Here is a 56,959-nt window from a genome sequence, read left to right as displayed (position 1 = left end):
GCACCTGCAAAATCCTCGATCAGTTCAACGGATATCTTACCCTCCATCTCGTCGAGCAGGCCACTAACCAGAGTTTCCAGACCCGGTTCCAACTGGGCCAGCGCACGCGGGTTCATTGCCCCGACCATCACTTTTCGTACACGGGTGTGCAGGGGTGGGTCATTGAAGACAAGTGATGTTGTGTGATGTTCAAAAAGCGGGCTATCCACGCCAAATTTTGGCGCAAAGACCTTTTTCTTATCCGAGATAAACAGCTTGGTGTCCCGGTAAATCCGGTCCAGATCATCATAGCGCGAAATGACAAAAGACCCGTCAGCTTGTGGACAGACGGGCGCCTGTTCACGCAGCCATTGGTACGTGGGGTAGGGGTTTTCGTGAAACCCTTCCGGTGGGTTGGTCAGATCAAACATCAGTGTCCAAATGCGCCCATCTTATTGGGCAGATAAAGAACGATGATTGGCACAAGCACGATCAGAGCCAACCGGAAGATATCTGCGATCCAAAACGGGGTGACACCTCTGAAAATCGTCGCTGTTGAAACATCGCCGACGACCGCCCTGAGAATGAAAACATTAAGACCGACAGGTGGTGTTATGAGTGAAATTTCCGTGACGACCACTACAACGATGCCAAACCAGATCGGATCATACCCAAGCGACATGACGACCGGGAAAAAGATTGGCACGGTGAGCAGCAGCATCGACAGGCTCTCAAAAACGCAGCCAAGGATGATGTAGATGCCAAGGATCATCAGCATGACGACCATTGGTGAAACATCATAGGCCGTGACCATACCGATAAGCGCTTCGGGCAGGCCCGCAAGATTGACGAAGTTCGAGAAAATTTGCGCGCCAATCAGAACCGAAAAAAGTGCAGCAGCAGTGAAGGAGGTTTCTTTGAGCACTTCAAAGGTGGATTTTATTGTCAGACCACCCCGGCCAAGCGCAATCAGAAAAGCACCCATTGCGCCCATACCCGCCGCTTCAGTTGGTGAAAATGTCAGGTTCAGCGGCGCGAAATCAAAGATTCCATAGAGCCCGCCGATCACAAGGAAAAAGAGCAAAAGCACCGCCCAGACAGATCGCAACGCCTTTAGCCGATCACCCCAACCGGTGCGTTCACCGGCTGGCCCGGCATCCGGGTTGCGCATCACTGTCCAGCGAACCGCAAAAAGGTAAAAGAGGATACCCAACATTCCAGGAATAATCCCCGCAATAAACAGTTTGCCAATAGAGGTTTCTGTCAGCAACCCGTAGATAACCAGAATGACAGAAGGTGGGATCAGAATGCCAAGCGTTCCGCCTGCTGCTATGGATGCGGTCGACAGTGAATCAGCATATCCATAACGCCGCATTTCTGGCATTGCGACTTTGGACATGGTTGCAGCTGTGGCCAGGGATGACCCACAGATCGCGGAAAATCCACCGCAGGCCGCAACTGTTGCCATGGCAAGGCCACCCCGCATGTGACCAAGGAATGCGTTCGAAACCGCGTAAAGTTCGCGCGCAAGACCACCCTTGTTCACAAACAGACCCATAAGAATGAAAAGCGGTACGACAGACAGCCCATAGTCTTGCGCAGTATCTGTGATTTGACGCCCAACCATCGACATTGCGGCCTTCAGGCCGCGTTCGGAAAAGATCGCGCCGCCACGTTCGTAGGCAAAGCCTAGCGAGCCAACCAAACCCATCGCAAAAACGATGGGCAGGCGCAAAAATACCAGTATCAGGACAACGGCAAAGCCGATCAGCGCAGCGGTCATTGCATGCTCTCCTGCAAGAGTTTGGGGGCAAAAAGACGAAGCAGTCCGGTGATGATCATCGCGGCAGAGGTAATTGCCGTCGCAAGCGCGATGAACCCACCGATGTAAAACTGTGGGATTGAAAGATACTCGGTCACATCGCCGTATTCCTGTGCGCGTTCAGACAACAGCCAGACACGATGAATCGGCCAGAACAACATGATCCCACTACTTAGAAAAACAGCCCCATCACGCAACCGTTCCAGCCGGTGGCGATGGAAGAAGCCGTCTGTCAGATCAACTGCAATATGCTCACCCCGAGCCGAGATTATGGGAAGAACGGAGAAAACCATAATTGCCATCAAAATGCGGGTCAGTTCCGTTGCAGCTTCAATTGGTGAATTAAAAAGTGACCTCAGGATGACATCACAAAAAGTCATGACCATCAGAATGAAGAGTGCGAAACAAGCCAGCAGCACTGGCAAGAAACTGATGCGCTGCATTAGGTTTATCAGGTTTTTCAATACGCTACCTCCAGTGTGTCGCTTCAGGCTGGCGGAGACGGCTCAGCCAGCCTGATTTTTAAGTCAGTTTAGTTCGCTGCCATTTCGGTTTTGACCATTTCGTAGGCGGTCTGAGCGTCGATGCCGGTTTGAGCAATCTCTGCAATAACGCTTGCTATGACGCCTTCTGCAATCTGGTTGAATTTTGCCAAATCAGCATCGCTTGCCGGGTTGATGGCGTTGCCTTCGGTTTCGGCTGTCGCTGTACGACCGATCATATCAATCTCGTCCCAGATTTTGCCAATCTCACGGCTCAGAGGTTCGCCAAAAACCTTTTCTTCAAGAGCCGCCTGAAGATCCTCTGGCAGATCGGCAAAAGTGTCTTCATTCATGATGAAAGCGAACGAACCACGGTACAGGCCGCCGGGAACTTCGAAAACGTTCTGCGCGACTTCAGTCAGTTTAAATCCGCGTCGCGATTCCATCGGCATCACAACACCATCAGCCGCTCTTGAGGCAAGTGTTTCGTACACTTTGGGCGCAGGAACCTGAATTCCTGTTGCGCCGAGTGCGGCGCCAACGTCACCACCAACACCGCCGGGAATGCGGACTTTCAGGCCCGAAATTTGGTCTAGCGAGGTCACTGCATCTGCCGAATGCAATTGTGCTGGGCCGTGTGTGTGAAGCGCAATGACCTTAACGCCGCGATGCTCATCTGCAGCTTGCAAATAGGCTTCATAAGTGCGCCAGTAAGCAACAGATGCCTGCTCAGCAGAGCCTTCGTAGCCAGGAAGCTCGATCAGTTTTGTCGTGACAAAACGGCCAGGCTGATAGCCGTGGAAAATGATCGAAGCATCTGCTGCACCATCTTGTACCAAATCCATCTGTGCCGGGGGTGGCGCGATGCCAAGCTTCAGCTCTGCCGTAACCTGACCATCTGTTGCCTCTTCGACCATTTCGATGAATTTAGGCCACATCATTGCGTTGATGCCGTGGGTCGGTGGGGCCCAGCTTGAAATGGTCAGCGTGTAATCGGCAGCAAATGCAACCGTTCCTGCGAATGCCATTGTGGCTCCTGCCAAAAGACCAGTTAATTTTGTAAATTTAGCCATGAGGATCCTCCCTGTTCATGATCAATTTTCAATTCATCCCGTATCAGTCGTCTAAACTGCTGCGGTTTTCAGTTTCTTCGGTTCTTCGTTGTTCATGTTTGCCAGTCGCCATGAGTTTGGGCTTTCACCAGCGACCGTCTTCATCGTCTCAGATGTTGTCCGCCATCCAATTTCCCTGGCGTAGTGCATCGGCCCGCCGCGCCAGCGCGGAAACCCATACCCGTGGATCTGCACCATATCGATTTCAGAAAACCCCTCGGCAATTCCGTCTTCGACAATTTGCGCGCCTTCGTTGGCCAAAACCGCCAGCAGACGTAACAAAATCTCGATTTTGGTGAAGTCTCGGCGGTCTATTCCTTGCTTTGCGGAATAGTCAGCGATCATCTGTTCAACCTCGGGGTCGCGCAGGGGTTTGCGGCTATCCCCATCATAGAGATACCAACCGCGCCCACTGCGCTGACCAAGGCGGTCCATTTCGCAAAGCTGATCACCAATTGGCACATAACGTTCTTTGGGGTCGCGATCTGCGGCCTGTCGCTTGCGGTTTGCCCAGGCAATTTGCAGACCGGTAAGGTCCTGCATCTCATAAGGGCCCATCGGCATCCCAAAGGCACGCATCGCTGCATCAACCTGATAGGGAAGGGCACCGTCAGCCAGCAAATAATCCGCTTCGCGACGGTAGGCCGCCAGCATCCGATTGCCAATGAAACCGTCACATATTCCGGAAAGGACGGAAACTTTCCGCATGCGTTTCCCAAGGGCAAAACCAGTTGCCAAAACGTCGGGATGTGTTTCGGGCGTTTTAACGATTTCCAGCAGTTTCATGATATGTGCCGGGCTAAAGAAATGAAGCCCGATACAGCGTGAATGGTTTTCAATGCCTGCGAAAATGACGGTTGGGTCGAGGTAGGACGTATTGGTGGCAAGAATGGCATTGCGATCCATTGATGCGGCAAGTTCGCTGAAAACGGCTTGTTTGACACTCGCGTCTTCAAATACGGCCTCCACCGCCACCTGAGCAGGTGCCGCATCAGAATAGGCGTCGGATGTGCGAAACGCATTGAGTTGCCGCCTGTGTTGATCAACCCCTAACTTTCCACGCTTTAATGCGCCATCCAGCAAATTTGTGACCCGATCATGCGCAGCATTCGCAGCCGTCTTGTCACGTTCAATCAATGTAACCTTGAGGCCAGCGTTCAATGCTGAAGCTGCAATGCCTGCACCCATCAACCCACCACCAACAACAGCTATGTGTTCAACCTCACGCGCTGTCGCGCCAGCAATCGCCGCAGGTTTCGCAACCTGTCGCTCTGCAAAAAACGCGTGGCGAAGGGCGCGAGATTCAGGCGATTTGCGTAGCGCAAGATGCAGTTCGCGTTCTTTTGGTTGCGCTTCGGAAAAGGGGCGCGCTGCCCAAGTAAGTGCGTCAAAATTATCCAAAGGCGCGTGCTGACCCTTTGCACGTCTCAGAACCTCAGCTTTTTTGCGCGTTAAAGCCGCCTCATCAATCGGCTCAACAATTCGCTGACTGACCGGGGTTGGCCGGAGTGGCAACGTTTGGGCGAAGGCCAGCGCTGCCTGCTTCAGATCGCCTTCAACAACCTGGTCGAGACCGCCGAGCCGGTACAGCTCTTCTGAGTTAATAATTTTACCAGCGCAGGCGATATCAATCGCAGGTTCTATACCGATAAGTCGCGGCAGCCGTTGGGTGCCACCCGCGCCGGGAATAACGCCAACATTCACTTCGGGTAAACCAAACCGGGTTCCGCTAGCGGCAATACGCCATGCGCATCCCATTGCAATTTCGAACCCTCCACCAAGTACATTTCCGTGCATAGCGGCAATAAAGGGTACTTCGCTGTCCTCGATCATCTGCACTACGTCTGGAAGGTGAGGCGCGACTGGCAAGGTGTCGAATTCGGACATGTCACCGCCTGCGATAAAGGTTCGGCCCTCGCATATCAAAATAGCGACACGTGCACCGGCGACGTCGGCGATCGCGGTTTCCAACCCTTCGCGAACGGCGGTCGACGTTGCGTTGACTGGGGGGTTGTTAATGATCACCCAGGCAATGTCGTTTTCTATAAGGGTCCGGACTGTCCGGTCTTCAGACATGGTGGTCAAACTCCGATCAAAGAATCAAAGGTTGATTATTTATTGACCAACCGTTCGGTTTATGCAAATGTTTTCTTGTTCTATGATTTTGCAGGGGCCGTTATGAGCGATACGATTCTTACGCAAGTGCATGAAAACTGGGTCGAAATAACGTTGAATCGCCCTGATCGGCTAAACAGTTTTAACGATGAAATGCATCTTGCACTGCGTTCAGAACTTGAAGCCGCACTTGATAAAGGTGCCCGTGCAATCCTTCTGACGGGCGCGGGCAGAGGGTTTTGCGCAGGGCAGGACCTAGGGGATCGGGATCCTTCAAAAATGTCTGGCTCACCAGATCTTGGGGCAACGCTGGTGAACTTTTACAACCCACTTGTCCGGTTGATCAGATCGCTAGAGTTCCCCGTTGTTTGTGCTGTCAATGGCGTTGCTGCCGGGGCAGGGGCCAACATTGCACTGGCGTGTGACATCGTTTTGGCGGCACAAAGTGCAAAGTTCATTCAGTCATTCGCCAAGGTTGGCCTGATCCCTGACGGCGGCGGTACATGGTCGTTGACGCATTTGTTGGGTGAAGCGCGTGCCAAGGCACTGGCATTGACGGCAGAACCATTAAGCGCACAGAAAGCCGAAGACTGGGGCTTGATCTGGCGCGCTGTTGAAGACGAAGCGTTAATGGGTGAAGCACGCGACCTGACTGCAAAACTGGCAGATAGCCCAACAGTTGGCCTTGGGATGACCAAGATGGCGATTCAAGCGGCATCAACAAACAGCTTGGATCAACAGCTTGATCTGGAAGCAAAAAGCCAGAAAATTTGCGGAGAAACTCCAGACTACGCTGAAGGTGTCAGATCTTTCTTGCAAAAGCGTGCACCAAAATTCACCGGGGTCAAATCATGACAATGACACCAAAAGAAAGAGCAGAGCGCAGCGCTGCAGCGATGTGGGCAGACGATGGCGCGTCAAGCTGGTTGGGAATCGAACTTGTTGAGGTGGATGAAGGCTGTGCCGTCATGGCGCTGACCGTAGAACGCCACCATGCAAATGGGCATGGAATTTGTCACGGCGGTATTACGTTTTCACTGGCGGACAGTACCTTTGCCTTCGCTTGCAATAGCCGTAATCAGTCGACAGTCGCCCAGCACAACGTGATCAGCTATATAGCGCCCGGGTATGTGGGTGACCGTCTGACGGCCACTGCACACGAAGTCAGTTTGACCGGTCGTAGTGGAATATACGATGTGAAGGTAACCAATCAGGATGGAAAACTTATCGCTGAACTTCGCGGTTTTTCACGTGCCATCAAAGGCCAATTGTTTCAGGAATGATCCGTTAGGGAGGAAAGAATGAAAGATCTGACACCAAAGAAATCTGACCTGGATCCGATTGAAATTGCCTCGGTTGATGAAATCCGCGCCCTTCAGCTTGATCGGCTCAAATGGTCCGTGCGTTACGCCTACGACAACGTGTCGATGTACAAACAACGCTTTGACGAAGCTGGTGTTCATCCTGACGATCTGACTACGTTGTCTGACCTCGCTAAATTCCCGTTCACTTACAAAAATGACCTGCGTGACAACTACCCTTTTGGCCTTTTTGCCGTTCCGCGTAGCGAAATTATCCGCTTGCATGCTTCGTCCGGCACCACTGGCAAGCCAACGGTTGTCGGCTACACCAAGACTGACATCGACAATTGGGCTGATCTGGTGGCGCGCAGCTTGCGGGCTTCGGGTCTTCGCAAGGGTGACATGGTGCACAACGCTTATGGCTATGGTCTGTTCACAGGCGGTCTTGGCGCGCACTATGGGATCGAACGGCTTGGTGCCACTGTTGTACCGATGTCAGGTGGGCAAACAGAAAAACAGGTGGGCCTGATAACCGATTTCAAACCTGACGGGATCATGGTGACTCCGTCCTATATGCTGAACATCCTCGAACAGTTCCACAAGGTCGGCCTTGATCCGCGAGAATGTTCGTTGCAGGTCGGCGTATTTGGAGCAGAGCCATGGACTGATGCGATGCGCAAGGAAGTCGAGAACGCATTTGACATGCATGCTGTCGACATCTACGGCCTCTCCGAAATAATGGGGCCGGGTGTTGCCAACGAATGCGTTGAAACAAAGGATGGTCCGGTGATCTGGGAAGATCATTTCTTTCCTGAGATCATTGATCCGATCACGAGCGAGCCAGTTGAAGATGGCGAGATGGGGGAGCTTGTTTTCACCACGCTCACCAAAGAGGGCCTGCCGATGATCCGCTATCGCACGCGGGACTTGACGCGCCTTTTACCGGGCACAGCACGGAGCATGCGGCGGATGGAAAAAATCACAGGTCGTTCGGACGACATGATCATTCTGCGCGGTGTAAATGTTTTCCCGACCCAGATTGAAGAGCAATTGATGGCCACGGGCGGTCTGGCACCGCATTTCCAGATCGAGCTTTACAAATCGGGCCGAATGGACGCCATGCGTGTTTATGTTGAGGCGAATCCGGACGCGACGGATGAGCTATCGAAAACGGCATCGGCCAGGATGTTGACCAAACGCATTAAGGATATGGTTGGTATTTCGACCGAGATCATCGTGGGCGAACCTGGCGATGTTGAACGCAGTCAAGGCAAAGCCAAGCGGGTCGTAGACAACCGCAAAAAGGAGTGAGTTTTGGCCCGTACAATCGCCAAAGACTATGACCAGAAACGCGGGCAAATTCTAAAAGTAGCTGCCAGCGTATTTGCAACCGAAGGGTTTGACCGTGCATCGATGAGCCAGCTAGCGAAAGCTTGTGGGATATCGAAGGCGAATATCTATCACTACTACAGCGGTAAAGACGCGCTTTTGTTTGATATTTTAGATACTTATCTCAAGGCGTTACGCGACCGAATTTGTAACGCTGCCCCGGCAAGTCTTACGCCGGAAGACAGGTTTCGTGCGACAGTATCCGCCATTTTGCTGGCGTATCAGGGGGCTGATGATGAACACCGGGTTCAGGGTGGTGGCTTTGCAATGCTGCCGGACGATCAGCAAGATGTTTTGCGCGGCTATCAACGCGATTTGGTGAAACATCTTTCGGACATTGTGCAGGCAATCGCACCTGAAGTGTTTGAAGGCGAAAAAGGCAAACTTCATGCGGCGACGATGTCTGTGTTCGGGATGCTCAACTGGTTTTACATGTGGAACAGCAAGGCAGACGCGAAGGCACGCGAAGACTATGCAAACATTGTAAGCAATCTGACACTCAGCGGAGTCCGTGGCCTTTAAAACAAGACTTGTCTGGTGGCAGAATCGGCCAATTCCGGCTCTGCCATCAAGTTTTACCCAGCTTTGAGATCCAAACTCCCCAAAACCGCTTTTGCCTCGGTTTCCCAGCGGGATTTTAGGTCTGCATTGGTGTTTTTGCGTAGGCCATAGGCCTTAAGCGCATCTGCGCGACCGGATTTGGTGCTGCCAAAACTTGCCGCGACGCGTGGCCACCAGTAGCTGACACAGGTTTGTACATCTACCGTCGCCGAACCGTCTTCCAGTAGCTTCGTCAAACCCTCCAGTGCCAGTTCCGCGTGGCGGGCCTCAATCGGGGCGATAGCGCGGAATTGCTCGGCCAGCGGTTGGTAAGATACAGATGAGAACTCTTCAAGCTGTACAGCAACGGCAAGGCCCATAAGAAGGTTCATTACAACGGCGTCGGCCCACCCTTGAAGCGGATAATTAAAAACCGCAAGCCGCATGTCAGATTCGGTTCGGGTCGCACCAATATCAGCGTCCCGATCCAGGCGTGCCGACCAGGGGTGGTGAACGGCGTATCTATCAGTATTTGCGCCAAACTCGCCCATGATTTTTAGAACGCGGTCGGCGTTGTCGGTCTTTTCCAGAACGATCTTTGCGGCGGCGATGCGTTCTTTGATACCCGGCCCTTGATTGATGACGTCGGCGAATCCGGCAGCACCTGCCAACTCACTGTCAACAAAGGTGGCCATCAGGCGCATAAGTTCCGCGCGGTACCGTGGTGGTACATTCCCAGGAGAGGTCAGAACCCCACCAGCGGAAAGGTAGCTTTCAATGCTCATTTCGTCGGTCATGGGGTTCTCCTATTGATCGTAGTCGACAACAACGTTGTCGGTCAGCGGGTAACACTGGCACGTCAGCACATAACCACGCGCAACTTCGTAATCTTCCAGCGCGTGGTTTGCGATCATTTCAACCTCGCCCTCAGTTACCTTGGCGCGGCATGTTGAACAGACTCCGGCTTTACATGCGAAAGGTGCGTCGAGCGCGTTCTCAAGCGCTGCTTCAAGAATGGTCTGATTTTTTGGCATATTAAAACTGCGTGTCGCACCATCAAGCGTGATACTTGCACTGGTTTCGTTGGATTTTCCGGCAGAATCCACGCTTACCACTTTACGCGAGGCGCGGCCGGGTTGTGCACTGGCAAAAAGCTCGAACTTGATCTGAGCGTCGGTCAGGCCATGGTCACGTAGGGCGGCTGCAATCGTCAGCATCATCGGCTCGGGACCGCAGATGAAGGTGGAATCGACGTTCTTGATATCGATCCAGTGCTTGAACAATTGTTTGCATTTCTCGGCGTCTATTAGTCCAGTGAACAGGTCGATGTCCTGCGCGTCACTTTCCAGAATGTGGATAATGTTAAGGCGTCCCATAAAGAGGTTCTTAAGGTCTTCAAGTTCTTCCCGGAACATGATCGTGTTCACGCCTTTGTTGGCGTAGACCAGCGTGAATTCCGATTTTGGTTCCTGCGTCAGAACAGTTTTGAGGATCGACAGAACCGGTGTTATGCCCGAGCCGCCTGCAAAACCGAGATAGCTCTTTTCAGCCACTGCATCCAACGGTGTGTGAAACGTACCCATAGGCGGCATTGCCTCCAATATCTCTCCGACTGTTAGGTTTTCATTCGCCCAGGTCGAAAATGCGCCACCCTCAACACGCTTGATGCCGACCTGAAGAATGCCCTCATCTTTGCCTGCACAGATTGAGTAAGAACGGCGTAGTTCTTCGCCGTCAAAGTCGCGGCGGAAGGTCAGATACTGACCTTGCGTGAAATCGAACGCGTCAGCCGCGCCATTTTCGGGTTTCAGTGTCACGACAACCGCGTCGCGGATTGTTTTGTGAACGTCGGTGACGGTTAGGTTATGAAAGCGCGCCATCGGATCCTCCTTAGATGCACTTGAAATAGTCAAAAGGTTCAGCACAGGCGCGGCAGCGCCAGTGTGCTTTGCATGGTGTCGAGCCAAACTGGCTGATTTTCTCAAGGTCAGTCCCACCACAAAGTGGGCAACGCTTTGGGCCACCGGCAGGCTGGGGTGGGGCTATCCCGTATTTTTCCAGTTTTTCCCGGCCCTTATCGGTCAGCCAATCGGTGGTCCAGGCGGGGGAAAGCTGCCGTTTCAACTCCAGCTTTTCGACACCGTGGTCACGTAAGGCAGTCTCGATATCAAGATTGATAATCGACGTCGCTGGGCAGCCCGAATAGGTCGGTGTTACCGTCACGCAAAGCGTGTCTTCCTGCCAATCGACATCGCGAATGATGCCGAGATCAACAAGCGAGATCACGGGGATCTCGGGGTCAGGAACGGCATCAAGCCATTCCCAGACCTGTTTGAGCGACGGTTTTGACATTACATTTTACCAGGTTGCGCCGGGGTAAGCACGTTGCAGCCACTGCATTTGCGTCAGGATGTGGCCTAAATGTTCAGAGTGCCGCATTCCGGTTTTACCACCTTTGTGGGCGAACTTGCTGTCCGGAGTCGTCAGCGTTGCATCGGCAAGTACCCGGCCTACTAACGCATCATACTCGTCACGTAACGAGGCTGGATCAGGCGCAACACCCGCCTTGACCATTTCTGCGTCAACCTCATCACCGACAAACATTTCCCCGATGTAGGGCCATAGCAAATCCAAGGCGGTTTGCATCTTGGCATGGCTCTCTTCGGTACCGTCCCCGAGGCCTGCGACCGTATCAGCCGAACGCTCAAGGTGGTAGGCGACCTCTTTGCTCGCCTTTTCCGCAATGTCTGCGATCCGCTGATCGGAACTTTTCATTAAACGGCCAAGCATGATCGAATGCCAGGCATCGAACAGGAACTGGCGCATCATTGTCTGGCCGAAATCACCGTTAGGCTGTTCGACCAGCAGAAGGTTGCGAAAGTCCCAGACATCTCGCAGGAAAGCCAGATTGTCGGCGGTCCTGCCTTTGCCCTCAACTTCGCCAGCCAGACCCAGCCAAAACTGAGTTTGGCCAATCATGTCGAGCGCGGTGTTTGCAAGAGCTATATCTTCTTCAAGAACCGGGGAATGGCCGCACCATTCCGAAACACGGTGCCCCAGAACAAGGGTGTTATCGCCCAGGCGTAGCAGGAACTGAAACAGCGCGTCATTTTTGTTGAGTTTGTCCGCCATCACATCGCCCCTACGTCTTCTGGAATGTCAAAGAAGGTCGGGTGACGATACACTTTGGAATTTGACGGCTCATAAAGCGGACCTTTGTCACTGGGGGAAGAGGCCGCGATATGCGCTGCTTCGACAACCCAGATGCTGACGCCTTCATTGCGGCGCGTATAGACATCGCGCGCGTTCTTGATTGCCATTTCTGCGTCGGGCGCATGAAGCGAACCCACGTGGCGGTGGCTCATACCGTGTTGCCCGCGGATGAAAACTTCCCAGAGAGGCCATTCATTTTTCATGGTTTTATCCTTTTCGTTTCGCGCGGATTATTCGGCGGCAGTTTTGGCTGATGCTTTGCGCGCAGCTTTTTTGCGGGCATGGGCCAGCAGGCCGTCACGCACCCATTTTCCGTCGTCCCACGCCTTGTTTCGGGCATTAAGGCGCTCGGTGTTGCAGGGGCCATTGCCTTTGATCACCTCAAAAAACTCTGACCAATCGGGTTCGGAGTAATCATAGTGGCCCGTTTTTTTGTTCAGCTTTACGTTTTCATCCGGGATCGTAAGGCCAAGATATTCAGCCTGAGGCACCGTCTGATCGACGAATTTTTGCCGCAACTCGTCATTTGTGTTGATCTTGATTTTCCATGCCATTGACTGGGTTGAGTGGACTGAATCTTTGTCAGAGGGGCCGAACATCATTAAGGCAGGGAACCAGGTGCGGTTCATCGCGTCCTGAGCCATTTGCTTTTGTTCTTCAGTGCCTTGGCACATCTTCATCATGATGTCGTAGCCTTGGCGCTGGTGAAAGCTTTCTTCCTTACAGATACGGACCATCGCGCGGGAATAAGGGCCGAAAGAAGTGCGTTGCAGCGGCACCTGATTCATAATTGCTGCCCCATCAACCAACCAGCCAACAGCACCCATATCAGCCCAGTTCAGCGTTGGGTAATTGAAGATTGAAGAATATTTCATTTTGCCGGAAAGCAGGTCTTCGGTCAGCTCATCCCGGCTGATACCTAACGTTTCTGCCGCGCAGTAGAGGTAAAGACCGTGGCCGGCTTCGTCCTGTACTTTGGCAAGCAGGATCGCCTTGCGTTCCAGCGTTGGCGCACGTGTGATCCAGTTGCCTTCAGGAAGCTGCCCCACGATTTCGCTGTGCGCGTGCTGGCCGATCTGCCGGATCAGCGTGGCGCGGTAGTCGTCGGGCATCCAGTCTTTGGGTTCGATTTTTTCATCAGCATCGATCCGGGCCTGGAAGGCGCGTTCCTGATCCGTCATTTCTTCCGGAGATTTAACGCCGGTCCCGGCGGTCTTGATCATTTGAGCGTACATTGCGGTTTCCTCCGATCAAATTCGTTCGATGATGATTGCCGTGCCCTGCCCGACACCCACACACATGGTGCATAGCGCATAGCGCCCACCTGTTCGTTTCAACTGATAGGCAGCGGTCAGAACAAGACGCGCGCCGGACATTCCCAGGGGGTGGCCCATTGCTATCGCACCGCCATTTGCATTTACGTGCACGGCATCATCCGGCAGGCCCAGTTTGCGCAACGTGGCGAGCCCCTGGCTGGCGAATGCTTCGTTCAATTCTATCACATCCATGTCTTTGAGTGAGAGGCCCGTTTTCGCCAGGACTTTACGTGTGGCAGGAACCGGGCCAATTCCCATTATACGCGGCGCGACACCTGCAGCAGCCATGCCAACAACACGCGCCATTGGGATCAGGCCGTTTTGCACAGCCGCATATTCGGAGGCGAGCAATAGTGCAGCCGCTCCGTCGTTTACGCCGGATGCATTCCCGGCTGTCACGCTCAGGTCCGGGCCATTTACCCCGCGCAGTTTGGAAAGCTTCGCTGCATCCGTTCCGGGGCGGGGATGTTCGTCGGTATCAACAACAATCGGATCACCCCGGCGTTGAGGAACCTCAACCGGTACAATCTCTTCAGCGAAAATACCTGCTTCATGCGCCGCAGCCCAGCGCGCTTGCGACCGGGCGGCAAAAGCGTCCTGATCTTCACGGCTTATGTTGTAATCCGCGGCGACATTGTCAGCCGTTTGTGGCATGGAATCAACGCCATAGGCGGCTTTCATTTTTGGGTTAATAAATCGCCAGCCAATCGTGGTGTCATGAACTACGTTCGCTCGGCTGAACGCGGTTTCCGCCTTCGGCATTACAAAGGGCGCGCGGCTCATACTTTCGACGCCACCGGCAATAGCGAGTTCATAGTCACCCGATTTTATTCCGCGCGAAGCCATTCCAACCGCATCCATACCAGAGGCACATAGGCGGTTTATGGTTGTTCCCGGAACTTCAATAGGCAGGCCTGCAAGCAGTGATGCCATACGCGCAACATTACGGTTATCTTCGCCAGCCTGATTGGCCGACCCAAAGATCACATCGTCTATGCTGGCCCAATCCACCTCTGGGTTGCGGCCCTTCAATGCAGAAATTGGCACTGCCGCCAGATCGTCTGCTCGAATCGAAGAAAGTACGCCGCCGTATCGTCCGATTGGTGTTCGGATGGCATCGCAGATGAATGCAGTCATAGACCGTGGTCTCCCTTTACTTTTGTCACATAATACGCCGACCGTTTGGTCGGTAATACAAGAAAAACCGACTCGCCGCAATAATTAATGTTACCAAAAAACAAAATTTATTAATTATTAGTAACATAAAGAAAACTTTGGGTTTCGGGTCCCCAAAAGCCAATCTTACCATTCTTTCAGCCAGCCAGGTGTACACTCAAGAGACGCAGAATGTGACGAAAAGAATCCGCAGAAATAGCAAAGCCCGAAAATCAAGATTTGCCACCGAATGACTTTTGCATCTTAGTCTAAAGCGAAATTCATTCATCGGAGGGGCGTATCATGAGGTTTAACGACAAAATTGTTCTTGTAACCGGTGCCAACTTTGGAATCGGAAATGCGATAGCGCGCAAGTTTGCAGGCGAAGGTGCAAAAATTGCCATTGTCGCACGTGGTCAGGAACGTTCTGAGAAAGTAGTTGAAGCCTTCGCAGCCGAAGGGTTTACGGCCGATTTTTTCAAAACAGATGTTTCTGACGAGAAAGCAGTTGAAGGCATGATCGCAGCAGTTCTTGCAAAATACGGACACATCGATGTCGTTGTGAACAACGCAGGCTGCGGCAGCCAGAATTGTGGGATCACTCCGGATGATTCACCGGGAAAGAGGTGGGCATTCTTTCGCGGAGCGAATCTTGATTCATGTTACTTTGTAAGTGCTCACGCATTACCGCATCTCTCGAAAAACCCAGGCAGTGCAATTGTCAACATTTCCTCCACCGCAACCCTGCATGGGAATTGGGGCTTGTACGGCGCAGCGAAAGCGGGCGTTGAAGGGATGACACGATCGTTTGCTGCAGAAGCGGCGCAGTTTGGTACGCGGGTCAATTGCATTAGCCCAGGCTGGATAGAAACAAGCCCTGAGCAGACGCTGGCAGCGCAGGGAAGCGAAACCGGAGAATGGGATATGCCGCCATCGCTGTTGAACCGTATGGGAACGATTGAAGAGATTGCCAATGTCGCGGCTTTTCTGGCATCGGATGACGCTTCATTCATCACCGGGCAAACATTGGTTGTCGATGGTGGACTAACGATTACTGATTATCCGTCGCGTGCCTCTCTCTCGACAGTCGGGCATCGAGTTTTTTCGCGTTCCTGATAGATTGACGAAGGTTAACAGCCCCTCTTAAGAACACGCTCAAGGGTTTGCAGGCCTTCTTCCAGTTCAGCCTCTGTGAAACCGCAAAAGCCCAAAAGCAGGCCATTGAGCGCCGAGTTGCCTGAACCGAACTTGGACAGGGGCTGTGTTGTTAAACCTTCAGCATTCGCGCGGTTTGACACCTCTACATCATTGCCGGTTTTTTTCAAATGAAAAGCGATTTGCATGCCCGCCTGATGATCTTCGAAAGAGCCATGGTCAGAAAAAGAAAGAGAAAGCCTGTCTAGGAGAAAGTTCCTTCGCTCTCCATACACACGCCGCATGCGCCTGAGGTGGCGGTAAAACTCACCAGTTTCGATAAATTCTGCGAGGGCTTGTTGCGGCATATAGGATGCCCTGACGCCAAAACGGTTGAGCGTTTCTTTGAATGCGCCAACCAGCGGGCTCGGCAGTATTACGTATCCCAACCGCAGGCTGTTTGAAAAAATCTTTGAGAAACTGCCAATGTAAATCGTCCGGCTTAAGTTATCAAAGCCTGCCATTGCGGGAATGGGGCGGCCTGCATAGCGAAATTCACTGTCGTAATCGTCTTCAATAATCCAGCCGTTGTGTGTCTCTGCCCATTGAATAAATTCAAGCCGTCGGCTGGGGGACATTGCCCCACCAAGAGGGTACTGATGCGAGGGCGTCAGAACCATGAGTTGGCAGTTCTTGTTTGCGCTTGAGAGGCTCGCGCCGTTTTTGTCGATGCTGAGGTATGCAGGGTTAAGCCCAAGTACCGAGACAAAGCTTTGCAATGGCAAATATCCGGGGTCTTCAAGCCCGATCGTGTCATCCGGTTGTGACAGGGTTCTGATGCAAAGCTCCAGGGCATCGCCGGACCCGGCCGTGATGAATATCTGGTCAGGTGAGGCGGCTATCCCGCGCCAATCCGAAACGTGATTGGCGACAGCCGTTCGTAGTGCAAAACTCCCCTGAACTGTATTGCCAATCAGCATGCTTTGAGGATTTGTGCGGCAAACGCGGGAAATCGTTTTGGCCCACTGGAGGTGCGGGAACAGACGCATGTCCGGCTGGCCAGCTTGAAATGGCTTAGGCGAAGCAATTGTTTCGGCTGGCTGTTTGCTAAGGGCAGGGTGGTCCGAAACATTAAGCTCGACAGAACCAATGGGGCAAACGGTGTATCCCGATCCCGGTATGCTTTGAAGATACCCTTCGGCCACAAGTTGTTCATAGGCCGTAACAATTGTTGAGCGCGACACACCGAGCTCTGTCGCGAAAACGCGGGTAGGGGGTAACTTTTTGCCCTGAGCCAGATCACCGGACACGGCCTGTTTTCGAATAGCCATGCAAATTTGTTCAAATACTGGAACAGAAGAAGATCTGTTGATGGAAAAGCCCATCCATGGTTGGTGTTTCATATAATTGGTCTGCTAAAATTTTCCATTTTTGGAGGTTAACGGCGAACCGGGAATGCCGCAATATGGGTCAATACATCGGCAGATACACTTTTGACGTGGTATCAGAGGTCAGTCTCTAATTTCGTTAAACAAAGGGAAAGATAATGTCGCGGCGCGTGAATGAAATTGGCCAACCAATTGGTGATGATGTGCCGGGCTGGTCAGCAAAAAAGACACCACCACACGCGCCAACTGAAGGCAGTTACTGCCGGGTGGAGCCGCTGACATCGCAACACACTACGGCTTTGTACGAAGCGTTCAATACGGGTCGCAACGAAGGTCTATGGACGTATATGCCCGTCGGCCCGTTCGAGACTCTTGGTGCCTTTGAAAAATGGATGGATACCGCCTGTAAAAGCGAAGATCCCTTATTCTATGCAATTGTGGATCGTGCGGCGGACCGGGCTGTTGGATTTGCATCCTATCTGCGGATTGTACCGCAATATGGGGTGATTGAAGTAGGCTTCATCGCGTTTTCACCGCAGCTGCAGAAAACCCCCATTGCTACAGAGGCGATGTACCTGATGATGCGCCGTGTTTTCAATGAACTTGGATACCGTCGGTACGAATGGAAATGTGACGCGCTGAATGCCCCGTCTCGCCGAGCCGCTGAAAGGTTTGGTTTCTCTTATGATGGGCTGTTTGAGCAGGCGTTGATTTACAAGGGCCGCAATCGCGATACGGCTTGGTACTCAATACTCGACCGGGACTGGCCACATCTTGAACAGGCCTATGAGACTTGGTTGGACCCAAAGAATTTTGACGCGGAGGGCCACCAAAAGCGTAGGCTTGCTGATCTGATTGTGGAAATGCGGAAAACTGCCTGAGTGGCAAAGAATTTTTCTTCTTGGGCGTAGCCCTAGTAGAGAACTGCCCACTACGACGCCCTTGTTCAAACGCACAACAAGGCTGTGGTTGACGAGATGGTGCTGGATGTGAAAGCCAATTTGGATGACTTCATGCTAAATGCAGAAACGCTCTTTAAGAATTTCATGAACGCAATCAAATAGTGGTTACAGTTAGTCTTATCCTCTGGAACCTTGCCCCAAACGCAGCATAGGTATCGGAGGCGTTGCCGGATTGCACAAACCGTTCCGATAAAGGGAAAGCACATGATCGCTGTTATATTCGAGGTGAAGATCGCTGAAGGGCGTAAACAGGACTATCTGGATATCGCAGCGGAGTTGCGCCCACTGCTTGCGCAGGTTGATGGTTTCATTTCTGTCGAACGCTTTCAAAGCCTGACCAATCCGCAAAAAATCCTTTCGCTTTCGCTTTATCGCGACGAACAGGCCGTGCAGGACTGGCGTAACCTGACCAAACACCGCGATGCGCAAGGCAAAGGCCGTGCAGGAATATTTTCCGACTATAAACTACGTGTCGCCAGCGTCATCCGCGACTACGGTATGTTTGACCGTGAAGACGCCCCAAATGACAGCAATGCCAGACACGCAGGTTAAGGCTGACCGATTTTGTAGCTCTTTCTGACGTCCACGAAGGTTTCATTGTAGCAAGCACCGTCTTCGATATCGGTGCGGATATCTGACGGGATTAGGGCGTTCGCCGTCAGTCCAGTATCACTTGTATTTAGCCATGTACCCTTTGGAGAATAAAGCACGCCCTTTCTGGTCGCGTCTGTGACGACCAACCGAAGCGTAACTTCTGCGCGGTCGTTCCAAACAGTGACCTTATCAGCGTCAACCAATCCACGCGCCTCTGCATCTGTCGGATTCATTTCAACGATCTCAATGCAATCTGAAGCTTCACAACCGCCAAATGTTGCATTGGTACGCTTGGAAGAAGACGGTGTGATCAGGGTCAATGGCTGATCCTGTGGTACGGGTTCGTATCTTGGAACACCATATCCAAACCTCGTTTGAAGGTCGTCAGAGAAAAGTTCGATCTTACCTGATTTTGTTGCCGGTATCACGGTCTTGCACATGATTAGTTCATGTCCGTCAGGCCCGTTCATTTCAAGCGAGCTATCCATTGCAATCTGGCTTGGTTGAACATCGTTAAATCGAGGATCTGCCCCGTCCATTGCGTCATCCATAAGCTGTTCGTCGCTGGCTGTGAAAATTGCGCCGTCATAGCCACAGCGTGCCGCAAGGCGCCGAAAGATTTCGGTGTTTGGCAGGCTTTCACCAACACAAGGAATAACGGGTGCGGCGCGCTGAACATAGTTTTGGCCATAAGCCCCATAGATGTCGTCATATTCAAAGTGGCTTGCCGCAGGCAGGATGACATCAGCAAAGGCCATGCTGTCTGTCATCACAATGTCAGACCCAACGATGAACAGGTCATCACGCATCAGCGCCTTGATCAGATTCACCTGATCGGGGTGCGTTGCAACAGGGTTATGGTTGTAGATCATTGTGGCCATAACGGGCGGGTCCAGCGTTTTATCAAGCAGCTTTTCAGCGACGTCGACGATATTGAATGTTCTCGTGCCGTTGGGGATCAGGTCATTGCTGTGTAGCCGGGCCTGGGTCTTGGGCGCAGAAAGGCCCGATTTAGCGATCACTCCTGCACCCAGACGTCCGTGATTGCCGGTAAGGGCCTGCAACGCCATTGCCGCACGCAAGCCAGACCCACCACTGCGACCGCGTTCAATGCCGTTTCCAAAAGAGGCGGCGATATTATTTGAGCTTTCAAACAGATCGGCAATTTCAAGAAACTGCGCTTCGGGAATTCCGCATTCGGAAACCACATCGTCAACCGAATACCGGCGCGCCTGAGCCATGAAAGGTTCAAACCCAACCGTCCAGTTTTCTATAAACGCCATATCAAGCGCATCACGGCGTTCAAGTTCTGCGGCCAGCGCCATTGCAAGTATCACGTCTGTTCCGGGGTGTATCTGAACAAACAAATCGCACTGCTCCGCGACCTTGATCCGTTTCGGGTCCACGATGACCAATTTCGCACCCTTTGCACGGGCGTCTTTAAGGACTCGCATCAAATGCAGGTTCGACACAGTGACGTTGTTGCCCCAGACAATAATCAGGTCAGAGTGCACCGCCTGTTCAGGTGGCATTCCGGGTGCTGCGCCAAAAAGGCTTGTATAGGCCGTGCCACGTACGGCGCCACAAAGTGGTCCGCGATTAAGAAGGGTTGCACCCATTTTGTGAAAAAAGCGCCGGTCCATAGACCCACCAGCCAATTCACCATGAGGGCCGGCATAGTTGAAGGGCATCACAGATTGTGGACCATGTGTTTTTATCGCTTTCGAAAAGCCCTCAGAAACCAGATCCAAAGCTTCCTCCCAGGTTATTCGGGTATACGTGCCCGACCCGCGCGGCCCGGTTCTGCGAAGCGGGTGCGTTAGACGATTTTTCCCATGCACAAATTCTGGGTAGTAGCGCGCAACCTTGTTGCAGATCACACCGTCGGTATAGGGGTTGGCATGAGAGCCCTTTACATCAACTAACTTTCCGTCTTGGACAAAGGCGCTCAGGCTGCAGGTGTCAGGGCAGTCCAGCGGGCAAACGCTGGGAAGGGTTTGTTTACCAACATGCTGGTTCATAGAAATCTCCTGTCACATTCTTTGTTAAAGAATACCCCAGCGATATGTCACTTGAGAATGTCCAAAACTGTTAATAATGAACATACCAATTTTATAGCGAGATTCCGTCAATAAATTTTCTGAGCAGCAGTTTTCAAAGAGCTGACACGAAGCCTTAGTATAGTATTTGCCAGAGTTTCTTAGATTCTTGATGTCTGTTACTCAGATCTAAGCGTTCAGTTTAAAGAGAATCTCAATGACAAAAGACGAACTATCTTTTGATGAATTTGACGAAGCGAACGATCCACGTCCGGAAATGACTGGCTTTGACAAGGTGGTTGATCAGGCGTTCTCGCGCCGGGGTTTCCTTGGCGGGGTGATGACATTCGGTCTCGGAAGTTTTCTTGTTGGGACAACATCCATACACCCGGCAAATGCAGCAGAGGACCGGTTTGGCTTTGCCCAGGTCGCTGCAAACACTGATGATACCGTTACCGTTCCCGAAGGATTTGATTGGGAAGTGCTCGTTCAGTGGGGTGATCCGCTATGGTCTGACGCTCCTGAATTTGACGAGGCGACACGCGGTACAGCGTCAAGTCAGAAGAGCGCATTTGGCGATAACAATGACGGTATGTCGTTCTTTGCCAGAGATGGCCGAAACATCATGGTTGTGAATAATGAATATACAAACCGGAAAATTATGTGGGGCAACCGCCCTGAGAATAAACCCCAAACTGACGATGACGTTGAAAAAGGCTTGATGGCACATGGTGTTTCAATTTTTGAAGTTGTCAAGGAAGGTGCACATTGGCGCGTCGTTTTGGACAGTGACCTCAATCGCCGTATTACACCGCAAACCGCGATGGAGCTTGTTGGCCCGGCAGCCGGGCATGATTTACTAAAAACGGCTGCAGATCCATTTGGAACACGTTCCTTTGGGACGTGGAACAATTGTGGGAACGGTGAAACCCCTTGGGGCACCTATCTGGCGTGCGAAGAAAACTTCAACGGCTATTTTTCGTCGTCAGATCCAAATCTGGAACGGACTGCTCAGCAACAACGTTACGGGATCAATTTGAAGGATTGGGGCTATGGCTGGGTGCGGATTGACGAGCGTTTTGATATTGCAAAGCATTCTAACGAGCCCAATCGTGCCGGCTATGTCGTTGAAATTAATCCATTTGATCCAACCTCGACACCAAGAAAACACACGGCACTGGGGCGTTTCAAACATGAAAACGCAGAAGTCGTAATAGCGAACAATGGCCAGGCCGTCGTTTATATGGGCGACGATGAACGCGGTGAATTTCTGTATCGTTTTGTGTCTGACGAGGTTCATTCCACAACGGGCGATAATCGCAACTTGCTGAGTTTCGGCCAGCTTTTTGTGGCGAAGTTTCATGATGATCTAACCGGTGAGTGGCTCGCATTGACGCCTGAAACAACAGGAATGAGCGATGCCGAAATCCGGGTATTCACCCGTCAGGCCGCGTCGGCTGTTGGTGCAACAACGATGGATCGCCCGGAATGGGTGGCCGCTAATCCGACGAAAACAGAAGCCTATGTTGCCCTGACAAACAATAAGAACCGCGGAATGAAGCCAAATAACGGAGGCGATGAAACATCTGTAAATGGCCCCAATCCACGTACAGAAAACCAGTATGGTCAGATCGTCCGCTGGGTGCCGGAAAACGAGGACCACACCTCAACCCTCTTTAGATGGTCCCTCTTTGCGCTGGCGGGAAACCCGGATGTGCACACCGATGCCTATGCCGGCTCTCCCAATATCAATTCAGGCAACATGTTCAATTCGCCTGACGGAATGAGCTTTGACACTATAGGGCGGCTCTGGATTCAGACCGACGGCAAATATTCGAATGACGGAGATTTTGCGGGTATGGGCAACAACCAGATGTTGGTCGGTGATACTGCGACGGGCGAAATCAGGCGTTTCATGGTCGGTCCAAAAGAATGCGAAATCACCGGTTTGTGCTGGTCCTCTGACCGCCAGACACTTTTTGTGGGTATCCAACACCCCGGTGAAAAAGGCGGGAGCCATTTCCCCAATGGCGCAGACACTGTGCCACGGTCGGGCATTGTCGCGGTAACTCGGAACGACGGTGGCCAGATAGGGTAGAATTCCTAGCTGTCACAGCACCTCCAGATACCCCAAAGTCCGGGGGCGTTTATTTTGCTATTTTGCGAAATGCTGTTCAAGATTTAATGGTCCACGCAGACAAGCATTTCAGAATCGTTTATTCAGAATTCAAATATTAAAACTATTGACTGGACGATGGATTTGAACTGAGGCAGGGTCTTGTGGCTTTTGGAAGTTCAAATGTGTTTTTTGGGACGGGGGATTCAATGAAACAAGACCTGTTCACCACACGATATCAAAGTGGAAAAATCAAATGAGATATGTGAAGGCTGAGAATCTTGAGACTGCCGCTGCTCTCTTAAACGGAGAACCCGGCATTTCGCGAATTTTAGCTGGCGGAACGGATGTTCTTGTTCAGTTAAGGTCAGAAGCTGTCGAGCCTGACCTGATTGTCGACATGAAGCACCTTGACGGAATGCGCGACATTACACCCGAAGACGGAGGTTTTCGGGTTGGTGCTGCGGTCTCGGGTGCTGAACTGGGCGAGCACAAAGAGGTTTGCGCATTGTGGCCTGGGGTTGTTGAGGGGTTTGAACTGATTGGATCCACACAGGTACAGAGCAGGGCGACCATGGCTGGGAACCTGTGCAACGGGTCCCCTGCTGCAGACAGCGTTCCGGGCATGATTGCCGCAAATGCGACTGCGCGGATTTTTGGTCCGGAAGGTTTCCGGAATTGCCCCGTAGCGGATATTCCAGTGAGTCCTGGGAAGACGTCCTTGGCCAAAGGAGAGTTTATCACATCGATCCTGTTGCCTGCACGACCTGCGCGCGCCTCTGACGCTTATCTGCGGTTTATTCCACGCACAGAGATGGATATTGCCGTATCCTCTGCGGCAGTCAGTCTCGAGCTTGATGGTGACGGCACATGTACAGCTGCGCGCGTTGTAATTGGTGCTGTGGCCCCGACCGTTCTACTTGTTCAGGATGCAGGGGCAGCGCTTGAAGGGACAAAACTGGATGACGCCGCAATTGCCAAGATGGTTCAAGCTGTTGAAGCAGCATGTAGTCCGATTGATGACAAACGCGGAACCGTCGAGTTTAGAACCAAAACAGCGGGTGTTCTTGCCAAGCGCGCAGCCCTGATCGCCTATGAACGTGCCGGAGGCAAAAAATGAAAAACTTCCATGTTTCAACAACGATAAACGGCGATGATGCTGAATTCATCTGTACACCAGACGAAACCTTGCTTGATGTTCTGCGCAACCGGCTCGGGCTGACTGGTGCGAAAGAAGGCTGCGGAACGGGTGACTGCGGGGCGTGTAGCGTTACACTGAACGGTCGGCTGGTTTGTTCCTGCCTAGTCCTTGGTGCAGAAGCAGAAGGTGCTGAGATTGAAACCATCGAAGGTATGGCCGACGGCGATGACCTGCATCCACTGCAGCGGGTGTTTATTGACAAAGCTGCTTTGCAATGCGGGGTCTGCACACCAGGCATTCTGGTTGCAGCGCGTTCACTGCTCGAAAAGAACCCCGAACCAACCGATGAAGAAATCCGTTACTGGCTGGCTGGCAATCTTTGTCGCTGCACAGGATACGACAAGATTATCAAAGCAGTACAGATTGCTGCGGCTGAGATGAGGAGCGTTTAATATGGCATTAGATACAAGCAACAAGCGCGAATTCAAGGTTGTCGGCACACGGGTTCAACGCCCTGACGGGATAGACAAGGTCACTGGTAAAGCGATGTACGGGGCGGACGTCACCGCACCCGGTATGCTGATCGGGCGCATCTTGCGCAGCCCACATGCACATGCGCGGATCGTATCGCTCGATACGTCTGCAGCAGAGGCGCTTAAGGGGGTCAAGGCGGTTGTCACTACGGCTGACCTGAGTACCCCGGAAGATGATTATTTCGCTGATATCCGAGACAACTGTTTGGCCCGTGAAAAGGTTCTTTACGATGGCCATGCCGTTGCAGCAGTTGCCGCGACAAATAAACATGTCGCCAAAGAAGCGTTGAAGCTCATCAAGGTTGAATATGAGATTCTGTCGCATGTGACCGACGTTGACGAGGCCATGAAAGCAGATGCTCCCATCGTGCAAGAAGGCCGCGCGGATGAAAGCGTACACGAAGGCTGGTCGCAAAACGTTACCAGCCATTTTGAGTTTGGTCACGGTGATCTGGAAGCTGGTTTTGCCAAGGCAGACAAGATCGTCGAACGCACTTTCAAAACGGCAGCGACACATCAGGGCTATATTGAACCTCATGCCTGTCTTGCGTCTTTGGGTACAGATGGTCGCGGGGAGCTTTGGTGCTGCACGCAGGGCCAGTTCCTTGTCCGTACCAAATGCGCAGAGATTTTGGGTATCGAAGCCAGTCAATTGCGTGTGACGGCATCTGAAATCGGTGGCGGTTTTGGCGGCAAGACAACAGTCTTTATCGAACCTGTAGCGCTCGCGCTTTCACGCAAAGCCGGGCGACCCGTAAAACTCGTGATGAGCCGCGAAGAAGTGTTTCGCGCCTCTGGACCAACCGTTTCATCCTCTATTGACGTGAAAATCGGAATGACGAAAGACGGGCGTATTACGGCAGGGCAGGCGAAGCTGCGTTATCAGGGGGGTGCGTTCCCGAACGGTACGGTTGAATTTGGCTCGCAAGCGGCCTTCGCAGCCTATGATCTTGAAGCCGTTCAAACCCTTGGCTGGAACGTCATGACAAACCGGCCGAAAGAAATATCATATCGTGCACCGGGTGCACCGATGGCGATTTATGCTGTCGAAAGTGTGGTGGACGAGTTGTGTCAGGAACTTTCGCTTGATCCGCTTGAAACCCGGCTAAAAAATGCCGCACGCAAAGGAACGCTGTCGTCTTATGGGCCGACGTTTAATGATATTGGTCTGGTGGCAACGTTGGAGGCCGCAAAGACGCATCCGCATTACTCAGCCCCATTGGGAAAAAATCAGGGGCGTGGTCTTTCCTGCGGGTTCTGGTTCAATTTTGGTGGCAATACCTGTGTTTCGCTGAATCTGAATTCTGACGGGACAGTGGGCGTTGTCGAAGGCAACCCCGATATTGGCGGTTCACGCGCTTCGATTTCGATGATGGCGGCGGAAGAGCTGGGAATACCCTACGAAAAGGTGCGTACCGTCATTACAGACACCAATTCGCTTGGCTACAACGACGTGACTGACGGTAGCCGAGTAACTTTTGCGGTTGGTCTGGCTACCATCGAAGCCGCGCGCGCAGCGATTAAAATAATGTGCTCACGCGTCGCTAAGATCTGGGGCATTGATGAGGAGGCCGTGGTCTGGGAAGACGGCTGTGCGAAGCCATCTGGCCCGAATGCCGGGGAGTTCCCGCCAATGACAATCGCTGAAATTGCTGCGATTGCGGACAATACTGGCGGGCCAATTGCCGGGCATCACGAGGTCAACGCGGATGGCGCCGGGGTGAGCTTTGGTGTGCACATTGTTGATACCGAGGTGGACCCGGAGACAGGTGCCACTAAAATCCTGCGTTACACGGTGTTTCAGGATGCTGGTAAGGCGGTGCATCCCGACTACGTTGAAGGCCAGATGCAGGGCGGTGCCGTGCAAGGTATCGGCTGGGCGCTGAACGAAGAGTATATCTATGGCGAAGACGGCAGATTACAAAACCCGGGCTTTCTGGACTATCGGATACCCGTGGCGTCGGACTTGCCACCAATCGACACGGTGATCCTGGAAATCCCGAACCCGGGGCATCCTTATGGGGTGCGCGGTGTTGGGGAAACCTCGATTGTGCCGCCACTGGCAGCCATTTCAAATGCCGTGTCACGTGCCACTGGGGTTCGGATGACGGAACTTCCGATGTCCCCGCCAAAACTGCTTAAGGCGATGTCGGAGCGCTGAAGACATGGTGAAAGTCAAGCTTTGGGGATCACTACGGACCCTGGCGGACGGGAATGAATATGTCGAGGTTGAAGCCAGCAATTTCAAGCAATTGCTGGATCAGCTTTCGACAAAGTATCCAGCCCTGAAACCACAGATCAAACGCGGAGTTTCCCTGGCGCTTGATGGCGTGATTTACCGGGAAGCGTGGTTCACTGAAATCAGCGATGAAAACGAGATCGTTCTAATGCCCTATATGGTGGGGGGCTAAGCTCAAAGAGGGATATTGTTAGGTATGCAGTTGTGGTCGCGCAGGCGCTTGGGAATTGACATTCCTGCAAACGCTAAAATGTCCGCTATGCGGGGTGGATTCAACTGATCGCCGCAGCCACGTAAAACCCGAGTATTTCTAAAATGCACCTCGCAAGAGAGAAAAATTAGAAATTAGGAAAACCCCAGTCGTGGGCAAAATAAAACAACCAAATCTTAGCCGACGATAATGAGCACAAAGCCGCTCTGAATCTCTCCTCTGCTTAATAGTTGAGTGGCTTGGGCGAGACAGATTGACTTGAGCTCTTCGCAACACTACCACACTAATAGGTTGTAAGCAGAGTTAAGAAATGGCAATTCGAGGTGAATACATAAAGCGCGATATGCGATTGAAAATTCACGTTTCATGCAGGGAGTTATATTCCGAAATAGAAATCGAGAAAACCTTTGCTGATCTCTACAAGGCGCTAGAAAAGATTGTAGAAAGCCTCGAAGATAAAAGCATCTATTTCTTCAGTATAGAAATTGAATGCGGCAGCAACACCATGGAGCCGGAAACTGTTGGATACCCTCAAGCAGCATACCCTGAAGGAGAATACAATCCTTGGGAAGCCCAACGCTTGGATTTTTGGCTATCCGCATTCAAAGCACCGCATTTGCATCAGCACATTAAAGACTGGTTTGTACGGCTAGAAGAAGTTCTGGAGCAAATAAAGGGCTATAAACGGTCAGCGGAAGGTTTGTGGGAGGATGAATATACGCAATTTTGCGAGCCTTTGATTAGTTATCTAGCCAATTGCGACATAGAATTCGTTCCTTACTACACCCGTTTGTTGCGCAGGTGGGACCTGATGCACGAGGTGAAACAGCTTGAAGTGATAGACGCAATTTTCCGAAAATTTGGCGCCTGTGCAGAAACCGAGGAGCTGTTATATTGCCGTGTCGTAGAAACAGAGGGCCAACACGGAATAGATCAGGTGGAAAAGCTTTTTCCTTTCCTCCAAGAAGAGTATGGCGACTTCACTAAATCGCTGCTGTTCCGGCGAATGGTTGCTCGATGGCACGCCAAAGAACTGGAGTTGCACACAGAAACCGCAAACGCTTGGAATTCGGCTGAGTGGTTTATCTTCAAGGGTTGCAGCCACAAAGAACTTGAAGACGGGGCAAAACGCATCCTCGATGAGGTTGTCGGTAAATCTAAATAGGTCGAACGTTAGCAGAAAATCGAGGGACTGCGTCCCTTTTGCCATTCCTTAGTAATAACGCTCTTGTATGTCCTCAAAGGGCTCATTGCAGTCCTCTGGCCCTTTCTAACGGATGATCGCTTTTCTTCTGAGGCGCGGCGTGCAGTGGAACATTGCTCTCGCTATAGCGCCCACGACCTGCGTTCCCGCTTGGTCGCAACACATGCTACTCAGGAATAAGGTTTTCAAAATCTTTTCCAACGATGTTTTTAATGAAGCTGGCTAAATCTGCGTATGTCGCAGATTTCCCTGCACCCTTTCTCCAGACCAGACCTATGGAACGCGATACACTGCGATCTCTGACAGGGAGCGTTACGACATCGCCAAGATTTGATACTTCTGACTGCGCATAGAGTGACGGTAAGAAAGTTGTTCCCATATTCATGGACACCATCTGACGAAGGGCGTCCAGGCTGGTCCCCTCATAGTCGCGGATAAGGTCTGCACCATAGTCTTCGCACAAGGCGTGCACCTGATCATGCAGGTGATAATCTGGCGCGAGCGAAAGGACGGGTAAGCCTTTCAGGTCGCGTACTGAAACATCACTCTTGCGCGCGAGGGCATGATCTGAAGAAACGGCGAGAAAAAGTGGTTCTCGGAACAGCCGCTGAACGACGAAATCGGACTTATGAACAGGCAGCTGAGCAAGGATCAGATCGTGCAGGCCGGTGCTCAGTTCGTCTTCCAGCTTGTTTGGCACACCTTCGCGTATGTATAGTTTTACGTCCGGATGCTCGCGGTGAAGTGCGGCAACAACCCGTGGCAAAAGATACGGCCCCAACGTAGCCTTCACGCCAAGTCTTATTGTGCCGGCAAGACCATGCTCTGCCATTGCAGCAAAATCGGATATAGCCTGCGTTTCAAGCAATATCTGCCGGGCACGCTCTACAATCTCGCGTCCGGTGGGCGTTAAATTGACCGTTCCACGCGCGCGTTCTACCAGCCGGGTGCCGAGCACATCTTCCAATATCTGAATCTGAACGCTCAATGTTGGCTGGCTTACGCCGCAAGATTCTGCCGCGTGGCGAAAGTGTTTCTGGTCCGCAAGAGCGACGAGATACCGAAATTGTTTTAGCGTTGGGTTTGTCTGCGCCATTTTGAGCTCCTGAGTAGGGCAATTCTTGATAGGTAATTACTATCACAAAATAATAGTTTTCCATATTTAATTTGTTGTGTGGCCACCCCAGTTTTGGCTTAACGAAACGCCCAAGCAGCGATACAGAAGGGGATTTGAAAATGTCAAAAAGACGCATTCAACTCAGAGTCCGGATGAATGGGCTAAAGCGTTGGGCAAAACTGGTGAACGATCAAATCAAAGATGAAATGAAACGGCCACTTCCCAATGCCTTGCGATTGAGGGCGTTAAAGGCGAGGCGCCTTAAGTTAAAAGATAATCTTCGTAGAATATCGAAATGGCCGGCTACGCCCGCCGAGTGACTTTATGAAAACTTAAGAACCAAAAATCGTTTCTTCAGAACCAATTGCAGCGGGCCACCTAGAACTTCTCCTCGCGTCAGACCAAACGAACAAACTTATCGAAAGAATGGAAAAAAACATGAAATGCCCTGTGGATAATAATGACCTGATCATGAGCGATCGCAACGGTGTTGAGATAGACTATTGCCCAACATGCCGGGGTGTTTGGTTGGATCGCGGAGAGCTGGATAAGATTATCGAGCGTTCAGCAGCGCCAGTGACCCAACAACACGAAAGCCACCGCTCCATGCACCCGGGGTACGCAGAAAAATACAGTCACCCCAAGAAACAGAAAAGGAAGAGTTCGTTGCTAGGCGAAATCTTCGATTTCTAATTCGCAAACCAACTTCAGAAAATTTGAGCGGCCCTCCGGTTTTGGAGGGAACCGCAGTTTTTATGTGTAAGGAGCTTTGAATGCCGGAAAGACTAGTACAGGGATATCAGCGGTTTCGCGATGGATATTTTATTGAAAACAAAGAAAAACTGGCAGCCCTCGCGATGGAGCAAAAGCCTCGCATTGCGTTGTTGTCTTGTTGCGACTCCCGGGTTGACCCGACAACGGTTTTTGACGCGGCACCCGGTGATCTTTTCGTAATACGAAACGTTGCGAATCTCGCGCCACCTTATGAACAGGAAGGTGTATTTCATGGGACGAGTGCAGCGCTTGAATTCGCTGTTACCGGCCTGGAAGTTTCGCATATTGTCGTTTTGGGACACGCGAACTGTGGCGGGATTCGCGCATTGATGGATAAGTCGCCAAGCGATGATAAAACCTCTTTTATCGATCGGTGGATGACAATAGCTGCACCGGTTCGTGAACATATTTGTGCCTCGGGCGAGATGCCTGACGAAGAGCGTTATGCAACCTGCGAACGTCAGGCAATTGCGCATTCGCTCCGGAATCTGATGACCTATCCCTGGGTAAAGACCCGGGTGAACGCGGGAACACTTTCGTTGCACGGGTGGCACTACGATTTGGCAGAGGGAACACTGTCATCGCTCGATCCTGAGACAAAGAGCTTTTTACCCCTTCGCTGAGCCGCGATTATTGGTTTTCGTACTGCTCATTGATCAATGAGCTGAACAAATAAATTTCACCTATGACAAAACGGAATGAACATGAAAAATCTGAATAAGGACGCAATAGCAGGGCTTTTACTGGCATTCGCAGCCGTTCTTGGCCTCTTGTCCGAGAACATTTCGTTTTTGCGTCCGTTCTACGACCTTTTCTTAAATGCCAATGTGACCGTAGCTGTTGGGGATGCGGGCATTTCAAAGCCGTTGTTGTTGTGGATCAATGATGGCCTTATGGCGGTGTTCTTTCTGTTTGTTGCCTTAGAGATAAAGTGCCAAATCCTTGAGGGGTCTTTGTCGAGCTGGAAGCGCGCGGCGTTGCCATTTTATGGCGCAATTGGTGGTATAACGATCCCGGCTCTGGTGTTTTTGTCAGTTGTAGGTTGGAGCAGTGTAGAGGCACGCGGTTGGGCGATACCCGCCGCGACAGACATTGCCTTTGCGTTGGGCGTACTCAGCTTGTTTGGCAGCAGGGTGCCTGTCGAGCTAAAAACATTTTTGTTGGCGCTTGCTATCGTCGATGATCTTGCAGCTATTTTAATTATAGCCCTGTTCTACACGAGCAAGCTATCGATCATGGCTCTCAGCCTGGCGTTCCTGGTTGGCTTTGCTCTGATCTTGCTCAACCTTTTCGGCGTAAAGCGATTTACCCCCTACGTTCTTCTGGGTGTGATCTTGTGGGTCTGTGTTCTGAACTCTGGGGTTCATGCAACGCTGGCTGGTGTTGCAATCGGATTCGCCATTCCTTTAGAGCGTGACGAAAAAGGAAGATCGCCTGCGATTTCGGCTGAACATGGATTGCACGGCTGGGTCACATATATGGTTATGCCTCTGTTTGCATTTGCAAATGCCGGAGTGCCGCTTGAGGGTTTGAATTTTGACCTTCTGACTCAGCCGCTGACGCTTGCGATCATTCTTGGGCTTTTCATTGGTAAGCAAGTTGGTGTTTTTGGGGCAGCTTGGGCTGCGATCAGATTTGGCCTCGCTGAAGCGCCGCGAAGTGCGAGCATGTTGCAGCTTTACGGCGTAAGCCTTTTGTCGGGCATCGGTTTTACGATGTCGTTGTTCATTGGCGCGCTCGCCTTTATTGACGCGGAACACCAGTCGCTTGTTCGGATAGGCGTTATAGTGGGCTCGATCCTGTCAGGGGTAACCGGTGCGCTTGTGCTTTACATTGCAGGGCGAGAGCCAGCTTACGAAATGCAGAAGTCCTAACCGTTACTCTGACAGCAAAGCGAAGCACTTGAACATGATCAACACGGAAAGATTGCGACGCTTTCTTGAAGCAAAAAGCACGACTCGTTTCATTCTCGGGGTGATACTGTTCAATGCCGTTTTGCTTGGGATGGAGACATCGCAAACAATAATGGGCCACTTCGGCCCGGCGATACTTTTTCTTGATAATCTTTGTCTGACGATTTTTACGGTCGAAATTGCCCTTAAACTAGCGGCCTACAGGTTGAGTTTTGCCAAAAGCGGTTGGAATCTTTTTGATCTGGCAATTGTGGTAGTCTCACTTGTACCTGTGGGGCAGGGGTTCACTGTTCTACGCGCCCTTCGCATTCTACGGCTACTGCGTGTCATTTCAGTTTCACCCAGTTTGCGTAAAGTCGTGGAAGGTTTTGTTGCTGCATTGCCGGGTATGGGGTCTGTGGTGATCCTGATGAGCATGATATTTTACATAAGTGCAGTGATGGCGACCAAGCTGTTCGGGATAGCAAAGCCCGAGTTTTTTGGTACGCTTGGCGCATCGGCCTACTCACTTTTCCAGATTATGACATTGGAAAGTTGGTCGATGGGTATTGTAAGGCCCGTTATGGCGGTACAGCCCTATGCTTGGGTGTTTTTTGTTCCGTTTATTTTGATAACGACTTTTTCGATCGTAAACCTTTTGGTCGGCCTCATTGTCAACTCCATGCAAGACGTGAGCAACCGTAGTGCTGTGGATGAAACCACCCATCACCGGGACGAGGTTTTGGTACGGTTGACAAAGATTGAAGATGCTCTTTCAAAACTATCCAGGGCGGATCGAAGCTTAGGTAAATGAGAGAGAAAAGGTTGGAAATTCCTTTTCTAACAAGGGTCTATGTAGATTTTGGCAAAGAAAGTTCAGGCTTCATATATTTCCTAAGCGGCTAAGCTCGCAAATATTTGCGAGAATAAATGATCCACTAAAGTCGGTGTTTCGTAGTTAAAGTACTTCCCAATACTGGGGAGCATCAAAATTTATAGGGGACCCAGATATGAACCGACGTTTTGCCTTGAAAGCCACCTTGTTCGCAGGTGCCGCAGCTTTGATTACCGCTTGCGCACCAATGATCGATGATGGCGATGATATCGTCGATATCGCAGCATCCAATGATGATTTTTCAACACTTGTTGCTGCTGTTCAGGCTGCAGGTCTTGTTGACACTCTTAAAAGCGACGGACCCTTCACAGTGTTTGCGCCGACGAATGAAGCATTCGCAGCGCTTCCAGCAGGAACAGTTGATACGCTGCTGAAACCCGAAAACCGAGACCAGCTTGTCAGCATTCTGACATATCATGTTGTTCCGGGTGCTGTTACTTCTGATCAGCTGGCTGGCAACAAACTGGATGTGGCAACCGTGCAAGGCCAGACCGTTCACATCAACGCGACGCATGGCGTTAAAGTTAACAACGCTAATGTGACTGCGGCGGACATCATGGCGACGAACGGAGTGATCCACGTTGTTGATACGGTTTTGCTCCCTAAGTAACGATCTTTCGCCGCTGCAACCCGGCTTGCAGCGGCAACACTGTGCTGCGCGTTGATTAAAAGCCAGCCAACAATCAACGCCTCGCACTGATAGCAAAGAAAACGGGAAACAACGTATAAGAAATCTACCTGACGACAATTTAGGTGTATGGAACCAAAGGATTCACTTCTTTCTTGCCACGATAAATCGACTTGGTGGTGATGCTGGGTATGACCCAGTTTCCAAAACCTCGAACCCTTCGCGCGCTATGAGGTTTTCAAGCTCTTTCGCTTTAAGAAAACCAACATAGGGTGCGAAACCAAAAATCCGCATCAGCCGGATGATGACCCGTATATGCCAACCCTTTTCTGCCAGACAGACCGTTTTTGAAATGAAGATTCCGCCTGTTTTCAACAAGGTGTTCATCCTGTGAACAGTCGTAGGCAGATCTTCGAGCAAATGCAAAAGATTGAAGGCGAGAACCACATCAAATGACTCTGGTTCCATCGCTTCATTCAACGCCGAAGAGCGTACAAAACTCACATTCTCAATCTGCTGTTCAGTTGCCTTTTGCGTTGCGATTTTAATCATTGTGCCAGAGATGTCGCTGGCGGTGATCTGCTTGGCAGAATGTGCCAGCAATAGCGCGGTGGACCCTGTACCGCATCCAACCTCAAGCACTGCATCTACTTTTGTCAGATGCGCCTTGGTGCGTTCCATTGTTTGATTGTAGGCTTCAACGTTTTTGATCGGGCTTTTGGCATATTTTTTGGCCACTTTATCCCAGAACCGCGCTTCTTTACTCATGACAGTACTCCTATGCCGCCCATCTAAATATGCATTTACTTTAATTGAATTGCGAAAAACTGCATTTGTTATATACAAATATGCATGAATTGGCAGGCTGTTTCATTTGACTGGAACCATGTGCGCGCGTTTCTCGCAACGGCCGAGGAAGGATCATTGTCGGCTGCAGCGCGCGTCCTTGCACAGACCCAACCTACGCTTGGCCGCCAAGTTGCAGCACTTGAAGAAAAGCTTGGCGTGGTTTTGTTTGAACGTGTTGGCCGGTCATTGTCGCTCACACAATCGGGCCTTGAGCTGTTGGAACATGTCAGGGCGATGGGTGATGCAGCCAGTCGAATCTCTCTGACCGCGTCCGGCCAATCTCAGACGATTGAAGGGAACGTTCGTTTAACAGCGAGTGATGCAATGTCTGCCTATTTCTTGCCACCTGTTCTAAAAAAGCTTCGTCAGGTCGCGCCGGGATTAACGGTAGAGATTGTCGCCTCCAATACCGTCCGTGATTTACAACAGCGCGAGGCCGACATTGCAATCCGCCACATCCGCCCGGAACAACCTGACCTGATTGCCAAATTGGTACGAGAGACAACTGCACATCTCTATGCTTCGACTAAATTCCTTGATGAACAGGGGCGGCCGTCTTCTGCCGATGATCTGAAGAACGTTGTTTTTATTGGGTTCGAAACATCCGACCGATTGATTTCTGGGCTAAACGAGCTCGGGCTTTCGCTGACAAATGAAAATTTTAAACTGGTTTCCAACAGCGGGGTGGCAACCTGGGAGATGGTGAAGCATGGGTTGGGAATTGGTGTGATGGTTCGGGAGGTTGCGGAGATGACGCCGGATATTGAACTGGTTTTACCCGACCTTGTACCGATACCTGTGCCCATCTGGCTCGTTACTCATCGCGAGCTACATACAAGCCGCCGTATCCGTTTGGTCTTTGACCTTTTGGCAGATGCGTTTCGAAACTGAGAAGTACAACTGTTGTCAGCCTGAACTTCGAGACGTGAAAGCAGTTAGGACCGCGCTGCGATCATCAACCGCTCCAGTCCTTCATCCGCTCTTGCAACAACCCGCTCGGCGTCTGCGAGTTGGTCAATCAACGCGGTCAACAGCACTTCGGCTTGCTGTGTATCTCCTTGGTTCGAGCTGTCCTGAATCGCAACCGAGCGAGAGGCAGCAAACCTCAGCAAATCCAGAGCTGCACGGATATCGGCACCCGATACATTGATTTCCATGACAAACTCCCTCTTTCCCAAGTGCGTTACGAGGTTTCCCTCCGATTGGTATTTGGGAACAGAGGCATTACAGACTTATGCGAGCATACTTCCCTTTTGCGTATGAGACCCTTCTATCTTATCTGCTGAAATTTCCTCGTAGTGGTCAAACCCGGTTTCGGCCCAGGCGGTTCCCTTTGTTGCGCTTGCCAACGCGCGGAACAGCCCCTCGTGGGCCGACGCGGGCAGAAGCGCGCTGAATATCTCCCAACCCTTAGCGTTGGGATTGCTCTCAAAGCCAAGCACCTGACCGTGCAGGCTGCTGATCGTTGGTGCAAGACCACCCGCAAAGATCGAGGGAACGTGAATATCGACGCGCATAATGGGCTGAAGCACCTTAGTTCCAGCGCTCTGTAATGCCTCGCGGACGGCATTTTTGCCAGCGGTGCGGAACGCGTGGTCTGAACTGTCAACGGAATGGTGCTTTCCGTCTCTCAATGTCACGCAAAGGTCAACAACCTGAAAACCGTTTGGCCCAGTTTGCAACGCGTCTTCTGCGCCAGCGGCAACCGAAGGGATATAGTTTCGGGGAACGGCTCCGCCTTTCACAGTCTCTTCAAACTGAAACCCAGCCCCACGGCTTAGCGGTTTCACATCGATATGCACATCTGCGAATTGACCCGCTCCGCCCGATTGTTTGCGGTGGCGGTGGTGGCATTCGAAGGGCTTTGAAATCGTTTCGCGATAGTCCGGCAGTACGGGCTCTTCCTCAATCTTGATGCCAAAGTCCCCGAAGAGCTTTTCATTCAACTGCCGTGCGTGTAGGGGCCCCTGAACAGCCACAATCAACTTGCCGGTAGAGGCATCCTGTTCCAGCCTGAGACCCGGATCAATCTCGGCCAGACGTGAAAGTGCGTTTGAAAGCCTGACATCATCGCGCTCTTTGGTGGGCAAGACGATATGTCGATAGCTTGGTGGACGGCTTCGTGCCCATTCAGGAAGTGGTTGTTGATCGGTGGTGGTATAAATCTTGTTTGGGACCAGATGGTCTGATTTTAACGCAAGCCCAACCTGCCCTGGTTCCAGTTTGCCAATGAAAATTCGTGGGTCGAGGTCGGTAATACCTCCTAGTGTATCACCACCAAGGGGCTTTCCCTGACTAACCTCTGTTCCTAATGCGCGTATAACAACGAGCTTTCCGATGTGCTTTTTAACATCTGCAAGAAACCCGACAGCCTGAACTTCAGCGTTTTCTGTAAGGCGGGCCTTGGCGGATTCAAAATGTGGAACCTCATGGCGCAGGGATTTCATCAGACGCCTTACGCCATTGCCGTGGTTTGCAACGCCAAAGAAAGCGGGGCAAAGATCGTTTTGTTCCATGACCCGGGCTGTAAGATCGAAAACCTCATCGGTTGCGGGCCGCTTGTCTTCGATCAACTGCTCAAGAAGCTCGATGTCGAAGTCTGCCAGTGTTTCCAATAATTTCGTACGTTCTTCCTGTTCCCGGTTGATGACCTTGTCTGGAATCTCGATCAGATCAGAAGGCGCGTCGTCGTGATATTTCCAGGCGCGTTCCGAGATCAGATCGACGGTCCCAATAACTTCTCCGTCTTCACGGATAGGGACCTGCCTAAGAAGGATGTTGTGATTGCTGTAGGATTGGATGGCAGAAACGATGTCCCGAAGCCGGTCTGTCGCCGTGTCCATTCGGTTCACAAACAAAAAACAAGGAATGCCCGCTTCTTCGATCAGGCGCAGATAGGGGGCCGATAATACTGCAGCCTCAGGATCTGGCGGTATACAAAGAACTGCAGCATCACTTGCAGCCAGCGCCGGTCCGGTGCGTGCCAGCTCATCTGGGCCACCTGCTATATCAATCGCGCACCAGGGCTCCTCCAAGTATTTGAATGACCGAAGGGAGACTGTTTCAGACACTTTAAATTGAACTGATGGTCCCTCAAGACCGCTGAGTGCTTTAACGAGCGTTGTCTTACCCGAATGCGGCGGCCCCAGAACTGAAATAACCCGCATGATTGGTTGCCTCCCTCTGATATCGCGCGTCAAAATCGTTGTGCTGCACGACCAAAAAGGGCAACGAAGCGCTGGGCGCTCGTACTCTCATTCTTGTCTTAGTCCGCCTGCCTCTTTGCATATTGCAGGCTCGATATTCAGGAAATGATCGGTCTGCTTGATGCGGCGGTCATTTCAGTGTTCACAATAAGCAGGCCATCAGTCAAGCCCATAGGCATGTCCAAGGTCCAAAAACCAATCCCGTGAATACCCTTGCAAAGCGAGAAATATTATGTGGCGCATATGTTTTATTGGTCGCAACACCATGTCACGACCTGGCAATTCGCGAAGTGAACGAGACTTAAGCAGCAACAAACTCCTTTAGAATTTGTACGATGCAGTGGCAAGCGAGCGGACGGCTATTTCATTCCTGAGGAGAGTGGACTTCACAGCCTTTGCAATTTTGATGGAATTAGGAGTGTCACCGTGCATGCAGATTGTGTCGATTTGTGCGGCGATATGCTTGCCATTTGCGGATATGATTGCATTTCTCTGAACCATATCTAGCACGCGCTTTGCCGCCTGTTCAGGGTCGTGAATAACAGCGCCGGGAAAGCTGCGGTCAACAAGTGACGCATCGTCGTTGTAGGCGCGATCCGCAAAAATCTCTCCGGCCCAGTAGCACCCAAGCTCTTCTGCAACATCCTGCATTGGGGTGGATGCCAGCACCATTATTTTTATGGTTGGCGCAATTTCTTGCGCAGCTTTGTAGCAGACTCGTGCGATCTCTGGATCTTCGCACGCCATGTTGGATAACGCACCGTGCAACTTGAAATGGCTGATCTGCCCACCTGCGGCGCGTGCCATCGCCTGTGCGGCGCCTAGCTGGTAGCAGATCATGTTGCGCAAGTTTTCGGCAGACAGATTTATACGCCTCCGCCCAAATCCCTGTAGATCTGCGAAGCCCGGGTGTGCACCAATGCCAACACCTCGCTTTACCGCGAGGCGCATGGTTTTCGCCATCACGTCCGGATCGCCGGCGTGAAAACCACAGGCTATGTTGGCCGAGGTCACTGTATCCAGCAGGGCGGGGTCGTTTCCCATGACCCAATCGCCAAAGGATTCACCCATATCTGCGTTAAGATCAATGTGCTTTGTCATGGTCCGTGTCCTGTTTAGTCCCAGCCCGTAATTGCGCCACTTACCAACTGGTAGCTAAGCAGATCGCGGATATCGCGGGGATCACGTAACAAGGGCTGCAATTTGCGAGTCAGGTCTGCGCGTAGTGTTTCAGTTGGGCGATGATGGGCAAGCGCCTCTTCATGTGTGACAAATCTGAACTTCAGGCTGACACCGGGCACCGCCTGCGCCACAAGCGGCAGATCGTCGGGTAAAATCGTGCCGATCCTTGGATACCCACCTGTCGTCTGACATTCAGGCAGGAGAACAAAGGGCTCTCCTGCTCCTGTCATCTGAATGTCCCCAGCCACCATCGTTTCAGACAAGATAGTAAGTTGCGCGTCCGAAACGAAAGCTTCCCCCTCGAACTGTAGTTCTGCACCCTGCCGGTTTCCGCGGGGCGTCCGGGTGAACCGTGTCGCCTCAAACCGTGCCCGCGTTGCAGCAGAAAAACGATCCGTCTGAACGCTTGGAAGCACCCGAAGCGTGCCACCGGAAAACCGGTCAATGACAGAAAGAAGTTGCCCGACAAAATCGGGCTTCAGATCTGGCCCAAGTGGAAGTTGTTCGTTTGGACACAGCGGTTTACCAATGCCACCTGCAAGGTGGGTTGCCCGGCTCCCCAAAAAGGGGGGGCAGGCGATGCCGCCCCCAATATGCAAATACCCATAAATCCCTGAAGAAGCGGCGCCAATTGTCAGGCGTTGACCCGCCTGCATGGTATGGCTGGCGTTCCAGACCAGGCGTTGGCCGTCCAGTCTGGCCAACATCGGCGCACCGGTCATCGCGATACGGATATCGCTGGTCGCCTCGAACTCGCCACCAAAACCTGCCATTTCCAATGCGGCGCAATCCAAGCTTTGTCCTAGCAGTACTGTGCCCTCAATGAACGCGTGCCTGTCGGCCGCGCCGCCAGGTGATAAGCCGAACACCATATTTCCAGGACGCCCCAGATCCTGCACAGTAACAGAAGGCCCGCTGCGATGAACGATAAGTGCACCGGTCATGGCAGAAACTCCCACTCCGACCCGCCGTCGCCTGTTTTGTCTTTAGCGCGAATGCTGGCGTAGGTTTCCTCATCGATTGATGCAAATTGCACCTCGTCACCGGGCCGCAGGGCAAAGGGACTGTCACTCTCTGGTCGGAACCCACGGAATGCAGTGCGCCCCACCTGTCTCCACCCAGTGGGTGTTTCAGTTGTAAAGAGAACCAGTTGACGGATCGCCACTGCAATGGCGCCATTCGGGACTTGTTTCGTCAAGCCGGACTGACGCGGGATATCCCAATTCTCAGGTAAAGATCCCAGATAGGGCTGTCCGGGTGCAAAGCCGATTGTCATAACACGCACGCGGGTTGAGGTGAGTTCTTCTATTGCGCGCTCAGGGGTTAGCCCGGCCAGATTTGCAGCCTCTTCCAACTGTGGGCCGCATTCACCACCAAACACAGCAGGAACGCGCCATAAGCGGCGGCGTTCAGGAAGGGTTGCTGTTTCCCAATTCTCCCGAGTGAGCAGCTTTGAAAGATACGCCCGAAGGTCTTTGAGCGGCAGGCGAACCGGGTCATATACCACGAACGTTGACGTCAGCGATGTTGTCGTCTCGGTGATACCTGGAGGAGCGGCCTTTTCGAGTTCAGCACGAAAAGCCAGCGCAGCACGATTAGCGCTTTCCGTCAGGACATCTGAAAAACTGACCAACACCCCGGAAAGCCCGACATTTTTAATGCGCGGGAAGGCATTTGAAGCCATTTCATTCGTTGCAGGGCTTGTCACAATTTAAAGCTTTCTAACAATTTTCCTTGCTTTAATGGCAAAACGATGACAAATTGTCAACGTTTTAACAAAAAAAGACCTGCAAATCACTTTTATATAAATTGCAGTGTCTCAATGGGAGACCCAAAATATGAAGACCCTTCGCACTGCCGTGCTCTTATCAAGCCTCGCTGTTGCAACCCCTGTACTTGCAGAAACATGGGATATGCCAACCCCTTACGGAGACAGCACTTTTCACACCATCAACATCCGCCAGTTTGCTGAAGACGTTGCCGCAGCTACGGATGGTGAACTGACCATCACCGTGCATTCGGCAGGCTCACTTTTTCCACATGCTGAAATAAAAAATGCGATTCGCTCGCGTCAGGTGCCTATCGGCGAATTCTTCCTGTCGCGTCTTTCAAACGAAGATTTAGCATATGGCATCGACAGCCAGCCGTTCGTTGCAACCACCTACGAAGGTGCCGAGAAACTTTGGGGTGCGCAGAAATCTGTGATTGAGGACCTGATGGCTGCCGAAGGGCTGAAACCGCTGTTTTCGGTTCCGTGGCCGGCACAGGGCCTTTATACAAATGGCGAAATCGCAACAGTTGACGACCTGTCAGGTTTACGGTTCCGCGCCTACAATGCTGCTCTGGAAGAATTAGCGGCCTTGGCAAATGCAGCCCCGGTCCAAATTGAAGCAGCAGACATTCCACAGGCGTTTGCAACCGGGCAGGTACAGGCGATGATCACGTCACCCTCTACCGGGGCAAACACAAAAGCATGGGATTTCGTGACTCACTACACCCAGATCGACGCGTGGCTGCCTAAAAACATCGTCGTTGTGAACGCCCGGGTCTTTGATCGGCTTTCACCCGAGGTGCAGGCCGCAGTCATGGACGCTGCCACTGCTGCAGAAACCCGTGGTTGGGAAATGTCGATGGCTGAAGCTGCCGCCAAGACCCAAGAGATGGCGGACAATGGCATAACGGTTGTGGCACCCTCAGATGCGCTGGTCGAAGGCTTGCAAGGAATAGGTGCAACGATGCTCGACAACTGGAAATCCAATGCTAGTGACAACGCGTTGGCCGTTCTGGACTCTTTTCAAAACTAAGCGTTCATCTGCGGCCTCACATATTTGCGGGGCCGTAGTTTCCTGTAGTTCTCCAACAGCGAAAGGTTTGTCATGCGACGGTTTCTGGATCAGCTTTACAAACTTGCCGGTGGCATCGCCGCCTTGTCCATTCTCGGCATCTGCTTGATCGTATCGGCGCAGGTTGGCTTGAACATTCTGGCACGGCTGGGCGGGCCCAGCACATCGTTTACTATTCCATCCTACGCAGATTTCGCCGGGTTCATGTTGTCGACTGCTTCTTTTCTGGCGCTTGCCTACACGTTGCGTCAGGGCAGTCACATTCGGGTTAACCTGTTTGTGCAAAACCTGTCGGAAAAATTTCAATGGATGCTGGAAGTCGTCGCGCTGTTTCTTGGTGCTTCCATGACGGGCTACGCGACCTGGTTCGCAGGTTCACTTGTCGCTGAAAGCTTCCACTACGGCGACATGTCGACCGGAATAGTCGCGATCCCAATATGGATACCGCAGCTTTCGATGGTTGTAGGGCTGGCACTTCTTACCATCGCGCTCATTGACACATTAATCGAAGCCATCATGGCACGCGCGCCAGTGCTGCTTGATGAAGGATCGGAGTAAACCATGTCTGATCCAGTCATTTTTGGAATTCTGCTGACCTTACTCTTGAGCCTTTTGGCGATGGGCGTATGGGTGGCAATATCACTGTTTATCATGGCGCTGGTTGCCTTGGTTGCGTTTTCGAACGCACCGGAAGGATTGGTTTTGGCAACCTCGCTCTGGGGACATAGCCACAGCTGGCCGCTAGCAGCTTTGCCGCTGTTCATCCTTATGGGTGAAATCCTTTTACGGTCGCGATTAAGCGAAGATATGTTTTCAGGTCTTGCACCTTGGCTTGGGCGTGCACCCGGGCGATTGCTGCATGTCAATATTCTGGGGTGCGCGATTTTTGCCGCAGTCTCAGGATCGTCCGCAGCAACCGCAGCCACGATTGGCCGGATGTCGGTACCGGAGCTCACAGCACGGGGGTATCCGGAAAAGTTGATTTTAGGAACCTTGGCTGGTTCAGCGACGCTTGGTTTGTTGATCCCACCATCGATCATTTTGATTGTCTATGGCGTTGCGACAGAGCAGTCTATCGCCCGGCTGTTCGTTGCGGGGATATTGCCCGGTCTGATGCTGGTACTTTTGTTTGGTGGCTATGTCGCTTTGCGCGCTGTGATGAACCCCGAACTGATCCCTAAAGTTGACAGCCAGTTAAACTTTCGCGAAAAGCTTTCGGCGTCTCGACGGCTGATCCCGGTACTTTTGCTAATCGGCGGGGTCATAGGTTCGATCTACACGGGCGTTGCATCGCCTACCGACGCAGCTGCGATAGGTGTTGTCCTTGCGACTTTATTGGCTGCGTCTACAGGTGGCTTCGGGCGCGTCGAATTCACCGATGCCCTGTTTTCGGCAACAAAAACATCTTGCATGATTGCCTTTATCCTGATGGGGGCTGCCTTCTTGTCTATCGCAATGGGCTTTACAGGTATTCCACGAAATCTGGCAACTTGGATCGGCGAATTTAACCTGTCTCCCTATGCGCTGCTTGCTGTTTTGACTGTGTTTTTCGTTGTTCTTGGTTGCTTTCTGGATGGCATATCAGTGGTTGTTCTGACGACGTCTATCATTTTACCAATGGTTCAGGCTGCGGGGATCGACCCGCTTTGGTTTGGGATCTATCTGGTGCTGGTTGTTGAGATGAGCCAGATCACCCCGCCTGTTGGATTCAACCTTTTTGTTATTCAGGGTCTTACTGGTATCAATATTCTGCGGGTTGCTGGTGCTGCTTTGCCGTTCTTTTTCCTGCTGATGCTGGGGGCCCTTCTGATAACGATTTTCCCGTCAATCGTAACGGTGTTACCCAACGCGATGGGCAATTAGAGGGAAGACGCAGCGCGGCTTGCCTGGTCATAATGGCCAGACATTGTTCGTAGATTTGTTGCAAGCTCGCTCAGTTCCTCGCCGGATATTCCGGCGCGGGGCAGGGCGTCAAGCAAGCATTGCTCGCGAATCTGTCTGTAAAGCTGGCAAAGATCACGCCCTTTGTCGGAAACACGATAAAACACTTCCTTACCGCGTTTCTCGGAATTGAGCAGTTCAAGTTTCAGCAGCTTTCGTAGTGCGTAGTTGATCGTATGTGTGTCTTCGATGTTTAGAAGAAAAGAGATGTCCGTCAGACGCTTTTCACGGTCGCGATGATTAACGTTGTGCAGTACCAAGATTTCCAGTGCGCTGAGTTCCGGCATCTCTGCGGCTGCCATACAACGTTGCATCCAACGGCTGAAGGCATTGTAGGCAATGATCAGACCATATTCGAATTCAGAGGCTTCCCAACCTTCGCCTTCTGCAAGGTGGCGTGAGGATACGATGCGACGGCGTTCTGGATTTTTCATAGCAGACTTTCATGATGAATTATCAGCGTTTTGCAAGCTATATTAATGTAAAATGCAAAAGTTTCCAACGTCTGAGATAAGCAAGGTCCACAACCGTCTGAGCCGCTAGCGAAGGTCGCCTACTGCCTGCTCTGTTCGGCGCAGTCGTGCGTGATTTTCCCGCCGCAAATTGTGAGTTCGGCGCCGGATGACAGCATGGTTTCGCGATCAGCGCTTTCAAGGTCTTCGTTCATTATAACAATATCTGCGAAAAGGCCCTCTTGAAGCCTGCCTTTTTTGTCTTCCGCAAATTCTGCGTAGGCGCCACCACTTGTATAGCTGGCAAGCGTTTCAAAAAGACTCTGACTTTGGTCTTGCCACCTTTTTCCGAGGGGAATGGGAAAGACGGCAGTCGCAACTGTCAACATCGGATCAAGCGGCACAACGGGCCAATCCGTACTGAAAATTAGTGTCGCATCCGCCTCTCTTAAGGTCTTCCAGGCAAATGCATTCCTGACTTGCCGCTCGTTGAATATCACGCCTTCAGGCATCACAGGAAACATGCCGCCAAATGGGGCGTGCAAAGGTTGCATGGACGCTACAACGCCAAGCTCGGAAAATCTGGGTATATCAGCGTCAGTGATCGTCTCGATGTGTTCAATTCGGTGGCGACTGTCACGTTGGCCGTTCGCCTTGATCGCGGCTTCATACCCATCCAGTGTCCGTCGCACTGCGCCATCGCCGCAGCAATGAACGCTGATCTGAAGGCCCATGGCATCTGCGCGAATGGCGGCCTCTGTAAAGGCTTCGGCTGCAAACACTGCGTCGCCGTATGTTTCGGGTCTGTCCGGGTAGGGTTCAACCATCAGTGCGGTGTAACTTTCTATGACACCGTCCATGAACATTTTTACCCGCCCTGAATAGAGCATGTCTGAATGATAGAGGCGCTGCATTTCAAGTGCCTCGTCCAGCTTTGATAGTGGATGCGTGTTGCGCAGGTGGCAGGGGACCTGAACACGGCAAAGCAAGTCACCTTCTTGCTCAAGTTCGTAAAGCAGTTCCATCTGATAGAGGTTGCCGTCCATGTTGTGAAGCGATGTGATCCCGTATTGGGCGCAATATGCCAGCCCTTCACGTAGGGCTTGTTTATCGCGTTCGCGTTCTTCCGGTGTTGCAGGCGGGAAAGGGTCATCCCCGGTCACGTAACCAATAAAATCTCGTCCCCCAAGGGCTGTGTGTTTGATCACGTGACTGAACGCGCTGGTTTCCAGCAAAAGACCCGATGCGGTGCCATCAACCTCCATGACGATTTCAGCACCCGGATCAGTCGGGCCTCCATGCAGGATACCACCAAGCTCAAGCGCCTTGGTGTTGGCCCACACGGTGTGATGATCTGCGGCCATCATGGCAAACGGACGGTCAGGCATGACGCGATCCAGCGCGTGGCGATCAATAAGCGTATCTGGCCCAAGGATATGATACCCCGCGCTGACAGCGTAAAGAAGTGGGTCCTCTGGCCGCGCCAGGCTTTCTTTTTGTGCGGCCTCTGTCAGCGCCTGTTGGGTCGAAACATCTGAAAGGTTGAGGCAGCCCAATTCCCCCGACCCACCAAATAGATGAACGTGGCTGTCGATAAACCCGGGGAGTACCGTTTTCTTTCTTGCGTCGATCACCTTTGTCTTCGGTCCAATCAGTTCGGATGGATCGTAATCGCCAACCCGAAGAAACCTGTCGCCTTTGATGGCAATCGTCGCCGCCCGTGGGGATTTGGCGTTCATGGTTAATGCGCGCGCATTAATGATTACGATGTCGGCGTGGGTTTTCACGGCGCTTGTCTCCTAGATCTCTGCAGAGTCAGATCGAATGTGTAAGCTGTGGTTTCTGAGTAACCCGACCTGATTGGCCCAATTAGATTGTTAACGCGTCATCGGTCTCTGGTCCATCGGGACAATGATTTTCTGAGCTAAACGATAGCCGGATAAATTCTAAACCTTTGCGAGTAATATCTAAAATACTACTGTAACCTGGCGGAACTTAGGGGTTTTGGGGCCGGGTTTGTCTGCGTTAATGGCACTCAAAGTTCTTGTGAACCATGACGCATAGTCACGTTAGCAACACGTCGTTGTCGCCTTTTGCTTCGAAAATATCTGCTTCACTCATCAGGCAAAAAGCAGTGGAAAGCCCGTCTGCTTCGGCGGCTGACCGGGAAATGACGCTGACTTCAGACCACATAGACTCCGAAATTCCAGAGCTAGGGTCGAGTATATGTCCAACTGATCCATTCGTATCAAACACCGTTCCAAGCGGGCGTGACGTCGCAATTGCAGCGTCTCGCAATGAAAGTTGTTTCCCATCATGTGTTCCTAGTCTTATCTGCCACGCTTCGCCATCGGGAGCCGTGCCAAGCGCCGCAATCTCACCTGTGTTCACAAGCAAATTCCGAACACCATTATTTCTAAACAATTCAGAAACTTTATCGGCAATGAACCCTTGGGCAATACCATTCAGCGTCAGCATGACACCGGGTCGGTCAAACGCTATTCTCTCGGTCGAGGAAGAAACAAGGTCCCAGCCCGTCGCAGCAAGTGCAATGGAAAGCTGTTCATCGCTAGGCTGTGAACCCGATACATAACTCTCTGCGTAAAGAGACCACAAATTTTGAACGGTCGGGTCAAATATTCCTTTTGTCTGGGCGTTCAGCCGAGAGCAAATCGAAAGCAATTCAACCATTTCAAAGGCCGGCTGCACCAGAACTCCATCTCGGTTAAGATGCGATAGCTGGCTGGCAGATTGATATAAACTGAAAATGTTTTCCAATCGGCGAATTTCCTGAACCGCCTGATAAATCAAAGCATCCGCATTTGGGTGATCCAGTATTATCTGGGCTTCAGCGCCTAGTGCGATGCCTTTCCAGTGGCGTGTGTTAACGCCAGCCTCTGCACCAAAGGCTGGTAAAATAGCAGCACCCGCAAGGATCTTTAGTATTCTTCTGCGAGATGTCATTCGCTTAGCTCCAAAGATGTCGTTGTGAATTCGATGGGTGAAAGAACAACCTCTGCCGGAATGTCCTTAAGGCGCATGATTTCCCCACCATGTTCCAGCGCGAATTGTTCAGCCTTTGTCGTTTCGGCAAAAGGCGCGATCTCCGGTGCGCCCATGCCGCCGATGGCGTCAGACCCGACAACAAAATAGGCGGTGTTTGCATCAATCCAATTGTCGGCACCGGGTTCCAGCCAACTTTGCGCTGCCCCCATGTCGTTTACATACAAAACAAGAATATCTGCGGATTGTTCTGGCGATTTCAAATAGGCAATGCCATCGCGCACCTGACTAAACCAAAGCGGCTCTGACATACCGGCCAAATGCACCTGTGCTTTGGGACCCTGATGCTCAAGTATAATCATCTGGCAGTAGTGTCCGGCCGCCTCTTCGGTCAGCGCAAGAGGCTCTGGAACAGTGACATTTGCCATATCCTCTTTGCAGCCAGCAAGAAACACGAATGGCAGCAGCAATAAAGCCGCTAAATTTAATCTCATGGTTCAACCTTCCGAAGTGCGCGCCAGGCACAAAACAAAGCAAGTAACGGCCAGCCGAAAAGCGAAGCCAATTGTCCATTAATTCCAGACACTGACCCGGCGGCGCTTAGCCCCGATGTCAGAACCGTTACAGAGGTATCGGGCATGTTGATCAGCCGGAAAGCGTCTGCGGGGTTTGCAACCAACAGCCAGGGGAAAACGGTTTTTGTGAAGTAACCTCCGTTGTCGGAGACCAACGCACCAAGCAACCCGATATCGTAAAGGACGACGCACACCAGCCAGATAACGATCACAATACCGGACGCAACGCTGGGCTGACGAACCAAACTTGACACTGTGTACCCCATTCCGAGAAAGGCTGACCCAAGTGCGAGCGAGGTGAAGAAAAGGCGCAACAATGGTGCGAAGGAAAGGTTCGCAGCACCGTGTTGCCAAGCCGTGAGCGTCGCTGTCAGCGCCAACCCGACTGCGACCGCGAAGGCGAGTACGGTAAAATGCGCAAGAAACTTGCCGATCAAGATTTCGGCACGTGAGAGCGGATATGTCAGGCTAAGCGCTAAGGTTCCGCGCTCGGTCTCACCAGCGATAGCATCAAAAGACAGAAGTAAGCCAATCAGAGGTACGAGATAAACCGAAAGCGTGGTGATCGAGCTTACGGCAACGATCAGCGGATCAACCCCCAAGGTGCCTGTTGGCGCACCCCCTGCAAGTGTCAGGACAATCGTGAACAAGCTCATCAAAATGACTGAGGTCGCAACCCACATGTTGCGTCGTGCAATCAGAAGTTCGAGCCGTGCAATTGCGAATACGGACATTACTTACCCTCCGATTCAGTGACGCTGTAGTGGCGGTAAAGCTCTTCAAGGGTTCCGGGCGTTACGTCGACATCTTTGATTATTTCACCGAACGCCGTGATCTGACTTAGCTTGGAGATCTTCTCGTCTTGCTGACAGGTCAGTAAGATTGAGCAACCATTAATACGTTCTCCGCCGAGTCTTTCGGCGACGACATCAACGTTTTCGGCGGTTGTTGTGACATTTACCCTGATCGGTAAACCTGCATTTTGGCGCAAACGGACAAGGCTGTTGTCCGCCACCAACTTGCCCTGGCTCATGATCGCAATTCTGTCAGTGCGTGTTTCAAGTTCGGTCAACGCATGGGAAGACAGCAAAACCGCAGTTCCTGATTGTGCCAGCTCTTCAACGATATCGTAAAATTCATGCCGAGAGATCGGATCAAGACCACTTGTCGGTTCATCCAGCAGCGCAAGCTTCGGTTGCCCAAGCAAAGCTTGCGCCAGACCAATCCTCTGCCGCATGCCTTTGGAATACGTGCGGATTTTCCTGTCTGCCGCATTTGAAAGCCCGACACGATCAAGCAGATCATCAGCAACATGTACGGGAACTGATTTCAGTCGTGCAAAATGGCGTAGCTGTTCGCGACCTGTAAGGGCACCGTGAAAGGCAACGCTTTCGGGCAGAAACCCGATTGACGCGCGCGAATGGCGAGAGCCAGGGTTGGAACCCAAAACCTTTATCGTACCGGAAACAACAGGGGTCAGCCCGAGGATCATCCGTAAAAGCGTGGTTTTGCCAGCCCCGTTATGACCCAGCAGAGCAACACGTTCGCCCGCCTCAATGCTCAGACTGACATTGGAAACGGTTTCCAGTGTACCATAATTTTTACTGACGTTTTCAACTGCTAAAGTGGTCATTGGATATCTTCCCAAGTTGGAAGTTCAGGGCGGGGAGCAGCCATAAGAGGGGCGCGATCAATGACGCCACCGGGCAACGTTGCGGGAAAGGTGGATTGCGACCAGCGGATCAGTTGAACTGCGGGTGATCCTAACAAGGATTTCGCGGCTGGTTGCGTCCAGAGAATACGATCCATAATGTCATTGGGGCGATAGGCGGAATCTGCAATTCCGTTGCCGTCCAGATCAAAAGCTGCGTGATCGGACCAGTAGTTTCCGCGCCCGTCAGCGCTCCATTCGATCCAGGTTGATCCCACGTATTTCACCTGTGTGCGATTGCCGATGAAGGCATTGCCAAAAATTTCGTTGCGCTCTGAACCTGCGGTGAAATGAATACCAATTTCGCAGGATTCAAAACTGTTGCCCTGAAAGCTGTTTCTGTGCGCGTTGTAGATAAACACACATTTCTCACCACCCGCTTCAATTTGATTGCCGATTATGGTGCTTTTATTGGTGTAGTTCATCATAATACCGTGATCACGATCCCCGCTAGACAGGTTTCCCTCAATCCGTACGTTGTTGGAATACATGATTGCGTAGCCCAAATGGTTGCCTTGCGAGATGTTTCCGGAAACCAGACTGTCATTTGCATACATGTAGTGAACAGCAAACCGCAGGTCACGAAAACGGTTACCGGTAAATTCATTGTCGCGTGAAGTGTTCACAAAAATACCATCGCGACCCCAGCGGATATCATTGCCGATGACCCGTGCGCCGGGTGCATTCCAGACATAGACGCCATTGCCACGGTCGTTCATCCGCCGGTCTTGCCGTCCTTCAATGATATTACCGGATGCAAGCACGTTCTTTGGCCCGTGCAGGTCGATGCCAACCAGATTTCCAATAAGGTGATTGCCCTCAATCACCGCGTCATCAGCCAGTTTTGTTAGGGTAATGCCAGCATCAAGCCCGTCCCCGCCGGAGCCTGAGCCAATAATTTTCAACCCGCGTAATGTTACATTAGGTGCATTCACCGTTACTACCGAGCCAAGTTCGCCACCATCAATTATTGTGTTAGTGCCCTCTATCGTCAGAGGCAGATCAATTTTAATCGGGCCTTTGTAGGTGCCCGGACGCAGTCGAAGAATGTCCCCCGCCTGCGCCGATTTTATGGCTTCGACAAGTGCGCCCTCTGTTGCAGGCACAATTATTTCGGCTGCTCCGGTAGGGGATACCGAGAAGCCCAAAACAATTAGCAAGAACAGATAGCGCAACATTGATAAGGCTCCTTACGCTGGTTCAACCAGCATCCGGCCGCGCATCTCCATATGGAGCGCGTGGCAGAACCACTGACAATAGTACCAGTGAACACCCGGACGATCAGCAGTAAAGGTAACAGACGCTGTTGCCTGTGGCCCAACTTCAAAGCAGATACCATGGTTGCCCAGTGTAAACCCGTGGGTCAGGTCGTCCACATCATCAATGTTGGTGATGTAGATTGTGACTTCATCGCCTTGCTTAACCGTGAATTGTTCCATCGAGAACGTTGGAGCGGCAGAGTACATATAAACCCGCACTTTGTTCCCGTCACGGATAACCTCGTCGTGACCATCTTCAAGCACGACACCATCGGCTTCTGCCTGTTTGCGCGCGTCATCCCACATTGGGTTGTCGCGGCTCCAGATGGAATCCGGTGTCACTTTGGAACGGTGAACGATGATACAGTCGTGCGGCTCAGCAAAAGTCGGACTGTCGTGAACAACTGCTGGAACATCGCCTGAAATATCGATCAACTGCTCGTTTTCGGGCTTTAGCGGTCCAACGTTCAGATAGCGGTCTTTCGAAAACTTGTTCAGCGACACAAGCCATTTGCCGTCAGCTTCCTTGGTTTCACCCATAGAGCTGTGGTTGTGCCCGGGTTGATACATCACATCGGTTTTTGAAACGATCGGATCAACGTCTTCACCAGCATAAAGGCGAACCGCTTTGTCGATGTCCCATTTCACCATCTGACTATCCAGGAACAGGGTGGTGTAGGCCATGCCTTTTCCGTCGAACGCCGTGTGGAGCGGACCAAGGCCCAGCTCTGGTTCTGCAACGATACAAGACCGGGGCTCGGCACCGTCAAAAACAGCCTGAAGCTTGTCATACTGAATCACGGACACGGTTGGTGACAGTTTTCCGTTGATCATGACGTATTTACCATCAGGCGAAGAGTTGACGCCATGCGGGCTGTTCGGGATCGGAATGTAAACGGTCAGGTCAGACCCTTTGCGCCCATCCAGAACTTTCACACCATTGTAGACTTCAAAGTTACCCGCAGCGACCGCAGCCTCAATGCGCTCGATGTTAAACACAACTGCATGATCCATCTCTGCTTCCATCATGCCGACAAGTTCAGTCGCACCTTCAGAGTTGTAGCTGGATGAAATTGCGTATTTGCCCTGATAGTCGCAATCGACGTTATCAAGGTTGCCGGTCACGATGACCTGCCAGGCGATTTCCATGGTGTCGCCATCAATGGCGGAAAAGATGGAAACATAGTTTTCCACGTCGTCCATGTTGGTGCCGTCGTTGACCAGCGGTACCCGGTGCTCGCCATTCGCGAACACATAGCCCGTGCGCGGGAATTTTTGTGGGCGCAGACCGTGAATGTCAGACGCATTTGGAATTTCGATCATCTTGTCACATTTCATGAACTTACAGTCCACGCGCGCGACGCGTGTGTTGGCCTTGTCATTCATGAACAGATAACGGCCGTCATATGTGCCGTCAGTAAAGGACATGTGCGGGTGATGGAGGTCACCATTTTCATAGACGTCCATGCCGCGTTTTGCGAGAAACTCCAGGGTTTCAGGCATCATGCCTTCGCGCATGATTTTCTTGGATTCATTCGTGCTGCCCCAACCCGTGGCTGAGCAACGGTTGAACACGGGAACGCGCATAAGTTCGCGCATTGATGGCACGCCCAAGATGCGCAATTCACCTGCCTGGCCGGACGACCAGAATCCATAGTATTCGTCAAGTTCGCCCGGGGCGATTTCGTTAGAAGCGGCAGCCGCCGCAGGTGTTGCCATCAAGGATGCGCTCCCACCAGCAGCGATGATTGTGCCGGCAACCAGGGCACCTTTCGCGGGGCCAGTCAGAACATCACGCCGTGATATTCCATGTTTGGTTTCATTGTCTTCAGACATATCAACTTTCCTTCTTTTGTATTGAGTTAGGGTGATTTGTTTGGCGGGCCATTACTTCGCTAAGCTGAGCTGAGCTGTCGGCCACTTTCGCGCGTCGTTTCAGTGACTTGATGCAAACGGGGCATTTCGTGTTGTCTTGATAAAGAACCTGGCAATGCAAGCAGGACAGGCACTCATTCGGGTTGATCTCACCCGTCGGGTGGATCGCCTGAACAAAGCATTCATGCGCGCAGGTCTGGCAGGGGTTGCCACATTCTTTGTAGCGCTTCAGCCAGTCAAACATTCGCATGCGGCCCGGTATCGCCAAAGCTGCGCCCAGGGGGCAAAGATAGCGACAGTAAAACCGTTCGATAAATAACCCCGCTCCCAGCATGGCCGCCGCAAACAAGACGTATGGCCAACTGCGCGCAAACTTTAGAATGATCGAAGTTTTGAATGGCTCTATTTCTGCGAATTGTTCGGCGATCGGAATGGAAACCAACGACAGGCCAAAAAGTCCCAGAAAAATCATGTATTTGATTGGCCAGAGTCGTTCGTGCAGACCCCAGGGTAAGGTCCACTGCGGGAACTTGAGGAACCGGGCGATCTGGTTGGAAATTTCCTGCAGGGCGCCGAATGGGCATAACCAGCCGCAAAACCCACCGCGTCCCCAGAACAAGAGTGTCACCGCAACTGAAGTCCACAAAATGAACACAAGCGGATCCATCAGGAATGCATCCCAGCTGAAACCGCTGGTCAACGAAGCACCAAGCGCCATCAGGTTCACAACAGAAAGCTGAGCGTTCTGGTGCCATCCCAGAAAAACGAGCGTCAGTAGTAAAAAGCCCATACGGAACCAGTAGAATTTACGCGCGTTCCGGGTCGCTTGTTTCTGAAAGAAAAAGACGCCTGTCAGGACAGTGAGCATTGCAATCAGTATGCCGATTTCCACTTTTTTGCTGTTCCAGATACGTTGCCACAGGGCGGCCCTGGCGGATTTGTCATCTGCTGTTTCAACAACAACGGCGGATGTTTGTGGCGCAAGCGGCGTGAGGTATTTTTCCGGAATATTGTAGCCCAGATCAAACGTCAGAAATGTCTTTTCAACCGGTCCAATAACGCGTTGGGCGAGCAGTTGAATGCGCCAGGGTTTCGTTGGATCAAACCCCGCATCCGCCGGAATTTTAAAGATATCAAGCTCCGTGAAACTTGGTGATCCTGACGCTGCCAGTTCGCCAAGACGGCGTTGTTGTCGATCATGGAACCGTACAGAAATATCACCCTGTATCAGTTGTATCCTGTCAAAAATGCCCCCGCGGACATAGCCAGACCCTTTGTATGAAAATGCCCCGCGACCGGCCAGCAGAATAGCCTGCTCACCATCTTCAAGCCACTCGACAAGGTTACCGTACTCTGCTTCGCCCATCAGGCTGCGGCCAATTGAAGGCGCAGAAACCAACGCGGCATACATGTCGATGTAAATGTCACCGTCTTCGCCTGGCTCAATGTGCTTTAGAACACGCGGATCGCCAGTGGCTTCAAAAGCGCTGTTGATCTGACCTATATCCAGCGTCATCCGCCGGACGGTTCCGTCTCCGGACATTGTGGACCAGTCACTGGTGCTGTTTTCATCCATGTTCAGAACATGTGTTGGTCCAGCACCCTCGGTGTTGCTTGCCAACCCCCCGAGCCCAAGTGCACGTGCGACCTTGATACTGGAGCGAACGATCGAGTCGTCGATGATCATGATTGTCACCGTCGCCCCAGAGATAATATCCAGATCATGCCCCGAGCCGCCGGCAGCGGCTTCGGCTATAATGTCGAGCCCGGAATAGCTGGCGGTCAGGGCTCTGATTTTGCGATCTGGAATTCCGATAAGAACGATGGGTTCAGAGTGCTTTACCAACTCGGCGCGTAACAGTTTTCCGTCAGGCCCAATTGCGACCATTACATGGATTGGTTTGCCCGAGTATCCCGTTGTGCTTACAAAATCAGAAGTAATGAAGGCATGGCCGAGAGTTTCGTGGCCATTCAAGATCGGAACTGCTGGAATGTTCTCCAGCATGGCTCCATAGGCTGTCGCACCCTCGACAAATTCGCTTGCAGGTAATTCGCCTAGAAACCTTTCTAGGACCGGAGCCGTCTGTGCCTGCGCTGCGCTAATGAAACCCAGTATTGCAATATGGAGGATTGCAAAGAGACGTATTAACTTCGAAAATTGGGATGAGTTGGTCAGCTTCATACCCATGGTGACACCCATGTGATACGTGTGACCTTTTCATTGATCTCTCTGAAAAACAAAGAGGAAGTGAGAGTCATTTTATATTCTGCGCTTCTGATTGGGGGGCCTCGGCATGAGGACCAATAGTGTTCAGAGCCTGCTGGCACAGTTGCGCCGCTGTCCGAAAAATGAACGATACGAAAGCCGATAAAGTTCGTTGAATTTAGCTCTGGGGTTTGAAGTGCAAACCCATCAGTTCCGGGAACAAGACAGATGGAACAATGGGCACATTCTGGTGCAGGCGCTTCAGACCCACCGTCAACCTGCACAAGATAAGATCCGCCATCTCCGCAGATTTCAATCCAGTTTGCAGTGCTATTTGCGTCACGACCGGCCATTGCCGAGAAGGTCTGTCCAAGAAAAATGGAAACCGCGAGTACGACAAAGACAAAAAACCGTTGGCCAAAAAAATTGGCCCCAGGTTTCTGGCCTTGTGTTGTTAATCGATTGGTTTTCATTAAGACGAAACTCTGATCCTTGAGGCGATGAATGCATCGGTAAAGCAACGCAAGAAAAGTTCACTTGACATAAATCAAGTAAATTCGCCATTCCGAAAATTAATTGTCGAATGTAAAAGAAGACGATGTCTGACGTCAGCGCCAGCGAGGATTTTTTTGAGAGTTTAAGTAACGAAGGGTTTGCTGGATACTGTCGTAGAACGCTGGCGGCTCGTGTGTCTGCGATGAGGGGCCATCGAATATGTATGACGCATCTTTTCCTCGGCTGAGTACGTTTGGCACGTTTTGCGCCGAATGTTGTAGATATGCTGTTGCTTGCGAGACAACGGCTCCAGTTGCATCTCTGGCGATCGGGCCGTTTTGGCTGGGAGACAAAGGCATGAAGCACAGCCGGGGCGCACCGTATCATCCGCAAACACGCCGAAAATACAATCAGCCAGATGAGTCAGTTGCTAACTCAGTTCAAGCAGCCTCTGGACTCAAAAACTCTTATGAAAGACAACTTTCGAACCACCTCGGTGATGTGGCTATCCAGATTGGGTGAATTTTGGACAACCTCGCGTTAACGACCATAATTTACACTGCGATCATTGGATTGAAGGCAATTGGCTTACCGGCAATGAAAGCTCACTTGATGAAAGAGGACTTCAAGAAACCAGCGTTCAAGGTGAAAGAAATATAGGAAATTCACGCAGATAATTTTAACGGAAAAATCTCGGCTAGGTTAAGTAGGGTGCTTAGAAAATGTCAAAGACACATTTTTCGAAAGAACGCGCGAACAGGAATCGAAAACCCTAAGCACCCCAATGCATCGCTAGCAGCTAGTTCGCATCTTGTACTTGATATAAATCAAGTTGCGCATGCAGGTTGATGAAATACGCAAATGGAGCGAAAATTCACTCGCTCAGGGTAAACTATGTCTCGGCGACTAGTAGGTGGCGATACCTTGGGTTGCTAGACTACCAGAGATCACGTCACCCAAATCAGCAGTCGCGCCGCCGACCGAAGCCATGATCGCGATACCGAGGCCAACGATAGCAGCGGTCAGAACAACCCAGTCAACAGTGACTGCGCCGGATTCGTTCTTGAAAAAATTCGTTATCATTTCAAAATACTTGATCTTCATTTTTTGGCCCTCCGCAGGGATTTGTTTCGACAAATAGTCATGCGTTCGCACGTATTGTTGTTAAGATATGCTCTTTAAAGTTGTCGAAATAATGTTTTGTTAATGTTTAAGGTGGGTTTCCTGAATCTAAGAAGTGATCGTCGGGATATGCCCCACTTTGGGTGGGTAGGTTGGAAATGGCCTGATGCTATGGACTGACCGGAATTTAACGCAGTAGATTAATAAAGCGGATTCCTAGTGGGTTTTCAACTTTGCCGAAACCCGATAGCGCGTGCTAGTTTTCCAATAAATCGACGCTGGGGTCTAAAAATCGAGCTGCATGAAAAGCAAATAAGGCTGCAGTTCAGGGTCACTTTCGCCTTCCGGGTAGCTTTCGATCTCCCGGAAACCCAATTTGCGGTACAAACCTTGTGCGGCAGTGTCGTAGACGCCTGTGTCGAGAAGAACGCTCGTTGCATTCAAGTTTCTTGCGTGGGACAAGATGCTCTCCATCAGCTTTCGTCCGAGGCCCAACCCACGGGCTGCCGGTTTGACGTACAAGCGTTTGATTTCGCACGCATCTGGTCGGATCACTTTTAGGAATACGCATCCTTGCAAATGGCCGTCGCCGTCAATCGAGATATGCAGTCCTCCGGTCGGAGGAAGGTATTCGTTGATGTGGTCAAAGGTATTTGAAACCAGTTCATCGACGTTGAGGTCGAGCCCTGAGACCGCCCGTAACTCTGAAATTTCATGATCGAGATATTCACGAACCAAATCGCGAAGCTGCGCCTCATTTTCCAGCTTTTCGATTGAGCGAATTTCCATTGCGATGACTTTTTAACAAATAAGGACAAACTTAGACTATTCCAGATCTCAATGTCTGCAAAGCCTGGCGGTTTCAACGGGTGGTCGCAACACTTTAGTCTTTTTGGAAAGATGGAGTGTTAGAGATGAAATATCGGACGCGGACGTTTTACACGGACAA

General features: G+C 51.7%; 55 protein-coding genes (1 of these 55 cut by a window edge). 22 read left to right on the top strand and 33 right to left on the bottom strand.

What is annotated here, in order from left to right; genetic code table 11:
• From MWU63_RS08860 to MWU63_RS08840, 5 genes are all read right to left on the bottom strand, one after another.
• Window positions 1–410, bottom strand: partial view of a cytochrome P450 gene (locus tag MWU63_RS08860; RefSeq protein ID WP_247077608.1) — the beginning only. The gene continues 781 nt to the left of window position 1, outside the view; only the first 410 of its 1,191 coding nucleotides appear in the window; it begins with the start codon at window positions 408–410; its stop codon lies off the left edge, out of view.
• Complete coding sequence (locus tag MWU63_RS08855) at window positions 410–1,762, bottom strand: TRAP transporter large permease (protein ID WP_213887685.1); 1,353 nt, start codon at window positions 1,760–1,762, stop codon at window positions 410–412. The genes MWU63_RS08860 and MWU63_RS08855 overlap by 1 nt, the downstream gene beginning before the upstream one ends.
• On the bottom strand, window positions 1,759–2,265 hold the full coding sequence (locus MWU63_RS08850) for a TRAP transporter small permease subunit (protein WP_213887686.1): 507 nt from the start codon (window positions 2,263–2,265) through the stop codon (window positions 1,759–1,761). The genes MWU63_RS08855 and MWU63_RS08850 overlap by 4 nt, the downstream gene beginning before the upstream one ends.
• A gap of 68 nt (window positions 2,266–2,333) precedes the next feature.
• Window positions 2,334–3,356: a TRAP transporter substrate-binding protein gene (locus MWU63_RS08845; RefSeq protein WP_247077605.1), complete on the bottom strand. Its 1,023-nt coding sequence runs from the start codon at window positions 3,354–3,356 to the stop codon at window positions 2,334–2,336.
• 51 nt (window positions 3,357–3,407) lie between these two features.
• A complete protein-coding gene (locus tag MWU63_RS08840; RefSeq protein ID WP_213887688.1) occupies window positions 3,408–5,471 on the bottom strand; it encodes an FAD-dependent oxidoreductase in 2,064 nt (687 codons plus the stop codon).
• Window positions 5,472–5,573: 102 nt separating this feature from the next.
• On the opposite strand from MWU63_RS08840, the gene paaG reads away from it, so the two are divergent.
• From paaG to MWU63_RS08820, 4 genes are read left to right on the top strand one after another with little or no spacing between them, the layout of a single operon-like run.
• Complete coding sequence (paaG, locus tag MWU63_RS08835; protein ID WP_213887689.1) at window positions 5,574–6,365, top strand: 2-(1,2-epoxy-1,2-dihydrophenyl)acetyl-CoA isomerase PaaG; 792 nt, start codon at window positions 5,574–5,576, stop codon at window positions 6,363–6,365.
• A gap of 2 nt (window positions 6,366–6,367) precedes the next feature.
• Window positions 6,368–6,793 (top strand): hydroxyphenylacetyl-CoA thioesterase PaaI, encoded by a 426-nt coding sequence (gene paaI, locus MWU63_RS08830; RefSeq protein ID WP_213887780.1) that lies wholly within the window; start codon window positions 6,368–6,370, stop codon window positions 6,791–6,793.
• Window positions 6,794–6,811: 18 nt separating this feature from the next.
• The gene (gene paaK, locus MWU63_RS08825; protein ID WP_247077602.1) at window positions 6,812–8,122 is read left to right on the top strand and encodes a phenylacetate--CoA ligase PaaK; all 1,311 of its coding nucleotides are present in this window, start codon (window positions 6,812–6,814) and stop codon (window positions 8,120–8,122) included.
• 3 nt (window positions 8,123–8,125) lie between these two features.
• Window positions 8,126–8,722 (top strand): TetR/AcrR family transcriptional regulator, encoded by a 597-nt coding sequence (locus tag MWU63_RS08820; protein ID WP_213887691.1) that lies wholly within the window; start codon window positions 8,126–8,128, stop codon window positions 8,720–8,722.
• A 53-nt stretch (window positions 8,723–8,775) separates the two neighbouring features.
• Here MWU63_RS08820 and MWU63_RS08815 read toward each other — a convergent pair whose 3' ends face one another.
• Genes MWU63_RS08815 through pcaF form a run of 7 tightly spaced genes read right to left on the bottom strand, consistent with a single transcriptional unit; the run spans window position 8,776 to window position 14,406 of the window.
• The gene (locus MWU63_RS08815; RefSeq protein ID WP_213887692.1) at window positions 8,776–9,537 is read right to left on the bottom strand and encodes a Phenylacetic acid catabolic protein; all 762 of its coding nucleotides are present in this window, start codon (window positions 9,535–9,537) and stop codon (window positions 8,776–8,778) included.
• A gap of 9 nt (window positions 9,538–9,546) precedes the next feature.
• Window positions 9,547–10,620: a 2Fe-2S iron-sulfur cluster-binding protein gene (locus tag MWU63_RS08810; RefSeq protein WP_247077599.1), complete on the bottom strand. Its 1,074-nt coding sequence runs from the start codon at window positions 10,618–10,620 to the stop codon at window positions 9,547–9,549.
• 10 nt (window positions 10,621–10,630) lie between these two features.
• Window positions 10,631–11,092 carry a 1,2-phenylacetyl-CoA epoxidase subunit PaaD gene (gene paaD, locus MWU63_RS08805; RefSeq protein WP_213887694.1) on the bottom strand — a complete coding sequence of 154 codons (462 nt, stop codon included), beginning with the start codon at window positions 11,090–11,092 and terminating at the stop codon, window positions 10,631–10,633.
• Window positions 11,093–11,098: 6 nt separating this feature from the next.
• Window positions 11,099–11,872: a 1,2-phenylacetyl-CoA epoxidase subunit PaaC gene (paaC, locus tag MWU63_RS08800; RefSeq protein ID WP_213887695.1), complete on the bottom strand. Its 774-nt coding sequence runs from the start codon at window positions 11,870–11,872 to the stop codon at window positions 11,099–11,101.
• The gene (gene paaB / locus MWU63_RS08795) at window positions 11,872–12,156 is read right to left on the bottom strand and encodes a 1,2-phenylacetyl-CoA epoxidase subunit PaaB (protein WP_213887696.1); all 285 of its coding nucleotides are present in this window, start codon (window positions 12,154–12,156) and stop codon (window positions 11,872–11,874) included. Before paaB ends, paaC begins: the two co-directional genes overlap by 1 nt.
• A gap of 27 nt (window positions 12,157–12,183) precedes the next feature.
• Window positions 12,184–13,188, bottom strand: a complete 1,005-nt coding sequence (gene paaA, locus MWU63_RS08790; RefSeq protein WP_213887697.1) for a 1,2-phenylacetyl-CoA epoxidase subunit PaaA — start codon at window positions 13,186–13,188, stop codon at window positions 12,184–12,186.
• 15 nt (window positions 13,189–13,203) lie between these two features.
• Complete coding sequence (pcaF, locus tag MWU63_RS08785; protein WP_213887698.1) at window positions 13,204–14,406, bottom strand: 3-oxoadipyl-CoA thiolase; 1,203 nt, start codon at window positions 14,404–14,406, stop codon at window positions 13,204–13,206.
• Window positions 14,407–14,727: 321 nt separating this feature from the next.
• On the opposite strand from pcaF, the gene MWU63_RS08780 reads away from it, so the two are divergent.
• The gene (locus tag MWU63_RS08780; protein WP_213887699.1) at window positions 14,728–15,540 is read left to right on the top strand and encodes an SDR family NAD(P)-dependent oxidoreductase; all 813 of its coding nucleotides are present in this window, start codon (window positions 14,728–14,730) and stop codon (window positions 15,538–15,540) included.
• Between the two features lie 14 nt (window positions 15,541–15,554).
• Here MWU63_RS08780 and MWU63_RS08775 read toward each other — a convergent pair whose 3' ends face one another.
• Window positions 15,555–16,889 carry a PLP-dependent aminotransferase family protein gene (locus MWU63_RS08775; protein ID WP_246531580.1) on the bottom strand — a complete coding sequence of 445 codons (1,335 nt, stop codon included), beginning with the start codon at window positions 16,887–16,889 and terminating at the stop codon, window positions 15,555–15,557.
• A gap of 215 nt (window positions 16,890–17,104) precedes the next feature.
• Here MWU63_RS08775 and MWU63_RS08770 point away from each other — a divergent pair, with 215 nt between their 5' ends.
• Both MWU63_RS08770 and MWU63_RS08765 read left to right on the top strand, forming a co-directional pair.
• Window positions 17,105–17,827: a GNAT family protein gene (locus MWU63_RS08770; protein ID WP_213887701.1), complete on the top strand. Its 723-nt coding sequence runs from the start codon at window positions 17,105–17,107 to the stop codon at window positions 17,825–17,827.
• A 285-nt stretch (window positions 17,828–18,112) separates the two neighbouring features.
• Window positions 18,113–18,460, top strand: a complete 348-nt coding sequence (locus tag MWU63_RS08765; RefSeq protein WP_213887702.1) for an antibiotic biosynthesis monooxygenase — start codon at window positions 18,113–18,115, stop codon at window positions 18,458–18,460.
• Here MWU63_RS08765 and MWU63_RS08760 read toward each other — a convergent pair.
• Window positions 18,457–20,523, bottom strand: a complete 2,067-nt coding sequence (locus MWU63_RS08760; protein ID WP_213887703.1) for a molybdopterin-dependent oxidoreductase — start codon at window positions 20,521–20,523, stop codon at window positions 18,457–18,459. The genes MWU63_RS08765 and MWU63_RS08760 overlap by 4 nt on opposite strands.
• A gap of 235 nt (window positions 20,524–20,758) precedes the next feature.
• Here MWU63_RS08760 and MWU63_RS08755 point away from each other — a divergent pair, with 235 nt between their 5' ends.
• The 6 genes from MWU63_RS08755 (at window position 20,759) to MWU63_RS08730 (ending at window position 27,946) form a co-directional block, all read left to right on the top strand.
• The gene (locus MWU63_RS08755; RefSeq protein WP_213887704.1) at window positions 20,759–22,639 is read left to right on the top strand and encodes a PhoX family phosphatase; all 1,881 of its coding nucleotides are present in this window, start codon (window positions 20,759–20,761) and stop codon (window positions 22,637–22,639) included.
• A gap of 274 nt (window positions 22,640–22,913) precedes the next feature.
• Window positions 22,914–23,777, top strand: a complete 864-nt coding sequence (locus MWU63_RS08750) for a xanthine dehydrogenase family protein subunit M (protein ID WP_247077596.1) — start codon at window positions 22,914–22,916, stop codon at window positions 23,775–23,777.
• A complete protein-coding gene (locus MWU63_RS08745) occupies window positions 23,774–24,250 on the top strand; it encodes a (2Fe-2S)-binding protein (protein WP_213887706.1) in 477 nt (158 codons plus the stop codon). The genes MWU63_RS08750 and MWU63_RS08745 overlap by 4 nt, the downstream gene beginning before the upstream one ends.
• Before the next feature lies 1 nt (window position 24,251).
• A complete protein-coding gene (locus MWU63_RS08740) occupies window positions 24,252–26,492 on the top strand; it encodes a xanthine dehydrogenase family protein molybdopterin-binding subunit (protein ID WP_213887707.1) in 2,241 nt (746 codons plus the stop codon).
• 4 nt (window positions 26,493–26,496) lie between these two features.
• Window positions 26,497–26,742 (top strand): MoaD/ThiS family protein, encoded by a 246-nt coding sequence (locus MWU63_RS08735; RefSeq protein ID WP_213887708.1) that lies wholly within the window; start codon window positions 26,497–26,499, stop codon window positions 26,740–26,742.
• Window positions 26,743–27,091: 349 nt separating this feature from the next.
• Window positions 27,092–27,946, top strand: a complete 855-nt coding sequence (locus tag MWU63_RS08730) for a hypothetical protein (RefSeq protein WP_247077593.1) — start codon at window positions 27,092–27,094, stop codon at window positions 27,944–27,946.
• 205 nt (window positions 27,947–28,151) lie between these two features.
• Here MWU63_RS08730 and MWU63_RS08725 read toward each other — a convergent pair whose 3' ends face one another.
• Window positions 28,152–29,081, bottom strand: coding sequence for a hydrogen peroxide-inducible genes activator (locus MWU63_RS08725; protein WP_213887710.1), 930 nt, complete (start codon window positions 29,079–29,081; stop codon window positions 28,152–28,154).
• A gap of 447 nt (window positions 29,082–29,528) precedes the next feature.
• Between MWU63_RS08725 and MWU63_RS08720 the strand changes: the two genes are divergently transcribed.
• The 5 genes from MWU63_RS08720 (at window position 29,529) to MWU63_RS08700 (ending at window position 33,273) form a co-directional block, all read left to right on the top strand.
• Window positions 29,529–29,795, top strand: coding sequence for a zf-TFIIB domain-containing protein (locus tag MWU63_RS08720; RefSeq protein WP_348646225.1), 267 nt, complete (start codon window positions 29,529–29,531; stop codon window positions 29,793–29,795).
• A gap of 80 nt (window positions 29,796–29,875) precedes the next feature.
• Window positions 29,876–30,499, top strand: coding sequence for a carbonic anhydrase (locus MWU63_RS08715; RefSeq protein ID WP_213887713.1), 624 nt, complete (start codon window positions 29,876–29,878; stop codon window positions 30,497–30,499).
• 81 nt (window positions 30,500–30,580) lie between these two features.
• On the top strand, window positions 30,581–31,750 hold the full coding sequence (gene nhaA, locus MWU63_RS08710; protein WP_246531581.1) for a Na+/H+ antiporter NhaA: 1,170 nt from the start codon (window positions 30,581–30,583) through the stop codon (window positions 31,748–31,750).
• A gap of 34 nt (window positions 31,751–31,784) precedes the next feature.
• Window positions 31,785–32,582 (top strand): ion transporter, encoded by a 798-nt coding sequence (locus MWU63_RS08705; protein ID WP_213887715.1) that lies wholly within the window; start codon window positions 31,785–31,787, stop codon window positions 32,580–32,582.
• Between the two features lie 196 nt (window positions 32,583–32,778).
• Window positions 32,779–33,273, top strand: a complete 495-nt coding sequence (locus MWU63_RS08700) for a fasciclin domain-containing protein (protein WP_213887716.1) — start codon at window positions 32,779–32,781, stop codon at window positions 33,271–33,273.
• Window positions 33,274–33,435: 162 nt separating this feature from the next.
• Here MWU63_RS08700 and MWU63_RS08695 read toward each other — a convergent pair whose 3' ends face one another.
• Window positions 33,436–34,059, bottom strand: coding sequence for a class I SAM-dependent methyltransferase (locus MWU63_RS08695; RefSeq protein ID WP_213887717.1), 624 nt, complete (start codon window positions 34,057–34,059; stop codon window positions 33,436–33,438).
• An 84-nt stretch (window positions 34,060–34,143) separates the two neighbouring features.
• On the opposite strand from MWU63_RS08695, the gene MWU63_RS08690 reads away from it, so the two are divergent.
• The gene (locus MWU63_RS08690) at window positions 34,144–35,031 is read left to right on the top strand and encodes a LysR family transcriptional regulator (protein ID WP_247077590.1); all 888 of its coding nucleotides are present in this window, start codon (window positions 34,144–34,146) and stop codon (window positions 35,029–35,031) included.
• 44 nt (window positions 35,032–35,075) lie between these two features.
• Here the strand turns inward: MWU63_RS08690 and MWU63_RS08685 are convergent, their stop codons facing one another.
• From MWU63_RS08685 to MWU63_RS08665, 5 genes are all read right to left on the bottom strand, one after another.
• A complete protein-coding gene (locus MWU63_RS08685; protein WP_213887719.1) occupies window positions 35,076–35,297 on the bottom strand; it encodes a hypothetical protein in 222 nt (73 codons plus the stop codon).
• Between the two features lie 75 nt (window positions 35,298–35,372).
• Window positions 35,373–37,307, bottom strand: coding sequence for an elongation factor G (locus MWU63_RS08680; RefSeq protein ID WP_247077588.1), 1,935 nt, complete (start codon window positions 37,305–37,307; stop codon window positions 35,373–35,375).
• A gap of 360 nt (window positions 37,308–37,667) precedes the next feature.
• Window positions 37,668–38,447, bottom strand: coding sequence for a 5-oxoprolinase subunit PxpA (locus tag MWU63_RS08675; RefSeq protein ID WP_213887721.1), 780 nt, complete (start codon window positions 38,445–38,447; stop codon window positions 37,668–37,670).
• Between the two features lie 14 nt (window positions 38,448–38,461).
• Window positions 38,462–39,472 (bottom strand): biotin-dependent carboxyltransferase family protein, encoded by a 1,011-nt coding sequence (locus tag MWU63_RS08670; protein ID WP_213887722.1) that lies wholly within the window; start codon window positions 39,470–39,472, stop codon window positions 38,462–38,464.
• Window positions 39,469–40,236 (bottom strand): carboxyltransferase domain-containing protein, encoded by a 768-nt coding sequence (locus tag MWU63_RS08665; protein WP_348646224.1) that lies wholly within the window; start codon window positions 40,234–40,236, stop codon window positions 39,469–39,471. Before MWU63_RS08665 ends, MWU63_RS08670 begins: the two co-directional genes overlap by 4 nt.
• A gap of 130 nt (window positions 40,237–40,366) precedes the next feature.
• On the opposite strand from MWU63_RS08665, the gene MWU63_RS08660 reads away from it, so the two are divergent.
• The 3 genes from MWU63_RS08660 (at window position 40,367) to MWU63_RS08650 (ending at window position 43,234) form a co-directional block, all read left to right on the top strand.
• Window positions 40,367–41,332, top strand: coding sequence for a TRAP transporter substrate-binding protein (locus tag MWU63_RS08660; protein WP_213887724.1), 966 nt, complete (start codon window positions 40,367–40,369; stop codon window positions 41,330–41,332).
• A 72-nt stretch (window positions 41,333–41,404) separates the two neighbouring features.
• On the top strand, window positions 41,405–41,929 hold the full coding sequence (locus MWU63_RS08655; RefSeq protein WP_213887725.1) for a TRAP transporter small permease: 525 nt from the start codon (window positions 41,405–41,407) through the stop codon (window positions 41,927–41,929).
• Window positions 41,930–41,932: 3 nt separating this feature from the next.
• Window positions 41,933–43,234 carry a TRAP transporter large permease subunit gene (locus MWU63_RS08650; protein ID WP_213887726.1) on the top strand — a complete coding sequence of 434 codons (1,302 nt, stop codon included), beginning with the start codon at window positions 41,933–41,935 and terminating at the stop codon, window positions 43,232–43,234.
• Here the strand turns inward: MWU63_RS08650 and MWU63_RS08645 are convergent.
• From MWU63_RS08645 to MWU63_RS08590, 12 genes are all read right to left on the bottom strand, one after another.
• A complete protein-coding gene (locus MWU63_RS08645; RefSeq protein WP_213887727.1) occupies window positions 43,231–43,746 on the bottom strand; it encodes a winged helix DNA-binding protein in 516 nt (171 codons plus the stop codon). The two genes, MWU63_RS08650 and MWU63_RS08645, sit on opposite strands and share 4 nt — an antisense overlap.
• A gap of 119 nt (window positions 43,747–43,865) precedes the next feature.
• Complete coding sequence (locus MWU63_RS08640) at window positions 43,866–45,551, bottom strand: amidohydrolase (protein WP_247077585.1); 1,686 nt, start codon at window positions 45,549–45,551, stop codon at window positions 43,866–43,868.
• A gap of 277 nt (window positions 45,552–45,828) precedes the next feature.
• Window positions 45,829–46,728, bottom strand: coding sequence for an FAD:protein FMN transferase (locus MWU63_RS08635; protein ID WP_247077582.1), 900 nt, complete (start codon window positions 46,726–46,728; stop codon window positions 45,829–45,831).
• Window positions 46,725–47,261, bottom strand: a complete 537-nt coding sequence (locus MWU63_RS08630) for a nitrous oxide reductase accessory protein NosL (protein ID WP_213887729.1) — start codon at window positions 47,259–47,261, stop codon at window positions 46,725–46,727. Before MWU63_RS08630 ends, MWU63_RS08635 begins: the two co-directional genes overlap by 4 nt.
• Window positions 47,258–48,076, bottom strand: a complete 819-nt coding sequence (locus MWU63_RS08625; RefSeq protein WP_213887730.1) for an ABC transporter permease subunit — start codon at window positions 48,074–48,076, stop codon at window positions 47,258–47,260. The genes MWU63_RS08630 and MWU63_RS08625 overlap by 4 nt, the downstream gene beginning before the upstream one ends.
• A complete protein-coding gene (locus tag MWU63_RS08620; protein ID WP_213887731.1) occupies window positions 48,076–48,975 on the bottom strand; it encodes an ABC transporter ATP-binding protein in 900 nt (299 codons plus the stop codon). The genes MWU63_RS08625 and MWU63_RS08620 overlap by 1 nt, the downstream gene beginning before the upstream one ends.
• Window positions 48,972–50,231: a nitrous oxide reductase family maturation protein NosD gene (locus tag MWU63_RS08615; protein ID WP_213887732.1), complete on the bottom strand. Its 1,260-nt coding sequence runs from the start codon at window positions 50,229–50,231 to the stop codon at window positions 48,972–48,974. Before MWU63_RS08615 ends, MWU63_RS08620 begins: the two co-directional genes overlap by 4 nt.
• A 12-nt stretch (window positions 50,232–50,243) precedes the next feature.
• Window positions 50,244–52,148 (bottom strand): TAT-dependent nitrous-oxide reductase, encoded by a 1,905-nt coding sequence (gene nosZ, locus MWU63_RS08610; RefSeq protein ID WP_213887733.1) that lies wholly within the window; start codon window positions 52,146–52,148, stop codon window positions 50,244–50,246.
• Between the two features lies 1 nt (window position 52,149).
• The gene (locus tag MWU63_RS08605) at window positions 52,150–54,369 is read right to left on the bottom strand and encodes a NosR/NirI family protein (RefSeq protein ID WP_213887782.1); all 2,220 of its coding nucleotides are present in this window, start codon (window positions 54,367–54,369) and stop codon (window positions 52,150–52,152) included.
• Entirely contained in the window at window positions 54,366–54,866 is a 501-nt protein-coding gene (locus tag MWU63_RS08600) for a hypothetical protein (RefSeq protein WP_213887734.1), read from the bottom strand. The genes MWU63_RS08605 and MWU63_RS08600 overlap by 4 nt, the downstream gene beginning before the upstream one ends.
• Before the next feature lie 928 nt (window positions 54,867–55,794).
• Window positions 55,795–55,992, bottom strand: a complete 198-nt coding sequence (locus tag MWU63_RS08595; protein WP_213887783.1) for a hypothetical protein — start codon at window positions 55,990–55,992, stop codon at window positions 55,795–55,797.
• Window positions 55,993–56,295: 303 nt separating this feature from the next.
• A complete protein-coding gene (locus tag MWU63_RS08590; RefSeq protein ID WP_213887735.1) occupies window positions 56,296–56,799 on the bottom strand; it encodes a GNAT family N-acetyltransferase in 504 nt (167 codons plus the stop codon).
• Window positions 56,800–56,959 lie beyond the last annotated feature (160 nt).

This window comes from Pseudohalocynthiibacter sp. F2068, from assembly GCF_023015645.1.
In the GTDB taxonomy this organism is placed as follows: Bacteria; Pseudomonadota; Alphaproteobacteria; order Rhodobacterales; family Rhodobacteraceae; genus Pseudohalocynthiibacter; species Pseudohalocynthiibacter aestuariivivens.
Note: the sequence above shows the minus strand (reverse complement) of the source record. Positions and strands in the feature narration are given on the sequence as shown.

Bases quoted from the DNA above. Each gene is read 5' to 3' on its own strand.
- MWU63_RS08855 (WP_213887685.1), bottom strand. From the start codon at position 1,762: ATGACCGCTGCGCTGATCGGCTTTGCCGTTGTCCTGATACTGGTATTT.
- MWU63_RS08845 (WP_247077605.1), bottom strand. From the start codon at position 3,356: ATGGCTAAATTTACAAAATTAACTGGTCTTTTGGCAGGAGCCACAATG.
- MWU63_RS08840 (WP_213887688.1), bottom strand. From the start codon at position 5,471: ATGTCTGAAGACCGGACAGTCCGGACCCTTATAGAAAACGACATTGCC.
- paaG (WP_213887689.1), top strand. From the start codon at position 5,574: ATGAGCGATACGATTCTTACGCAAGTGCATGAAAACTGGGTCGAAATA.
- paaI (WP_213887780.1), top strand. From the start codon at position 6,368: ATGACACCAAAAGAAAGAGCAGAGCGCAGCGCTGCAGCGATGTGGGCA.
- paaK (WP_247077602.1), top strand. From the start codon at position 6,812: ATGAAAGATCTGACACCAAAGAAATCTGACCTGGATCCGATTGAAATT.
- MWU63_RS08815 (WP_213887692.1), bottom strand. From the start codon at position 9,537: ATGACCGACGAAATGAGCATTGAAAGCTACCTTTCCGCTGGTGGGGTT.
- MWU63_RS08810 (WP_247077599.1), bottom strand. From the start codon at position 10,620: ATGGCGCGCTTTCATAACCTAACCGTCACCGACGTTCACAAAACAATC.
- paaD (WP_213887694.1), bottom strand. From the start codon at position 11,092: ATGTCAAAACCGTCGCTCAAACAGGTCTGGGAATGGCTTGATGCCGTT.
- paaC (WP_213887695.1), bottom strand. From the start codon at position 11,872: ATGGCGGACAAACTCAACAAAAATGACGCGCTGTTTCAGTTCCTGCTA.
- paaB (WP_213887696.1), bottom strand. From the start codon at position 12,156: ATGAAAAATGAATGGCCTCTCTGGGAAGTTTTCATCCGCGGGCAACAC.
- paaA (WP_213887697.1), bottom strand. From the start codon at position 13,188: ATGTACGCTCAAATGATCAAGACCGCCGGGACCGGCGTTAAATCTCCG.
- pcaF (WP_213887698.1), bottom strand. From the start codon at position 14,406: ATGACTGCATTCATCTGCGATGCCATCCGAACACCAATCGGACGATAC.
- MWU63_RS08780 (WP_213887699.1), top strand. From the start codon at position 14,728: ATGAGGTTTAACGACAAAATTGTTCTTGTAACCGGTGCCAACTTTGGA.
- MWU63_RS08775 (WP_246531580.1), bottom strand. From the start codon at position 16,889: ATGGCTATTCGAAAACAGGCCGTGTCCGGTGATCTGGCTCAGGGCAAA.
- MWU63_RS08770 (WP_213887701.1), top strand. From the start codon at position 17,105: ATGTCGCGGCGCGTGAATGAAATTGGCCAACCAATTGGTGATGATGTG.
- MWU63_RS08765 (WP_213887702.1), top strand. From the start codon at position 18,113: ATGATCGCTGTTATATTCGAGGTGAAGATCGCTGAAGGGCGTAAACAG.
- MWU63_RS08760 (WP_213887703.1), bottom strand. From the start codon at position 20,523: ATGAACCAGCATGTTGGTAAACAAACCCTTCCCAGCGTTTGCCCGCTG.
- MWU63_RS08755 (WP_213887704.1), top strand. From the start codon at position 20,759: ATGACAAAAGACGAACTATCTTTTGATGAATTTGACGAAGCGAACGAT.
- MWU63_RS08750 (WP_247077596.1), top strand. From the start codon at position 22,914: ATGAGATATGTGAAGGCTGAGAATCTTGAGACTGCCGCTGCTCTCTTA.
- MWU63_RS08745 (WP_213887706.1), top strand. From the start codon at position 23,774: ATGAAAAACTTCCATGTTTCAACAACGATAAACGGCGATGATGCTGAA.
- MWU63_RS08740 (WP_213887707.1), top strand. From the start codon at position 24,252: ATGGCATTAGATACAAGCAACAAGCGCGAATTCAAGGTTGTCGGCACA.
- MWU63_RS08735 (WP_213887708.1), top strand. From the start codon at position 26,497: ATGGTGAAAGTCAAGCTTTGGGGATCACTACGGACCCTGGCGGACGGG.
- MWU63_RS08730 (WP_247077593.1), top strand. From the start codon at position 27,092: ATGGCAATTCGAGGTGAATACATAAAGCGCGATATGCGATTGAAAATT.
- MWU63_RS08725 (WP_213887710.1), bottom strand. From the start codon at position 29,081: ATGGCGCAGACAAACCCAACGCTAAAACAATTTCGGTATCTCGTCGCT.
- MWU63_RS08720 (WP_348646225.1), top strand. From the start codon at position 29,529: ATGGAAAAAAACATGAAATGCCCTGTGGATAATAATGACCTGATCATG.
- MWU63_RS08715 (WP_213887713.1), top strand. From the start codon at position 29,876: ATGCCGGAAAGACTAGTACAGGGATATCAGCGGTTTCGCGATGGATAT.
- nhaA (WP_246531581.1), top strand. From the start codon at position 30,581: ATGAAAAATCTGAATAAGGACGCAATAGCAGGGCTTTTACTGGCATTC.
- MWU63_RS08705 (WP_213887715.1), top strand. From the start codon at position 31,785: ATGATCAACACGGAAAGATTGCGACGCTTTCTTGAAGCAAAAAGCACG.
- MWU63_RS08700 (WP_213887716.1), top strand. From the start codon at position 32,779: ATGAACCGACGTTTTGCCTTGAAAGCCACCTTGTTCGCAGGTGCCGCA.
- MWU63_RS08695 (WP_213887717.1), bottom strand. From the start codon at position 34,059: ATGAGTAAAGAAGCGCGGTTCTGGGATAAAGTGGCCAAAAAATATGCC.
- MWU63_RS08690 (WP_247077590.1), top strand. From the start codon at position 34,144: ATGAATTGGCAGGCTGTTTCATTTGACTGGAACCATGTGCGCGCGTTT.
- MWU63_RS08685 (WP_213887719.1), bottom strand. From the start codon at position 35,297: ATGGAAATCAATGTATCGGGTGCCGATATCCGTGCAGCTCTGGATTTG.
- MWU63_RS08680 (WP_247077588.1), bottom strand. From the start codon at position 37,307: ATGCGGGTTATTTCAGTTCTGGGGCCGCCGCATTCGGGTAAGACAACG.
- MWU63_RS08675 (WP_213887721.1), bottom strand. From the start codon at position 38,447: ATGACAAAGCACATTGATCTTAACGCAGATATGGGTGAATCCTTTGGC.
- MWU63_RS08670 (WP_213887722.1), bottom strand. From the start codon at position 39,472: ATGACCGGTGCACTTATCGTTCATCGCAGCGGGCCTTCTGTTACTGTG.
- MWU63_RS08660 (WP_213887724.1), top strand. From the start codon at position 40,367: ATGAAGACCCTTCGCACTGCCGTGCTCTTATCAAGCCTCGCTGTTGCA.
- MWU63_RS08655 (WP_213887725.1), top strand. From the start codon at position 41,405: ATGCGACGGTTTCTGGATCAGCTTTACAAACTTGCCGGTGGCATCGCC.
- MWU63_RS08650 (WP_213887726.1), top strand. From the start codon at position 41,933: ATGTCTGATCCAGTCATTTTTGGAATTCTGCTGACCTTACTCTTGAGC.
- MWU63_RS08645 (WP_213887727.1), bottom strand. From the start codon at position 43,746: ATGAAAAATCCAGAACGCCGTCGCATCGTATCCTCACGCCACCTTGCA.
- MWU63_RS08635 (WP_247077582.1), bottom strand. From the start codon at position 46,728: ATGACATCTCGCAGAAGAATACTAAAGATCCTTGCGGGTGCTGCTATT.
- MWU63_RS08630 (WP_213887729.1), bottom strand. From the start codon at position 47,261: ATGAGATTAAATTTAGCGGCTTTATTGCTGCTGCCATTCGTGTTTCTT.
- MWU63_RS08625 (WP_213887730.1), bottom strand. From the start codon at position 48,076: ATGTCCGTATTCGCAATTGCACGGCTCGAACTTCTGATTGCACGACGC.
- MWU63_RS08620 (WP_213887731.1), bottom strand. From the start codon at position 48,975: ATGACCACTTTAGCAGTTGAAAACGTCAGTAAAAATTATGGTACACTG.
- MWU63_RS08615 (WP_213887732.1), bottom strand. From the start codon at position 50,231: ATGTTGCGCTATCTGTTCTTGCTAATTGTTTTGGGCTTCTCGGTATCC.
- nosZ (WP_213887733.1), bottom strand. From the start codon at position 52,148: ATGTCTGAAGACAATGAAACCAAACATGGAATATCACGGCGTGATGTT.
- MWU63_RS08605 (WP_213887782.1), bottom strand. From the start codon at position 54,369: ATGAAGCTGACCAACTCATCCCAATTTTCGAAGTTAATACGTCTCTTT.
- MWU63_RS08600 (WP_213887734.1), bottom strand. From the start codon at position 54,866: ATGAAAACCAATCGATTAACAACACAAGGCCAGAAACCTGGGGCCAAT.
- MWU63_RS08595 (WP_213887783.1), bottom strand. From the start codon at position 55,992: ATGAAGATCAAGTATTTTGAAATGATAACGAATTTTTTCAAGAACGAA.
- MWU63_RS08590 (WP_213887735.1), bottom strand. From the start codon at position 56,799: ATGGAAATTCGCTCAATCGAAAAGCTGGAAAATGAGGCGCAGCTTCGC.